53 protein-coding genes (2 of these 53 cut by a window edge) are annotated in these 57671 nt (G+C 43.6%); 38 read left to right on the forward strand and 15 right to left on the reverse strand.

Annotated features, from left to right (window positions below):
- On the forward strand, window positions 1-1312 hold the 3' portion of the coding sequence (locus SNE25_RS05020) for a vanadium-dependent haloperoxidase (protein ID WP_321563993.1). Its footprint begins 14 nt before the window's first position; only the last 1312 of its 1326 coding nucleotides appear in the window; the start codon falls outside the window, past its left edge; the stop codon is at window positions 1310-1312.
- A gap of 112 nt (window positions 1313-1424) precedes the next feature.
- Window positions 1425-2609 (forward strand): glycoside hydrolase family 130 protein, encoded by a 1185-nt coding sequence (locus SNE25_RS05025; protein WP_321563994.1) that lies wholly within the window; start codon window positions 1425-1427, stop codon window positions 2607-2609.
- A 26-nt stretch (window positions 2610-2635) separates the two neighbouring features.
- Here the strand turns inward: SNE25_RS05025 and SNE25_RS05030 are convergent, their stop codons facing one another.
- Window positions 2636-4036 (reverse strand): serine hydrolase, encoded by a 1401-nt coding sequence (locus SNE25_RS05030; RefSeq protein ID WP_321563995.1) that lies wholly within the window; start codon window positions 4034-4036, stop codon window positions 2636-2638.
- A gap of 123 nt (window positions 4037-4159) precedes the next feature.
- Between SNE25_RS05030 and SNE25_RS05035 the strand changes: the two genes are divergently transcribed.
- Together SNE25_RS05035 and SNE25_RS05040 are read left to right on the forward strand one after the other, a co-directional pair.
- Window positions 4160-4315 carry a hypothetical protein gene (locus SNE25_RS05035; protein WP_321563996.1) on the forward strand — a complete coding sequence of 52 codons (156 nt, stop codon included), beginning with the start codon at window positions 4160-4162 and terminating at the stop codon, window positions 4313-4315.
- Window positions 4316-4353: 38 nt separating this feature from the next.
- Window positions 4354-5139, forward strand: coding sequence for a FecR family protein (locus SNE25_RS05040; RefSeq protein ID WP_321563997.1), 786 nt, complete (start codon window positions 4354-4356; stop codon window positions 5137-5139).
- Here the strand turns inward: SNE25_RS05040 and SNE25_RS05045 are convergent.
- The 3 genes from SNE25_RS05045 to SNE25_RS05055 form a co-directional block, all read right to left on the reverse strand.
- Complete coding sequence (locus tag SNE25_RS05045) at window positions 5134-5616, reverse strand: nuclear transport factor 2 family protein (RefSeq protein WP_321563998.1); 483 nt, start codon at window positions 5614-5616, stop codon at window positions 5134-5136. The genes SNE25_RS05040 and SNE25_RS05045 overlap by 6 nt on opposite strands.
- A gap of 21 nt (window positions 5617-5637) precedes the next feature.
- A complete protein-coding gene (locus SNE25_RS05050) occupies window positions 5638-6444 on the reverse strand; it encodes a helix-turn-helix domain-containing protein (RefSeq protein ID WP_321563999.1) in 807 nt (268 codons plus the stop codon).
- Between the two features lie 81 nt (window positions 6445-6525).
- Window positions 6526-7410: an oxidoreductase gene (locus tag SNE25_RS05055; RefSeq protein WP_321564000.1), complete on the reverse strand. Its 885-nt coding sequence runs from the start codon at window positions 7408-7410 to the stop codon at window positions 6526-6528.
- Between the two features lie 236 nt (window positions 7411-7646).
- Here SNE25_RS05055 and acpA point away from each other — a divergent pair, with 236 nt between their 5' ends.
- The 3 genes from acpA (at window position 7647) to SNE25_RS05070 (ending at window position 11659) form a co-directional block, all read left to right on the forward strand.
- Window positions 7647-9020, forward strand: coding sequence for an acid phosphatase (gene acpA, locus SNE25_RS05060; RefSeq protein WP_321564001.1), 1374 nt, complete (start codon window positions 7647-7649; stop codon window positions 9018-9020).
- A gap of 134 nt (window positions 9021-9154) precedes the next feature.
- On the forward strand, window positions 9155-10969 hold the full coding sequence (locus SNE25_RS05065) for a cytochrome-c peroxidase (RefSeq protein WP_321564002.1): 1815 nt from the start codon (window positions 9155-9157) through the stop codon (window positions 10967-10969).
- A 114-nt stretch (window positions 10970-11083) separates the two neighbouring features.
- Entirely contained in the window at window positions 11084-11659 is a 576-nt protein-coding gene (locus SNE25_RS05070; protein ID WP_321564003.1) for a cytochrome b/b6 domain-containing protein, read from the forward strand.
- Between the two features lie 30 nt (window positions 11660-11689).
- Here SNE25_RS05070 and SNE25_RS05075 read toward each other — a convergent pair whose 3' ends face one another.
- Window positions 11690-12289, reverse strand: a complete 600-nt coding sequence (locus SNE25_RS05075) for a hypothetical protein (protein WP_321564004.1) — start codon at window positions 12287-12289, stop codon at window positions 11690-11692.
- 14 nt (window positions 12290-12303) lie between these two features.
- Window positions 12304-12687 carry a hypothetical protein gene (locus tag SNE25_RS05080; protein ID WP_321564005.1) on the reverse strand — a complete coding sequence of 128 codons (384 nt, stop codon included), beginning with the start codon at window positions 12685-12687 and terminating at the stop codon, window positions 12304-12306.
- Between the two features lie 269 nt (window positions 12688-12956).
- Between SNE25_RS05080 and SNE25_RS05085 the strand changes: the two genes are divergently transcribed.
- Window positions 12957-13517, forward strand: a complete 561-nt coding sequence (locus SNE25_RS05085; protein WP_321564006.1) for a hypothetical protein — start codon at window positions 12957-12959, stop codon at window positions 13515-13517.
- Here SNE25_RS05085 and SNE25_RS05090 read toward each other — a convergent pair.
- Window positions 13438-13863 (reverse strand): DUF1801 domain-containing protein, encoded by a 426-nt coding sequence (locus tag SNE25_RS05090; protein WP_321564007.1) that lies wholly within the window; start codon window positions 13861-13863, stop codon window positions 13438-13440. The genes SNE25_RS05085 and SNE25_RS05090 overlap by 80 nt on opposite strands.
- 215 nt (window positions 13864-14078) lie before the next feature.
- Between SNE25_RS05090 and SNE25_RS05095 the strand changes: the two genes are divergently transcribed.
- The 10 genes from SNE25_RS05095 to SNE25_RS05140 all read left to right on the forward strand — a co-directional run bounded on the left by SNE25_RS05095 (window position 14079) and on the right by SNE25_RS05140 (window position 22048).
- The gene (locus SNE25_RS05095) at window positions 14079-14654 is read left to right on the forward strand and encodes a TerD family protein (RefSeq protein ID WP_321564008.1); all 576 of its coding nucleotides are present in this window, start codon (window positions 14079-14081) and stop codon (window positions 14652-14654) included.
- A 101-nt stretch (window positions 14655-14755) separates the two neighbouring features.
- A complete protein-coding gene (locus SNE25_RS05100; RefSeq protein WP_321564009.1) occupies window positions 14756-15421 on the forward strand; it encodes a TerD family protein in 666 nt (221 codons plus the stop codon).
- A 110-nt stretch (window positions 15422-15531) separates the two neighbouring features.
- Window positions 15532-16233 carry an HAD family hydrolase gene (locus SNE25_RS05105; RefSeq protein ID WP_321564010.1) on the forward strand — a complete coding sequence of 234 codons (702 nt, stop codon included), beginning with the start codon at window positions 15532-15534 and terminating at the stop codon, window positions 16231-16233.
- The gene (locus tag SNE25_RS05110; RefSeq protein ID WP_321564011.1) at window positions 16230-17075 is read left to right on the forward strand and encodes a phosphoribosyltransferase family protein; all 846 of its coding nucleotides are present in this window, start codon (window positions 16230-16232) and stop codon (window positions 17073-17075) included. Before SNE25_RS05105 ends, SNE25_RS05110 begins: the two co-directional genes overlap by 4 nt.
- Window positions 17065-17619: a TerD family protein gene (locus SNE25_RS05115; protein WP_321564012.1), complete on the forward strand. Its 555-nt coding sequence runs from the start codon at window positions 17065-17067 to the stop codon at window positions 17617-17619. The genes SNE25_RS05110 and SNE25_RS05115 overlap by 11 nt, the downstream gene beginning before the upstream one ends.
- A gap of 6 nt (window positions 17620-17625) precedes the next feature.
- On the forward strand, window positions 17626-18240 hold the full coding sequence (locus tag SNE25_RS05120) for a TerD family protein (protein WP_321564013.1): 615 nt from the start codon (window positions 17626-17628) through the stop codon (window positions 18238-18240).
- A gap of 121 nt (window positions 18241-18361) precedes the next feature.
- A complete protein-coding gene (locus tag SNE25_RS05125) occupies window positions 18362-19501 on the forward strand; it encodes a toxic anion resistance protein (RefSeq protein WP_321564014.1) in 1140 nt (379 codons plus the stop codon).
- 201 nt (window positions 19502-19702) lie between these two features.
- On the forward strand, window positions 19703-20623 hold the full coding sequence (locus tag SNE25_RS05130) for a hypothetical protein (RefSeq protein ID WP_321564015.1): 921 nt from the start codon (window positions 19703-19705) through the stop codon (window positions 20621-20623).
- Between the two features lie 35 nt (window positions 20624-20658).
- Window positions 20659-21480, forward strand: a complete 822-nt coding sequence (locus SNE25_RS05135) for a TerC family protein (RefSeq protein ID WP_321564016.1) — start codon at window positions 20659-20661, stop codon at window positions 21478-21480.
- Window positions 21481-21583: 103 nt separating this feature from the next.
- Window positions 21584-22048: a phosphatidylglycerophosphatase A family protein gene (locus SNE25_RS05140; protein ID WP_321564017.1), complete on the forward strand. Its 465-nt coding sequence runs from the start codon at window positions 21584-21586 to the stop codon at window positions 22046-22048.
- Window positions 22049-22122: 74 nt separating this feature from the next.
- On the opposite strand, the gene SNE25_RS05145 is transcribed toward SNE25_RS05140, so the two are convergent.
- From SNE25_RS05145 to SNE25_RS05160, 4 genes are all read right to left on the reverse strand, one after another.
- The gene (locus SNE25_RS05145; protein WP_321564018.1) at window positions 22123-22881 is read right to left on the reverse strand and encodes a 3-keto-disaccharide hydrolase; all 759 of its coding nucleotides are present in this window, start codon (window positions 22879-22881) and stop codon (window positions 22123-22125) included.
- 31 nt (window positions 22882-22912) lie between these two features.
- Window positions 22913-24637, reverse strand: a complete 1725-nt coding sequence (locus SNE25_RS05150; RefSeq protein ID WP_321564019.1) for a GMC family oxidoreductase — start codon at window positions 24635-24637, stop codon at window positions 22913-22915.
- A gap of 68 nt (window positions 24638-24705) precedes the next feature.
- Entirely contained in the window at window positions 24706-25434 is a 729-nt protein-coding gene (locus tag SNE25_RS05155) for a glucosamine-6-phosphate deaminase (RefSeq protein WP_321564020.1), read from the reverse strand.
- Window positions 25435-25439: 5 nt separating this feature from the next.
- Window positions 25440-26525, reverse strand: coding sequence for a Gfo/Idh/MocA family protein (locus SNE25_RS05160; RefSeq protein WP_321564021.1), 1086 nt, complete (start codon window positions 26523-26525; stop codon window positions 25440-25442).
- Window positions 26526-26892: 367 nt separating this feature from the next.
- On the opposite strand from SNE25_RS05160, the gene SNE25_RS05165 reads away from it, so the two are divergent.
- The 3 genes from SNE25_RS05165 (at window position 26893) to SNE25_RS05175 (ending at window position 33292) form a co-directional block, all read left to right on the forward strand.
- Entirely contained in the window at window positions 26893-29277 is a 2385-nt protein-coding gene (locus tag SNE25_RS05165) for a beta-glucosidase (RefSeq protein WP_321564022.1), read from the forward strand.
- A gap of 101 nt (window positions 29278-29378) precedes the next feature.
- A complete protein-coding gene (locus SNE25_RS05170; RefSeq protein WP_321564023.1) occupies window positions 29379-31718 on the forward strand; it encodes a glycoside hydrolase family 3 protein in 2340 nt (779 codons plus the stop codon).
- Window positions 31719-31750: 32 nt separating this feature from the next.
- Window positions 31751-33292 carry a carboxylesterase/lipase family protein gene (locus tag SNE25_RS05175; RefSeq protein ID WP_321564024.1) on the forward strand — a complete coding sequence of 514 codons (1542 nt, stop codon included), beginning with the start codon at window positions 31751-31753 and terminating at the stop codon, window positions 33290-33292.
- A 3-nt stretch (window positions 33293-33295) separates the two neighbouring features.
- On the opposite strand, the gene SNE25_RS05180 is transcribed toward SNE25_RS05175, so the two are convergent.
- Both SNE25_RS05180 and SNE25_RS05185 read right to left on the reverse strand, forming a co-directional pair.
- The gene (locus tag SNE25_RS05180; protein WP_321564025.1) at window positions 33296-33598 is read right to left on the reverse strand and encodes a winged helix-turn-helix domain-containing protein; all 303 of its coding nucleotides are present in this window, start codon (window positions 33596-33598) and stop codon (window positions 33296-33298) included.
- Entirely contained in the window at window positions 33595-34203 is a 609-nt protein-coding gene (locus SNE25_RS05185) for a hypothetical protein (RefSeq protein ID WP_321564026.1), read from the reverse strand. Before SNE25_RS05185 ends, SNE25_RS05180 begins: the two co-directional genes overlap by 4 nt.
- A gap of 618 nt (window positions 34204-34821) precedes the next feature.
- Between SNE25_RS05185 and SNE25_RS05190 the strand changes: the two genes are divergently transcribed.
- Window positions 34822-35646 carry a DCC1-like thiol-disulfide oxidoreductase family protein gene (locus SNE25_RS05190; RefSeq protein ID WP_321564027.1) on the forward strand — a complete coding sequence of 275 codons (825 nt, stop codon included), beginning with the start codon at window positions 34822-34824 and terminating at the stop codon, window positions 35644-35646.
- Window positions 35646-36575, forward strand: coding sequence for a TIGR01777 family oxidoreductase (locus SNE25_RS05195; protein ID WP_321564028.1), 930 nt, complete (start codon window positions 35646-35648; stop codon window positions 36573-36575). The genes SNE25_RS05190 and SNE25_RS05195 overlap by 1 nt, the downstream gene beginning before the upstream one ends.
- Window positions 36576-36825: 250 nt before the next feature.
- Here the strand turns inward: SNE25_RS05195 and SNE25_RS05200 are convergent, their stop codons facing one another.
- Window positions 36826-38082, reverse strand: a complete 1257-nt coding sequence (locus SNE25_RS05200; protein WP_321564029.1) for a DUF3999 family protein — start codon at window positions 38080-38082, stop codon at window positions 36826-36828.
- Window positions 38033-40462: a DUF2339 domain-containing protein gene (locus SNE25_RS05205; RefSeq protein WP_321564030.1), complete on the reverse strand. Its 2430-nt coding sequence runs from the start codon at window positions 40460-40462 to the stop codon at window positions 38033-38035. The genes SNE25_RS05200 and SNE25_RS05205 overlap by 50 nt, the downstream gene beginning before the upstream one ends.
- A 333-nt stretch (window positions 40463-40795) precedes the next feature.
- Here SNE25_RS05205 and SNE25_RS05210 point away from each other — a divergent pair, with 333 nt between their 5' ends.
- The 15 genes from SNE25_RS05210 to SNE25_RS05280 form a co-directional block, all read left to right on the forward strand.
- Window positions 40796-43177 carry an alpha-L-rhamnosidase-related protein gene (locus tag SNE25_RS05210; protein WP_321564031.1) on the forward strand — a complete coding sequence of 794 codons (2382 nt, stop codon included), beginning with the start codon at window positions 40796-40798 and terminating at the stop codon, window positions 43175-43177.
- A gap of 284 nt (window positions 43178-43461) precedes the next feature.
- Complete coding sequence (locus tag SNE25_RS05215; RefSeq protein WP_321564032.1) at window positions 43462-44220, forward strand: ROK family protein; 759 nt, start codon at window positions 43462-43464, stop codon at window positions 44218-44220.
- A 47-nt stretch (window positions 44221-44267) separates the two neighbouring features.
- On the forward strand, window positions 44268-46271 hold the full coding sequence (gene tkt, locus SNE25_RS05220) for a transketolase (protein ID WP_321564033.1): 2004 nt from the start codon (window positions 44268-44270) through the stop codon (window positions 46269-46271).
- A 79-nt stretch (window positions 46272-46350) separates the two neighbouring features.
- Entirely contained in the window at window positions 46351-47058 is a 708-nt protein-coding gene (gene rpiA, locus SNE25_RS05225; RefSeq protein ID WP_321564034.1) for a ribose 5-phosphate isomerase A, read from the forward strand.
- Window positions 47059-47252: 194 nt separating this feature from the next.
- Window positions 47253-48350, forward strand: coding sequence for a transaldolase (gene tal / locus SNE25_RS05230; RefSeq protein WP_321564035.1), 1098 nt, complete (start codon window positions 47253-47255; stop codon window positions 48348-48350).
- 8 nt (window positions 48351-48358) lie between these two features.
- On the forward strand, window positions 48359-48985 hold the full coding sequence (locus SNE25_RS05235; RefSeq protein WP_321564036.1) for an HAD family hydrolase: 627 nt from the start codon (window positions 48359-48361) through the stop codon (window positions 48983-48985).
- 152 nt (window positions 48986-49137) lie between these two features.
- Entirely contained in the window at window positions 49138-50562 is a 1425-nt protein-coding gene (gene gndA, locus SNE25_RS05240) for an NADP-dependent phosphogluconate dehydrogenase (RefSeq protein ID WP_321564037.1), read from the forward strand.
- A gap of 108 nt (window positions 50563-50670) precedes the next feature.
- Complete coding sequence (gene zwf / locus SNE25_RS05245) at window positions 50671-52188, forward strand: glucose-6-phosphate dehydrogenase (protein ID WP_321564038.1); 1518 nt, start codon at window positions 50671-50673, stop codon at window positions 52186-52188.
- Window positions 52189-52276: 88 nt separating this feature from the next.
- Complete coding sequence (pgl, locus tag SNE25_RS05250) at window positions 52277-53008, forward strand: 6-phosphogluconolactonase (protein WP_321564039.1); 732 nt, start codon at window positions 52277-52279, stop codon at window positions 53006-53008.
- 412 nt (window positions 53009-53420) lie between these two features.
- Window positions 53421-54320 carry a helix-turn-helix domain-containing protein gene (locus SNE25_RS05255; protein ID WP_321564040.1) on the forward strand — a complete coding sequence of 300 codons (900 nt, stop codon included), beginning with the start codon at window positions 53421-53423 and terminating at the stop codon, window positions 54318-54320.
- Between the two features lie 188 nt (window positions 54321-54508).
- Window positions 54509-55363, forward strand: coding sequence for an oxidoreductase (locus tag SNE25_RS05260; protein WP_321564041.1), 855 nt, complete (start codon window positions 54509-54511; stop codon window positions 55361-55363).
- A gap of 42 nt (window positions 55364-55405) precedes the next feature.
- A complete protein-coding gene (locus tag SNE25_RS05265) occupies window positions 55406-56137 on the forward strand; it encodes an SDR family oxidoreductase (RefSeq protein WP_321564042.1) in 732 nt (243 codons plus the stop codon).
- A 36-nt stretch (window positions 56138-56173) separates the two neighbouring features.
- On the forward strand, window positions 56174-57013 hold the full coding sequence (locus tag SNE25_RS05270) for an SDR family oxidoreductase (RefSeq protein WP_321564043.1): 840 nt from the start codon (window positions 56174-56176) through the stop codon (window positions 57011-57013).
- 3 nt (window positions 57014-57016) lie between these two features.
- A complete protein-coding gene (locus SNE25_RS05275) occupies window positions 57017-57259 on the forward strand; it encodes an Atu4866 domain-containing protein (protein ID WP_321564044.1) in 243 nt (80 codons plus the stop codon).
- A 116-nt stretch (window positions 57260-57375) separates the two neighbouring features.
- A protein-coding gene (locus SNE25_RS05280; RefSeq protein WP_321564045.1) for a metallophosphoesterase family protein crosses the window boundary here: on the forward strand, window positions 57376-57671 show its 5' end (the start). The gene runs 598 nt beyond the window's last position; only the first 296 of its 894 coding nucleotides appear in the window; it begins with the start codon at window positions 57376-57378; its stop codon lies off the right edge, out of view.

Below are 57671 nucleotides of genomic sequence, written 5' to 3' on the forward strand. Positions count from 1 at the left end.
GATTTTTATAGCCGCTGCCTTGCTGTTTTTTACCTCCTGCAAAAAATCAGATTATAAAACTATACTCCATGACCCCGCCCTTTACAGCCGAACGGTACACGAACTAAACCGCGTGGTAATGGGTAATAATTTTACGCCGGTAGTGGCTTCGCGCAATTACGCCTACGCCACCGTTGCCGCTTACGAAGTTATAGCAGCGGGTAACCCGGGGCAATACCATTCGCTGGTAGGGCAACTAAACGGCCTGCAAACTGTTGCTAAACCACCCGCCAGCAAAGCCATTGATTATGAATACGCGGCCCTGCTGGCCTTTTGTAAGGTTGGCGAAGCCGTTACCTTCCCGGAAGGGAGCCTGAAATATTATACAGACAGCCTGCATAAGGTCGCCGTTGAACATGGCATGCCCGGCGATGAGCTGAATAATTCTGAGGCTTATGCCCAGGCGGTGGTAGCGTCCATAATGGCCTGGAGTAAAAAGGATAATTATGCCAAAACCCGTAGTGCTCCCAAATTTTCCATTAACAATACCCCCGGCCGATGGACACCAACACCTCCATTATATGGTGAAGCGGTGGAACCGCATTGGGGCGAGATCAGGACAATGGTAATGCATAACGCCCGTGAATACAGCGTACCACTTCCGCCCGAATTTAACGTGACCGATAAGAGCAGCAAATACTATAAAGAAGTCATGTACATTAAAGGGGCGGTTGACAGCCTGACGCACGATCAGGCGCACATGGCCGATTTTTGGGACGATAATCCGGGTAAACTCAATGTAACCGGGCATGTGATGTTTGTTTCCAAGAAATTTTCGCCTGCGGGGCATTGGTTAAGCATTGTAGGTATTGGCTCCAAACAGGTAAAGGCCGATTTTAATAAAACGGTGTATGCTTATGCAAAAACCGCTATTGCCCTGTTTGATGCCTTTATTGAATCGTGGACTGCCAAATACACCTATAACACCGCCCGCCCCGAAACGGTGATTAATAAATATATCGACCCCGACTGGCGACCGCATTTGCAAACACCACCTTTTCCTGAATATACCTGCGGACATTGTACCATATCTGCCGCTGCAGCCGAAGCGCTCACCAGTGCACTGGGCGACAATGTAGCTTACACTGATACTTCTGAATTGGAATTTGGGATAAAAAGCCGGTCGTACAAATCGTTTCGCGACGCGGCGAATGAAAATGTTTGGGCGCGTTTTTATGGTGGCATTCATTTTCATAATTCCTGCATTGTATCAAACAGGTATGGTAGAATAGTTGGTGATTCGGTTGCGGTAAAACTGGTTATGAAAAAATAGGTTATATTGGTAAGATTGAAGAAGACACATTACATGTGTCTCCCGAAGCCACAATTGTTTTGTGTAGAGGCGCATTATATGTGCCTCCTACTATATAAAGAGCGGATAAACTATGAAACTGAACTTTATTATTCCCTTTGCCATTGCAGTTTCCGTCGCCATAGGAGGTTGTGCGGGTAATCAAAAAAATGTTGCTGCCAATAATGCCGATTCTATTAAAAACGCGGCTAACAACTGGGCAATTTTACCCTTTACCAAAATTGATAGCGTTAACCCTATTTTAGGTCCTGGCAGGGGAAAATTCATAGATCCGATATTAAAAACACAGGTTATGTGGGAAGCTAAGGATGTGTTTAATCCCGCTATAGTAAACCGTGCCGGTAAAATATGGATGCTTTACCGTGCCCAGGATACAATCGGCAAGCCTGGAGGTACATCGCGTATAGGTTTGGCCGTTAGTACTGATGCCCTGCATTTTGTACGCAAACCGACACCGGTTTTATATCCGGATAAAGACGATTTTAAAAAACTGGAATGGCAGGGCGGCTGCGAAGACCCGCGTGTAGTGGAGGACGGTAAGGGAACTTATTACATGACCTATACCGCTTTTGATGGTACAGTGGCCCGTCTGCTGGTAGCTACATCTACCGACCTCATAAAATGGAAAAAGTATGGCAGCGTTTTTGCCAAAACTGATAGTGGTAAGTATGCCGATAAGTGGAGTAAGTCGGGTTCTATTGTATCAACGTATAAAAGCGGCAGGGTGATAGCTACCAAAATAAATGATAAATACTGGATGTATTGGGGCGATACCCAGATATGGACAGCCACTTCAACCGATCTCATTAACTGGACACCGGTTAAAATGGCCACGGGCGAACATCCCCCGGTTAAACTGAGGTCGGAGGCCATGAATTTTCCCGAACTTAAAATAGCCCTGCCCACCCGCGAAGGCAAATTTGACAGCGATTTGGTAGAACCCGGCCCGCCGGCTATCCTTACCGATAAGGGCATTGTGCTGATATATAACAGCCGTAATGTACCCTCTTTTGGCGATAAAACCCTGGCCGAAGGTACCTATGCAGCGTCGCAGGCGATGTTTGATAAGGATGACCCGACTAAACTCATCAAACGTTTAGATACTTATTTTATGAAGCCCGAGAAGCCCTATGAAATATCGGGACAGGTAAACCAGGTTTGTTTTGTTGAGGGGCTTACCCAATTTGAAAATAAATGGTACTTGTATTATGGCACTGCCGATTCAAAAATAGCGGTTGCTGTGAGCCCGGTGAAATAATATGAAAGTATTGGAGAAAAACCGTCTTATTGAGATAACTCCAACTTTTTAATATGCTCCGCAGCATACTCGTTTTTAGGATTTAATGCTACCGATTGTTTAAAATTTTTTATGGCAAGTTCCTTTTCTCCCAAAGCTTCATAGGCTTCGGCGAGGCTATCATAAACATTGGCGCTGTTTGGGTATAGGCTCACATTAAGTTTAAATATTTCGGCAGCATCTTTTTTTCGGTCGCTGTTCATCAACATAAAGCCAAATTCGTTCAAGTCATTTTCAGGTATTTGGTAGGCAGGATTTTTCTGTTTTTCTTTTTGCACTATTTCCATAGCCTTGTTGTAGCCTTTTTTTTCAAGCTCCTTGCGCAGCGCCTTAACTTCTTTATCGGCTTTAAACCCATACTCAAGCCATTGGGCCTGCCACCAGGTTTGTTTGCCAAAAAACACATTCAATATATCAGGAGTAACATTTAAGCCATAACGGTTATAGGTAAAATATACCAATATCTCTTGCCTGCCCGGAAATGCGATGCAGAACCCTTTAAAGTCGCCGTTATCGCCCCAATGCCATATTGAATTTCCCAACTCGTTTTGTTGCAAGCCTACGCCAAGTCCCCAGTTAATATGTTGGTTAGCCTCCATTACCGTATGCCCAAACCAGTTCCCTTCGCTTGATTTTTCAAACATCATTTGGCGGGTAGCTGGTTTTAGTCCACGGCCTGCTATCAGGGCCTGTAAAAAAACGGTATAGTCATGCGCGTTGGTAAGTAAACTGTAGGCAGCATTGGCGTTTTTATGGCGTTTAATGGCTTCGGGGCTGTTACCAAAGGCGGCTACAGTATCAAATTTATCTTCCCATGTATAGCTGCTGGCGGTCATATTAAGTGGGGTGAAAACTTCCTCCTGCATCAGCTTGTCTAAAGGTTTATTCGTGAGTTTTTCTACTACTCTTTGCAAAAATACATAACCCTCGCCCGAGTAGGAGAAACAACTGTCGGGCATAAAGAGTAGTTTGGCGCCTTTCTCATCTCCCCAGTTTGGTAAACCGGTTGTATGCCGCAGTACCATCCGTGCGGTTATTTTTGCATAGCGGGTGTCCTGTGGGTCAAACCGTTCATACTTACCACCCATATAGTTCAATAAAGGTGTATCAAGTTTAATAATACCCCTGTCGTACAAGCGCAGTACCTCGTAGGCGAAAACAGATTTACTTAATGACGCGGCTTCGAAAATAGTATTGGATGTTACTTTTTTATCAGATCCTTTACTCACCGTGCCAATATTGTAGTTGGTTATTTTACCCTTTTTAGCATAAACCAGTTGTATCCCCTGGATGCCTTCATCACTGATGATGGTTTTTAATTTTTGCTCCTGCGAAAATGCGGCAGTAAAAACAAGGAGGAGAATAAATGCACAGCTTAGTTTTTTCATGTGGATGAGGGTAACGGTTAACAAACAGACGCTTTTGTTATCACTTTCGTTGCAGGTAATCTGCCAATAATCAGTTCAATAGCTAAATAAATTTTCTGCACGGGTAAGGGTAAACCTCCCGTGATGTGTTTTAGAGGAAATAAGGATTTAGGAAATAGCAGGCCATTTGAGTATTTCCGCAAAACAGAAACCGAAATGGATAAAACACTAATGCAGTTATGGCTTAAGCTGGTTGATTATTTACCAGCCATAACCTGGTATATAAGCCAGAGTTTATAAAGAATATTTAATGGAAACAACGGGAAACGTTTAAAGTGTTGACAGATAAGAGTAGCAGGCCGGAAGCCAGGATAAGGCAATTATATCCCCAAAAACAATGGACAAAGATGGGTGTGGTTGGGCTAACTGTTTTGAGTATTACGGTGTTGTTATACGCGTTGTTTTACCCAAAACGGGCAGTTATGCTTTCTCTGCAAACCACCAACCGTGTTATTACTGATACCATTACAGACAGACTTGTGGTTACGCTTAACAAAAACTCGGTTTTGTATTATCCCGATATATTTTCGGGAAGTACGAAAACAGTGATATTACAAAAAGGCGAGGCTTTTTTTAACACCAAGCTTAATAAAGATGAGTCATTTTTAATCAGCGTAAAAAATGTTTTGATTAAGGGGGCCGATAATTCCTGCAACATTAAAATTACCGGTGAGTGTATTGAAATAATTGCAGAGCATGGCACTGTTCAAGTGAGCAGGGAGGCAGATATTATAAAATTAGCAGCTGGTGAAAAACTCAGTATAAATTACAGAACCGGCTGGTTAAAAAAAGAACCGAACACCGATATACTGTATAATTATTACCGTACCAATTTATTTACGATTAATAACACGCCTTTATGGCGTATCATAGCAGTGTTGAATGAAGCCTACGGCTTTGATATCATAATAGCGAATAAAAAGCTCGCTAATCAGCCGCTTACCACTACCTTAAAATACGGACAATTAAATAACAACCTGAATATCATCTGCCAAACACTAAACGCACATGTGGTTAAGCAAAAGAATAAGATCATTATTAAATCAGGGAGAATCTTTTTATAACCTGCGGTCTTCCTCGTTTATGGGCATATCGTTAATGCTGGCAAATCTCCTTTGCATCAACCCATTTTCATCAAATTCCCAATTTTCGTTGCCGTAAGCACGGTACCATTGTCCGCTGGCATCATGGTATTCATACTCAAAACGTACGGCAATACGATTATCTGTAAAAGCCCAAAGCTCTTTTTTTAGCTTATAATCGAGTTCCTTTTCCCATTTGCCCGTCAGGAAATTAACAATCTCTGCCCGGCCATTGATAAACGCAGAGCGGTTACGCCATTCGCTGTCAACAGTATAGGCTAACGATACTCTTTCGGGATCCTGGCTGTTCCAGGCATCTTCTGCCAGTTGTACTTTTTGTGTGGCCGTTTCAAAATTGAACGGCGGAAGTGGTAGTTTCTTTTCCATGATAAGAACAAATATAGGCAGGTAGCCGGCTGTCTGAATGGTATAATTTAATGATTGTATGGTATATATCATTGAAAAATACCATTAAGCTAATCATAATCTTGATGGAGCCACACCGTATGTTTTTTTAAAAGCGTACGAAAAGTGTGACAGATCCTCGAAGCCCAGTTCCAGGTAAACATCTGAAGGGGCCTTGCCTTGTTCCTTAATCTGGTAATGTGCTTCCTGCAAGCGTTTTTGCTGTAGCCATCTGCTGGGTGATATATGAAATATCTTTTCAAAATCGCGTTTAAAAGTGGCCAGGCTGCGGCCGGTTAAATAGGCAAATCTTTTGAGCTGAACGTTAAAATGAAAATTCTTGTTCATAAAACCTTCCAGGTCAATTTTGCCGGGCTCGCTAAAGTCAAATAATACATCTTTCAGTTCGGGGTTGCCCTGTAATAAAATAAGGATAGCCTCACGCAGTTTCAGGTTCAGCAGGTTCTTGTCGGCTGGTTGCTGAATATGTTCATAGGGTTGCAGCGAGTCCATATAGCTTTTGTAAAGCGGGTTTGGTTTCAGGGTGATTATACTATCTCCCTCGTATTGCTTTCCGGCTTTATAGCCATACTCTATGCTGAAGTTACGGAGTGTTTCCTGGTCCAGAAAAATGGATACAGATTTGAACTCACCGCCGGGAGGTGGCTCTTTCAAAAATTTCACCAATTGATTACGCCTGCTCAGTCTGAACCCGCCGGGGCCAGAGGTGTATACCTTATCCGCACCTGTAAGGGTAAGGTTTCCCGATATCTGGTAGCTAAATGCATGCTCCGGAATAAACTGTTCGCCACCCCGGCTCCTGGTATAGTAACAGGAATAATGAATTTCCGACTGCGGGCTGAGCTGATTTTCTGATGGCATATTGATCAAATTTAAAAAAATAGTACAGCATTGCCGCGTGAACTTACGCGGCAATGCTGTTAGGGATAGTAGCGGGACGGATTACTTATTTCTGTTTATCATGGCTTTACCGGCTTCGGTATCCAGAAAGTTTTCGGCCTCATGATGATCGGTTGAAAGGCTTACGGGCATCCATTTCTCCATCTCGGCGGTGCGTGCGGCATCTGCACTTTTCAGCAGGCTGATGGCTTCGCTGCCCAATACCAGGTGTATGGGAGGTTCAGGAACATCAGCCAGATCAACCATTACTTTCGCTGCCTTTTCCGGATCGCCCATGGGTACAAATTTTCCGCTTTTAAAGAAATCCATACGTGCGCCCACGGTAGATTCATAGCCCTCCACAACCGGGGCATAAGTCATCGAATCGCCGGCCCAATCGGTGCGAAAACCGCCTGGCTCTACCGCGGTTACAAAAATGCCTAAATCGCGTACTTCTTTTGCAAGTACCTCAGTAAAGCCACCCAGTCCAAATTTGGCAGCCTGGTACATGCTTAACCCCGGGTTACCTACACGCCCCCCAACTGAGCTGATCTGCAAAATACGGCCCGAACGTTGTTTGCGCATGTACGGCAATACTGCACGGGTTATTTCAATAGGAGCGTACAAATTAGTTTCCAACTGGCTGCGAACCTGCTCATCAGTAAATGCTTCGGCGGCGCCTATAATGCCAAATCCGGCATTGTTTACCAATACATCAATACGCCCAAAATGTGCAATAGTACTTTCTATAGCCGAAACTATTTGTTCCTTAATGGTTACATCCAGTTTTACGGGATATAACTGGTTAGGGTATTTATCGGCAAGGTCTTTTAATTGTTCGGGATTGCGGGCTGTTGCGGCTACTTTATCGCCTTTGGCCAGTACTGCTTCCGTTAGGCTTCGTCCCAATCCGCGGGAGCTGCCTGTTATAAACCAAATCTTTGTCATTGTCTTTAATGTTTTAATTATACATCAAAGATCGGCAGTATACAGCTTCTCAACTTTGTTAAAACGCTCAAGTTGCTTTGTTGAAACGCTCATGTTATAATTCAATGTTATTTGCAAAATCCTAATAAACATATAGATAAACTTTCCTTAACACAATGATTATCTTAATCTAATATTCTGTTGACGCAGAAACTTGTTTTTTGTATTGCAAACCATAAAACAAAAACCTCTGTATCATGATGAAAAGCAAATCGCGTTTGTTTAAAACAAGCGTACTACTGGCACCGGCTGCGGGCGTGCTGCTTTTAAGCACGGCCTATATTAGCTGCAAAAATAAAAACACACCTGAAGCAGAAGTTGCAATAAATAAAGTGGGTCACGTGGTCGTTATTTATCTGGAGAACCACAGCTTTGATAATTTGTACGGTCAGTTTGCCGGAGCTGCCGGGCTGTCGGCCGCTACTGCCGCCAATACCACGCAGGTTGATGCAAACGGAACAACCTATACCACTTTACCTGCAATTTCGGGTACCTCGGCGTTCCCTACAAATCTGCCTAATAACTACTTTAATATAGATCAGTATATCCCATCAGATCATGAAACGCCCGATGTGCTGCACCGCTACTACCAGGAGCAAATGCAGATAGATGGCGGCAAGATGGATAAGTTTGCCGCATACAATACGTCGCAAGGGTTGGCTATGGGCTATTATAAAACCAGCTTATTGCCATTGTTGAGCATGGCGCAAAAATATACCCTGTGCGATAACTTTTTCCATAGCGCCTTTGGTGGTTCTTTTTTAAATCACCAATGGCTTATTGCTGCGGCAAGCCCGGTATTTACCAACGCCCCGGCCAGCATGGTTGCTAAGTTAGATGCTTCGGGCAATGTAACTGCAGATGGCGCGGTTACTCCTGATGGCTTTGTGGTAAATACCAGTTATACCGTAAATGCGCCACACCCGGCAAATGCTGATGCATCAACACTGGTGCCAAATCAAACCATGCCTACCATTGGCGACAGGCTGAGTGAAAAAAGCATTACATGGGCCTGGTATTCTGGTGGTTGGGATGATGCGCTTGCCGGCAGGCCTGCTCCTACTTTCCAGTTCCATCATCAGCCATTTGCTTACTTTGCAAAATATGCCGATGGTACACAAGCCAAAAAAGATCACTTAAAAGATGAAACCAGTTTTGTAGAGGCTGCCAAAAATGGAACGCTGCCAAGTGTTTCGTTTGTAAAACCGTTGGGTATCAACAACGAGCACCCTGGCTATTCAGACGTGGTAACCGGTGAAAGCCATACGGTTGAATTAATAAATGATGTACTTAACGGGCCAAATGGCAAGGATGCCGTAATTATCATTACATATGATGAAAACGGTGGTTTCTGGGATCATGTGGCGCCGCCGGTAATTGATAAAAAATGGGGTCCGGGAACACGAGTGCCTGCTATTATCATTTCACCATTTGCCAAAAAAGGATATGTTGACCATACCCAGTATGAAACCGTAAGTATCCTGTCGTTCATCGAAAAAAGGTGGAGTTTACAGCCATTAACAGACCGCGACAAAAACGCCAGTCCAATGCTAAACGCGTTTAATTTTTAAGATCGAAGTAAATAAAATAGCATTGTTCCCGCCAGGAACAATTGCTCATAAAATATAAAACCAGGGGACAGCTTTTATGAGCTGTCCCTGTATTTTTTATCCGGTCTTTAAGTTTTGGGGCCTTGATATTTTGAATGAAGAGAATTGCTTTTATACTGATTGTATTAATATCCATCGCAGGTTATGCGCTTTTCTCCAGTGGAGAGGAAAAGCAAACTCCTGAAAAAGCGATTGAGCAAGCTTTATTGGCACAGGTAAATGATTTTTCGGCATTTTTAAATGATAAGCTGCAACCGGCAGTAGAAAGCAGCAAGCCCGACGAAAAGCAACTGCAGCAATTATTTTTGCAGGCACGCCTCCGATATAAAAAGCTGGAATGGGCAGCCGAGTATTTTGACCCTGCAACAACAAGGGCGGTAAATGGTGCCCCGGTACCCGAAGTGGAAATGGGCAGCATACAGGTATTTGAACCCGCAGGGTTGCAGGTAATGGAAGGGTACCTGTTCCCTAAATATGATGCCGGCCATAAAAAAGATATGCTGCAGCAGCTCCGGATATTGCAGAATGGCTGTAACAAATATAAAACCTACTTTGGCAACATTGATATTTTTGACTGGCAGGTATTTGATGCTGCAAAGCTGGAAGTGTTCAGGATATTAACACTGGGCATTACAGGTTTTGATGATCCGCTTACGCAAAAAAGCATGACCGAAAGCGCTGAGAGCCTGCAAAGCCTTAAAGTTGTAATGAGCCATTATGGAGCGGGCGACCCGCGGGCAAAACAGCTGACATTGCAGTTAGATGCAGCCATTGGTTACCTGAAAAAAAATGAAGGATTTAATGCCTTTAACCGGGCCGAATTTATTACCGGTTATGGTAACCCTATAACTCGCAGCATTACGCAACTGGAGCAACATTTAAAAATTCATGTGATCAGGTACAATCGCCTGTTGCGCCAGGATGCCGAAACACTCTTTGACCCTGATGCTTTTGATGTAAATGCGTATGCGGCAGATGCTACTTCCGCGACTACGGCAAAAAAAATTGAACTGGGTAAAATATTGTTCTCAGATCCTATATTGTCGGGTACCGGTACAAGGAGCTGCCGTTCCTGCCATCAGCCTGAAAAGGCTTTTGCTGATGGGCTCGCCAAAAATACCATCATCGGCAGCAAACAACCGCTCAGGCGCAATACTCCGACTTTACTTAACGCTGCCCTGCAGCCAGCACAATTTTATGACCTGCGAGCAAATACCCTGGAAGACCAGGTAAGCAACGTAGTACAAAATAAAGACGAAATGCATGGCTCTCTGGCTGGCGCGGCTAAACGGTTATGGCAAAATAAAACCTACCGACAATTGTTCACCGGCGCATACCCGGTAAAAGCGCGCACCGGTATTGATACACTTGAAGTGCGGAGCGCGCTTGGCGTTTATGTGCGTAGTTTAACTGCAATAAACAGCCGGTTTGATACCTATATGCGGGGAAATAAGCTGGCTATGAACCGGGGTGAGATAAACGGCTTTAACCTGTTCATGGGGAAGGCAAAATGCGGCACCTGTCATTATATGCCCCTTTTTAATGGTACTTTCCCTCCCCGGTTTGTCAAGATGGAAAGCGAAGTAATTGGCGTACCACGCTCTGCAGAAGCGCATGTTATTGATGGTGACCGGGGCCGGTATGATATTGTGCAAACGCCATCGTTTAAAAACGCTTTTAAGGTTACCACAGTACGTAACGCCTCACGCACCGCGCCATATATGCACAATGGTGCGTTTACCACTCTTGAACAGGTAATGGATTTTTACAACAAAGGCGGCGGAACAGGCCTGGGTATGAAGATTGACAACCAAACCCTGCCCTTTGACAAGCTTAACCTCACCACGAAAGAAAGCCATAATATCATTGCGTTTATAAAAAGTTTGGATAGTAAGCAGGGTGCTTATTAAGTACACAGCCATCCAACAGGGTAACAAAAATCTTACCTTTGAACGCTGTGTCGAAGACAACCCCATGGCTGGTGCCAACGTTGTATAAATAAAACATTCAAAATTTAGTTATTCATGAGAGAAAAAAGGTTCAACCTTGCTCACCGGCTCATTCACTGGGCAATTGCATTTACCGTATTATTTATATTACTTACTGTCTTTTTACGTATAGGATGGATGAACAAAGACCACATGGGCGAAATTATCCAGCAAAATTTGAGTAAATCGGGCACGCAGATAAACACTAAAGATGCCGCGCTGATAGGCAAAGCGGTAAGGAAACCCATGTGGCGCTGGCATGTATGGGCCGGTTATACCATGATTGGCCTTTATGTGCTCAGGATGGGGTTGCTTGCTATACAAGGCGTAGCTTATAAAAGCCCATTCTCTAAAAAAACATCACCTAAGGATAAATTTAAGGGATGGATATATATTGTTTTCTATACCCTGCTGGCTGTATCGCTGTTTACCGGATTTATGGTACAAAACGGACCTGAAAGCCTGAAACACAATATGGCACTTGTTCACATACAATCGCTTTATTATGTAGTGATATTTATTGTATTACACATAGGCGGTGTGCTTATTGCTGATGCCGGCGCAGAGCGGGGAATTATCTCCAAAATAATTAGCGGCGATAAAGCCGGATGATGGTTTTCTTTATCTCCCGGCAACTTAATTTTATTTAAGCTTTGCGGGCATATCAATATGTTCAACCGTTTTTTTGCCGGTTGGCAGTTCATTAAATGCAGAGTATAATACATATTTTTTATCCTGATCAATGCCGGGCAAGGTTTGGTTGATTGCTCTCCGGATGTTATTATTTTCCTGTCTGATGGCTGTAGTATCTTTCAGTTTGATAGATGATAAATAGTAAATCATAGGAAAATCACCATCAGGAGTGGTTTGATTAAATATCCTTATAATGCGGGGATGAGTAGCAACCTGTTTAATAGAAATCGGAAATCTATATTGTTCACTAACCACCTTCGATAGCTCGTCATATAAATCCCTTATTCCATTGAGGTGGTCATATTTCCATACATCGCTGGGGCTGTTACAATATAAAGCCGATTCGGTAGTATTCAATGCATCTATCAAATAGCCTTTATCATAAAACTCCTTAGCTTGTTTCAGAAGCTCAGGACCTGTTTTGCCATTTATGGTGTAACGGTTTACCGTTAGTGCGCCAAGTTTCCATCCATAATTATATTTACAGTAAATAGCCGTTATCATATATTTATTGGCAATATCTATACCCTTCGGTACAAAAAATGCCATATACATTTCATTGGTTATGCCGGATAATTCAGGGTATAACTGTTTAATCCCTTTGTGCCGGTTTTTATAGTGTCGGCATCTTTATAACGGTTTATTACGTAATATTCATCAAGCAGGCTATAATTGTCAGTTTTTGCCCTGTTACTCACCAATTCAATTTTTCGTTCCTTATGAGGGGTTTCAATAAATTCTTTTGACATGATATTCTCCAACTGTTTTTCATCATTTACTTTCAGTTGTTTAAACAGCTCATCATTGAGTTTATGGAATTCTTTGCGGTCTTTTTCAGCTATCTGGTCATTTTTCCAGCTGCCGGGCTGTTTTGACACGCAACTTTGCAATACCAGAATAATCAACAAAAACGCAGGCAGTATTGTTAAGAAAGGTTTAAGTTTCATTTATAGTGTTAAGTAATTAGGCGGTGCGACGATAGTGATTTTCAGACATATTGCAAAAATTATTATAGCATTTTAACAATCCAGAATGAGCGTGAAAAAGCTTTTGGGGATCAACGCCGCTTGCTGTAGTATGAACCGGAATATTATTATGAGTGCGTGAGATTTTAAGCGGCTCGCTTTTCTTTGTATATGGAATTAACTATCGGTAAATTTATTTGACTAATTGGTTTAAATACCTATCTTTAAGTATCAATAAATCCCCTGTAAATATGTCAAAAGAAGAGCAAACCGACATGTTTAAATTTTTATCCCCTTTTTCTGCCAGTATGCAGGACATTGTAAGGTGGCTGTGCAAATTTGTGTGGGACCTGCATCCACAAGCCAATGAACTGATTTTTGATAATAATGACAGCATTATTTTTTACTGGTCGCCGACAGAAAAAGTGAAACACAGTTTTTGTTCGGTTACTATCGGCAAAACAAGTAATAATATCCGTTTTGGGTTTTATAAAGGCGATGAGCTTGCCGATCCGGAAAAAATGCTCACCGGTGACCATCCATACCGTTATATCGCTGTTCAAAGTATAAAAGATTTTCCCCAGGTATATATTACACAGCTTTTGCAGGAAGCCTGGTTTAATTCACTGAAACGGGTTACTGATTACAAACAAATTATACAGGGTAAAACAATCACCAAATCTGTTTCAGCGGGTAGCCGTGATAAAGGGACAATAAATAAATGGATAAACCCTAATCTTGGGAATATTCTTTTTTTGTCACTTTCAACCATTCCTTTACAGTTGCCCTCAGCAGAGGTTCTTTTTGTATAACATCAGCCATACCGGTGATATTTACAAGTCTGCGTCCATCTGAGTAACCGCCTTCTAATAATCCGCTGGCGTCGTTAAGCTTTACACCGCTTGGTAAAACAAGTAAAATGCGTTTATGCAGGTTCATTACTATGATATGCCTTTTATATTCTTTAGGATTAAACGGCTTCATTGGTCCGGTATAAAAAAAGCTCGGAGCGTTCCACTTTATTTCTTCAGCTATTTCGGGGTCGGTACTCAAAATAATTTGTCGTAAAGCTTCAACAATGGCAGCGGTTGGCTCCCCGAGTTTTTGAATGTATGCGCTCACCAATTGCGTGTTTGTTGTGATTCCTAATTCTGCCATACGATAATACTTTATATAAATATACTGATAATCAGCAGGAAGGTGAGGTTCCCTTTGCTTCAGGAGTATCCTCATCTTTGTTACGATATTTTATCTGCTGTAAGTGAAAAAGAGTATATCTTAGTTTAATATTTAAAATATCAGGTAACAGCTAAAACAAAAGTGTCGCTGCAATATTATAGCGGTATGCAAGTTTTTAATAAAATACTTTTAACATGGCTATCAATCTACAAAAGGGACAAAAAATAGATCTCGGCTTATCAAAAATGACAATTGGCTTGGGCTGGAACCCCAACGAAGGTACAGGTTACGATTTTGACCTGGATGTATCGGCAATTATGATAGATGCCAACAAGTTTGTACCGGAAGATGAATTTTTTGTTTTTTATAATAATGTCGACTCTCCCGATGCATCGGTTCATCACACTGGCGATGATCCGTCGGGGGGTAACAGCGATGGTGGTGATGATGAATCCATCAACGTTGATTTAACTAAAGTAGATCCTAAAATACAGGAGATACTATTTGTGGTGACCATACATGAGGCACAGCCACGCAGGCAAAACTTTGGCCAGGTTCGTGATTCCTACATCCGCATTATTGATGAACTTACCGGCAGCGAGGTATGTAAATATGAACTGGGCGAAGATTTTTCCATTGAAACCGCTATTGAGTTTGGCAGGCTATACCGCCGCAATGGTGCCTGGAAGTTTGAAGCGTCAGGTGTAGGTTATAAAGAGGATCTGGCCTTTTTTTTAAGTAAATATTTTAAAGGGCAGATTATTAAATAAACAAGAAGCCCCTCCCGTCCCCTAAAGGGGATGCTTTAAAACAAAGCTTTAGAACCCTCTCCTTTGGAAAGGGCAGGGTGAGGCAATAAACAAACACAACAATGGCAATTAACTTAGTAAAAGGTCAAACAATTGACTTGCGTAAAAATGATAAAGGCGAAAGTTTCGATCTGTCGTCGGTAACTATAGGTTTGGGCTGGGACGTAAAGAAGAGCGGCGGCGGTTTTTTAGGGAAATTATTTAGCGGGGGCGAGGAGGCGGAGTATGATCTGGATGCTATAGCCTTCCTGTTGGATAAAAACGGAAAGGTGGCCGACAGGGGGCGCACCTACCAAAAGCCAAACGGCAACACAGTAAGTTTATACGAGGGCGATGTGGTATATTTTAACTCCATGAAGCATCCATCGGGCCATATATGGCTTACCGGCGATAACCGCACCGGGGCCGGTGATGGTGATGACGAGCAGATCATTGTAAAGCTTGATTCGCTCGACCCCAGAGTTGATCGTATACTCTTTATTGTGGCTATATACCAGGGGCGTAAAAACAACCAGCACTTTGGCATGGTAGAAAATGCCTTTATCCGCGCAGTGGATAACCATGGTAAGGAAATAGCCAAATTCAGTCTATCGGGCGATGCTACCTACAACAGTATGTGCTCCATGACCTTTGCCGAAGTTTACCGGAAAGACGGCACCTGGAAATTTCGTGCCATAGGCGAACCGCACAATACCGATAACTTTTTAGAATTGCTTAAACAGTACTGATTGGGGTTGTACGTTTTAAGTTATACGTTGTAGGTTTAAAATGTAGCGACGCAACAAGTATTCAAAACGTACAACTTAAAACGTATTACGTACAACCAACTACTTAGTCCATGCCCTATTACCACCACTATTCCTTTGATCTCTGGCTTACACTTATAAAATCAAACCCTGGTTTTAAGGCAGAGCGCAGCCGGATATTTCACCGCGATTTTAATCCCTCGAGTAAAAGTATTGATGAGGTAGCCAAAGCTTTTCGCGTGGTTGACCTCATGTGCAATGCTGTAAATGAAAGTACCGGTAAAAATATCGATTCGGACGAGATGAACCTGATGGTAATAAGCCTCATTAATGATAACCAGCTGAACCTGAATGATGTAGATAAGACTAAGCTTTATGCTGATATGGAGGCGTTGGTATTTGATTACATGCCAGTTGTTTATTCACCTGTAACAATTGAGGTGCTTGATCATCTAAAACAAAAAGGTGGCAGCACGTTTAGTTTGTTAAGCAACACCGGGTTTATTAAAGGAGCAACATTAAGAAAGGTGCTGGCTGAATTAAAGCTCGACAAATACTTTGATTTTCAGCTGTACTCAGACGAGGTAGGGATGTCAAAACCAAACCCTGCCTTTTTTAGCCTGATGCTGCAAAACATTAAACAGATCAATAAAGAAAAAGATATAACTTTAGGTGGCATTATCCACATAGGCGACAACCCTAAGGCCGATATAGGAGGTGCAAACGCGGCAGGCATAAAAAGTTTGCTGATCAACTCAAACAACCAATCCATTTTAGCATTAATAAGTGAATGAACACTACCTACTCATTACATCACGTTGATAACGCGGTCAAATTCGGTTTTAATCCTGATGATTACAGCCGTTTTAAATTTGGCGACGACGACGTTGCAAAAAGTTTTGGTACACACCTGGCCGATGGTTTTATCAGGCAGCATTTAGCGGTAACGCCAATTAAAGAGCAAATCGTGGTTATTTCAAGCCCGTACTCCTTTATTCCGACAGCTACCTTTGCTATGAAAAACTGGTTTGTTGCCCGCCTAAACCGTTGGCTGGCACAGCATGGTTACCCCGTTGTGCAGGAAACAAAGGTGCACCGCACCATAACCTATAAAGAAGATTACGGTGAACTGGATGCTGAACAAAGGATGACCCTGATTGGTAACGACTCGTTTCATATTGACAAGGATTTCCTCGCCGGCAAAACACTCGTATTTCTTGACGATATAAAAATCACTGGCAGCCACGAACGTATGATCATGAAAATGGTTGATGCTTATGGCCTCGGTAATGATATATTTATGCTGTATTTTGCCGAATTGGTTAATAAAGCCATTCACCCTAATATTGAAAACCACTTAAACTACCACCAGGTAAAAAATATATTTGATCTGGATAGTATTATCAAAGGCAATAATTTTAGCATCAATACCCGTATAGTTAAATACATTTTAAATTACGATTTTGATAGTTTTTGTATTTTTATACAGGATCAAACTTATGATTTTATAAACTTGCTTTATGATATGGCGCTGGGTAACGGGTACCATACCATTGAAGCATATACAAACAACCTGAACTTTATTAAAGAAAACCTATTTTTAAACAATCATAAATTAATTCAACATGGCAATTAACTTGCAAAAAGGCCAGCGGGAAAGCATTAACGCACCTAAATTTACCATTGGCCTCGGATGGGATACCAATAGTTCTTCAACAGGCAGCGCCTTTGACCTTGACGCTTCTGTTTTTATACTCGGCGATAATAAAAAAATAATAGCCGACGAATATTTTGTTTTTTATAACAACCTGAAATCGCCTGATGGCTCGGTTGAACATACAGGTGATAACCTTACCGGTGCAGGCGATGGCGACGATGAGCAAATAAAGGTTGATCTGTCGCGAGTGGATAGTAAAGTATCTGAAATATGCATCGTGGTAACCATACATGAGGCCGAGGCCCGCAAGCAGAATTTTGGCCAGGTGCGCAATTCTTTCATCCGGATATTTGATGCGGGTACCGGCGCCGATATTTTAAAATACGAACTAGAAGAGGATTTTTCGATAGAAACAGCCGTTGAATTTGGCCGCATCTATAAAAAAGATAACAACTGGAAGTTTGAAGCCGTAGGCGCAGGTATGAAAGGTGGCTTACAGGATTATTTAACTAAATACCAATAAAACGTTATGGCAATCAATCTTCAAAAAGGACAGCGTATCAGTCTTGAAAAAAGTAACGGCAGTAAATTATTGAACGTTTGTGTTGGTATAAACTGGGGCGCTATTGAAAAGAAAGGCATGTTTGGCTTTGGTACCACAAAAGAAGCGGTTGACCTTGACGCCAGCTGTGCGTTATATGATGATAACAAGCAATTGGTTGATGTGGTTTATTTTGGCCATCTGAAATCAAAGGACGGAGCAGTAAAACACAGCGGCGATGACCTCACCGGAGATATGGCCGGTAACGACGGGCTGGACAATGAAGTGATCACCGTTGATTTTGGCGGTTTGAGCAGTTCGGTAAGTTATGTAGCCTTTGTGCTTAACAGCTTCCGCGGGCAGGATTTCGGAACTATCCCGTTTGCTTCTATCCGTATTTATGAAGGGTCGCCAACCCGCGTAAATGAAATATTTGCTACTTATGATATTGCGAACAGCAAAGATTTTGCAGGCCACGTATCTATGGTAATGGGTGTATTTTACAAAAAGAACGGCGAATGGAAATTTAACGCCATCGGCGAACCAACCCGCGACAGGAAACTGGAAGAAACGGTTAAAACGGTTACGCAAAATTATTTATAGGGAATAGTGAAGGGTTTTGAGTGATGAGTTTTGAGCTTTTCATTTAACTTGAAAAATTAAGGTTCAGACAAAAACTCACAACTCATCACTCACAATTCAATACTTAAAACTTAATGAAATCATGGAAGGCACACCAAATAATAATGAGCTAAATATAACCCCGGTTAATTTGGACATAACCCCGGTAAATTCGGTTACAACCCCTGTTAAGGTTGATAAGGAAGGTAACGTTGACCTTGCCAATATCACATCTGACGAGGTGAAAAAATATAGCGAAGTAGCAAAGGCGCTTGATCCGAAGGATGTTAACTCTATACTGAATTATGGTACGGATGTTCAGGCATCAATGGAGAAATACAGTAACAACTTCCTCACATCGGTACGTACCTATAACTCTGGTGAAGTTGGCGGACTTATTAATGAACTGCTTACCGAACTCAATTATATTGACGTAGATGAGCTGAACCAAAACGCGTTCACTTCATTTATATCACATATCCCTTTTATGAAAAAGCTGGTTGTTGATACCAAAAAACTTTTTCAGAAGTACGATACCGTGATCAACAACATTGATAAGATCACTAACAAGATCAAGGCTGGCAGGGTTAACTCTTTAAAAGATAATAGTTCGCTGCAAACCATGTTCGACAGTAATGTTGGCTACATCCACCAAATGGAAGAGCTCCTGATATCGGGCCAGTTAAAATACAACGAACTGAATGAGCAACTGGCTCAGATGGATGCCAATCCATCGGCCTATAACGATTATGAAATTGCCGATATGCGCGATTTTGTAAACCGTTTGGACAAACGTCTGGCCGATTTAAAGGTAGTGCGGTTTATCATGATGCAGTCGCTGGCACAAATACGCATAGTGCAAAGCAATAACACCACCATTGCCGAAAAAGCACAGTCAATCGTATCAACCACTATCCCGGTTTGGAAAAATCAGCTTACCATAGCCGTTGCGCTTAACAGGCAAAAGGAAAACGTGGAAATGCAGAAAAAAATATCCGATACTACAAATACAATTCTGCAAAAGAACGCCGAACTGCTAAAACAAAACAGTATCGATGTTGCCCGCGAGAATGAGAAAACAGTTGTATCTCTTGATACATTGAAGAAAACAACCGCGTCGCTTATTGAAACCCTCACCGAGGTAAAACGCATACATGATGAAGGTACTGCCAACCGCAAAACCCTCAACACCGAACTGCAAAACCTCGAAACCGAACTGAAAAAAACGGTAACTAACGGGTAGAGTCCTCACCCAACCCTCTCCAAAGGAGAGGGCTTTGAAATGATTTTTAAAGTCTCCCCTCTTGGGGGAGATTTAGAGGGGGCTCTCACCGGTAGATTTGAGCAAGGCATATTATTTCGTAAATTTGTATTTAATCAAAAAGCAAGAGGTCGCCCGTTGATGGATGAAAGCCGGTTAAATATTTTAAATCAGTCGAACAGAATGCTCAGTAAGCTACAATTGCTTTCTGTTTTTTTTGGCGACGATGTGGTCTATAAAATATACCTGCGCAGCCAGGTTATTCATAAGCTTTTTGAAACCAACCCCGAACTCGACATCAACAAGCTTGATCTGTTTCACCTGCAGTTTACCCAAAGCCTGATCGATCTGCTCCGGAAAATTAAAAAGAATAACGAGACTAATGTAAGCCTCCTTTTTGACGAGATACAGATTAATAATGAAATGATTGATAAGCTGAACGATCCGTTTTACACCGAGGCCAATTTTAACCTCGAAAAACAACGGCAGGCTTTAAAGATCAATCTTTCGTTGCGCAAACTGTTCCAGGTGCTGTCAGACAATTCAACAGATAACCCCTTGTCAAAAAATATCAACGCCTTTAGCTCAAGGTTTGCGGCCGATTTTTTTTATACCATTACACCCGAATTGATGGAGGAGATAACGGCCTACACTAACAAGGATGTGTACACCGACGAATATGCTACTATTCAGCGGAAACTGATGGGTATACTTTGTAAATATGATTTTAAAACAGAATTCTATTGCGGCCTAAAATCAGGTACCCACGTGGCAGAGGTATATAAGTTTGTAGATGATAGCCGTTATTTTATTTACTATCCGGCAGACAGTTTGTTTGTGTTTCTGGATATAACTAAAATAGCCAATATTGATTTTTCAAATAACCTGTCGAAAAAAGAGAAGCTGATGCATGAGCTGAAAGATAAGAACGACAAGCTGGAAGGCAACGCCGCGGCCATGAAGTCATATATGCCACAGGAGATCAGTAACCTTTTGGCCGATAATTATAAAAAGATATCGGATATTAGTTTCCTCGAAAATATCAGCAATGTTGACGTACAAGCCAATATTTTAAAAAGCATGCTGAATACCGATTTAATTTAGTTTATTTAACCTGACATTAATTCCTTACCTGTAATATGGATTTTTTACATACAATTTTAGGCCCCGACATTAAAGCGGGTTTGCTTGTTATCTTAAACTTAATAGTTATTGAAAGTTTATTATCTGTTGATAATGCAGCGGTACTGGCCACCATGGTGCTTGATTTGCCACCTCATCAGCGTAAAAAAGCACTCCGGTACGGTATCATCGGTGCTTATGTATTGCGTGGTATTTGTTTGTTTTTAGCAGCCTGGCTGGTGAAAATATGGTGGTTAAAACCTATTGGTGGTTTATACCTGCTGTACCTTGCTTTCAACTATTTTAAAGGTAAAATTCAGGCTGCTAATGGCGATGGAGGAGAGGAATCGGTTGACAAGAATAAAAACTGGCTTTACCGCTCTACGGTAGGGGTATTTGGTGTTTTTTGGTCAACTGTAGCTTTGGTAGAACTAATGGACCTTGCCTTTTCTATTGATAACGTATTTGCAGCGGTAGCTTTTACTGATCACATAGTTTTAATTTACATAGGCGTATTTATAGGCATACTGGCCATGCGTTTTGTAGCCCAGACCTTTGTTAGGCTGATGGAAAAATTCACTTTTTTAGAGACTGTTGCTTTTATAGTGATCGGCGTTTTAGGTATTAAACTATCCTCTTCAATATATGTACATTTTTACCCGGAGGCACCTGTTTCCAAAATGCTGGAGAGTGAGAAGACTGATATAATTACCTCTATATTCACGGTATCTTTATTCATTATCCCGGTATTAACTTCTTGGTTGTTTAACTTTCCCAAAAGGCACACCATCAAACCCGAAGTAGCTGAGGCAGCCGAAGATGTACTGGATAAACAATAAGGTTAAAGGCGAAAGGTAAAACCGAACCTTGTGCGAATCTCCTCTCGAGAGGGGACCGGGGAAATTTTTATCCAACATTCCCAATAAGTGAACCATTGAACAAATGAACATCAATAAAATAATAGCCTCCATATTTGGTATCGGGTTTTTAAAAGGGGGCGGTACTTATGCAGCCATTGTTACCTGCGGGTTTATTTATTTATTGTGGCAAAACCCGGCCCTGCAAAATCCCTGGTATTTATTTGTAATTACGGTTGTAATAACGCTGCTGGGTATATATGTAAGCAATAAAGTTGAACCGGATTGGGGCGAAGACAGCTCGCGTGTGGTAATTGACGAGGTGGCTGGTATGCTGATTACTATGCTATTTATACCCGTCAACATCTACTTTCTGCTGGCTGGCTTGGTGTTATTCCGTTTTTTTGATATTATAAAACCGCTGGGGATCCGCAAAATGGAAGACCTGGGCGGAGGGGCCGGCGTGATGATGGATGATGTACTGGCGGGCGTGTACTCTAATGTCTTATTGTGGGTAGGGCACGTATTGTGGCTTGCTTTTGGGAAATAAGAATGCTAATAGATATAAAGACTTACGAAGTTTTAAAACTTCGTAAGTCTGCTTTTAACCTAACATTACAATACTTAAAGCTTCTTGATCTCTATATTCCTGAACCACACATCGGCGCCGTGGTCCTGCAACGCAATGCGGCCGCTTTTAAATGTGCCAAAGTCTGGCCATTCTTTAAATTTGCTGCCTGCTACCAGCTTTTTCCAGGCGTCGTCCCAAAGTGTGGTTGAAAGTACATGTTCGTTGTTGATGGTAATATCCAGTTTGCCTTTATTAGCTACAATCTCCACCTGGTTCCATTGGCCCGCCGGTTTCACTACTTTTTTTGAAATCGACATTAAATCGTACAGATCGCCGGCCTGGTGTTTAATCAGTTTACCGTCTTCATTCTCATCATTGTCGGCCACCTGGCATTCCGGCCCGGTGTACCAGGCATATTGGTATTTGGCGGGATCTTCCTTTACATAAAACATAATACCACTGTTACCGGCTCTTGATATTTTCCATTCTACTTTAAAGTCAAAGTTTTCGTACTCTTGATCGCTCACAATATCGCCGCCGTTTTTGGTTTGCCAGTCGCCCTTTTTTGATGCATCCAGGTGTAGTGCACCATCTTCGGCTTTCCATGCACCGCCCACAGAATCTTTACCGTAGGTATGCCAGCCTTTGGTGGTTTTACCATCAAACATAGGTACAAACGCATTGCTGCTATCTGCTGCCGCTGGTGTGGCAGCAGCAGTGGTATCACTGGCAGCGCTATCCTTTTTGGCCGCTGAATTGCAACCCCCAATTGTGATAGCGGTTAAGAGTATTAAAAATGTTCTGTTCATCATATTTGGTCTTGTTGATTTTTGAATAATCGGCTTATAAGTTGCCCTTTTTTATTTCACTTACCGCATAGGTAGCAGCGCGTGCTGTTAAAGCCATGTATAATATAGAAGGGCTTTGGTTACCGGTGGTGGTCATGCAGGCTCCATCAGTAACAAAAACATTTTTACACAGGTGCAGCTGGTTCCATTTATTTAATAAAGATGTTTTAGGGTCTTTACCCATGCGTACACCGCCCATTTCATGAATATCCAGTCCGGGAGCCTGCTTGTTTTCGTGCTTCTCAATATTTTTACACCCTGCCTTTTCCATCATTTCGCCAGTTTGGGTTAAAAAATCCTGTATCATGCGCTCATCATTATCATCATACTCAACCGAAGTGACCAAGAGCGGGATACCCCACTGGTCTTTTTGGTCTTTGCTCAGGCGTACATGATTGGTTTCTTTGGGTACGGTTTCGCCCTGCAGGTACATGTACACCTGCCAGCCACCAGGCTCGGTAAGTGAATCTTTGTATTCGCCACCAATTTCTCCGTTCGCTGTTTCAGAAGGTCGCTGGGCGCGGTATGCACCCATGAACGTGGTAAAGCCTCCTTTATAATCGGTTTCCTGCTTGTGCAGGTTACGATAGTTGGCGAGGATAAGCTCAGTTGGGTTTCGGCCGAAATAATACTTATCTAAAAAGCCATCCATGGTGGCCGTTACCGAAGCACGGTAGTTCTGGAAAGCCACATATTTGCCTAACAAACCATTATCATTACCCAAGCCATTAGGGAACCGTGCAGATGTGGAATTGAGCAGGATAAGGGTTGTATTAAGCGCCGAAGCATTCATAAAAATGATCCTGGCCTTGTATTCTATCACCTCTTTGGTGTTGGTGTCAATAACCTTAACGCCGGTAGCCTTACCCAGCTTTTCGTCATAAATAATAGAATGTACTACAGAGAATGGCCTGACGGTGAGGTTGCCTGTTTTTTTTGCCCAGGGTATGGTAGAACTTACCGAGCTAAAATAACCGCCGAACGGACACCCGCGCATACACAGGTTGCGTGCCTGGCATTTGGAGCGCCCCTGGTCAATGTGAATTTGATTTGGTTTGGTGATATGCGCCCAGCGTGCGTGCACCAGGTGACGGTCGGGATAGTTTTCGCTTACTTTTTTACTGATAACCTCCTGTACGCAGTTCATATCAAACGGGGGCAGAAATTCGCCATCGGGCATGGCCTCAATGCCATCTTTATTGCCGCATACGCCTATGAATTTCTCTACGTGCGAATACCACGGTGCAACATCGTCATAGCTAATGGGCCAGGCCAGGCCATAACCAAAGCGCGCGGGGTTTTCAAATTCATATTTGCTCCAGCGCTGGCAGGCACGTCCCCATATAAGCGATTTGCCGCCAACCTGGTACCCGCGTATCCAGTCGAACGGTTTTTCCTGTATATAGGGGTGGTCCTTATCTTTTATAAAAAAGTGGGCGTCATCTTCACCAAAGCCTGCCGCCCTGCTTATGAGCGGGTTCTCGTTTAGAAAAGCTTTGGTCATGGCTCCGCGATGTTTAAATTGCCACGGGTCCATGGTGGCAGTGGGATAGTCCTTATTGTGCTCCACATTTCGGCCGCGTTCAAGTACAAGTGTTTTTAAACCCTGCTCGCACAGTTCTTTAGCGGCCCATCCTCCGCTAATGCCCGAGCCTATTACTATGGCATCGTAGCTTAAGTTACCGGTTGTTTGTGGATCGGCTTTTGAATGTTCCTGCATAATATTTATAATTATCTATATAAACTATTCAAATAATTTAATATATAGTTTGTATCTATATTGATATGCTACTCATGCAATCCTCCGGCAGCTGCATCATCCAAAAATATCTGTGCGTTTGGCAGCGTCTGGAAGATGGAGGCTGGCAGATCAGTAGTAACCTCTCCCATTAGGGCTTGTTTTATGATTTCTGCTTTTTTTGCACCGCTCGCAATTAAAACAGGGATTTTTGCTTCAGACAGATGGCGCAGCCCCAGGGTAATACCTTTTGTTAAATGTGTTTGCTGGTTAAAGTATTTTTGCGCTACATCAATGGTAACAGTATCTAATCCGGAATGATGCGCGTAAGTTTCAAAATGGGTACCCGGTTCGTTAAGGCCAATATGACCATTCATACCAATGCCAACAATCATCATATCCAAGCCGCCAAATCGGCTGATGTAGTCATTCATTTTTTGACATTCCTTATCAAGGTCATTAGCAGTCGCGTCAAAAAAGCGCACCTGCGTTGGCGATAAATCCAATTGCGAGAAGAAATGTTTATTGAGATAATAACTGCAGCTCCCCTCATTGTTCTTGTCCATGCCCACCCATTCGTCAAGGGCAACAAAATGCGTGCTGCTAAAATCAACTTTGTTTTCCTCTGCGTATTTTACCAGGTGCCTGAGCACTCCCGTTGGTGATTCGCCCGAAGGGAAACAGATCAGAGAGTCGGGCTTTTGTTCTACCTGTTGTAAAACAATATCAGCCACCGCGGTCGACAGTGCATCATAGGTGCTATATCTGTGTATGTTCATCCTGTTTATTTATGATCTAACCAAAGGTCAATGGGTTTAGCAACTTTAGCCGAAAATGGTAAGGCAATCTTTTTTCCGGCTCCAGCCGAAGCATAAGCCGCGTAAATGATCTCGAGTACAGCCCTGCCATCTTCGCCGGTTACCAGTGGGGTTTTATCGTTGCGTACACAATCAATAAAATGTTTAAGTTCATGCGGGTAGCCCTGGTTAAAGGCTTCCTCAAAAATGGTAAAACTCCAGCCTTTACTGGTATCGGCCTTTTCCATCGCGTAGCCATATCCCTCGCGGCTGTAGGTAACGGCGGCATTTCCCATGAAGAGATCGGCATAAATTACGCCCCCTGTGCCATATATTTCACAGCGGTCGTCCATGCCGCCATGCTTGGCCCAGCTATTTTCGGCTACTGCGGTTACCCCATTCTCAAACTCTATGATCATTACCGAATTATCTTCGCCTTTTGTTCGTTCTTTATGAAATACGGTATCCATCGTAGCGTAAACACTGGTCACTTTGGCGTTATTAAGCATCCATCTGAACCAGCCCAGGGCATGGCAACCCATATCCATAATAACACCGCCACCAGAAAAATTGATGTCGTAAAACCAGTCAGTATGCGGACCGGAATGTTTTTCGCCTTGTTTCAGCATAAACAGGTCGCCAACAGCGCCATCATTTACCAATTGCCTTGCCCGTTCATATTTGGGGGCGAAACATAGTTCTTCGGCATACATCAGCTTTACGTTGTTAGCCCTGCAAACGGCAATCATTTCGTCGGCTTCTTCAAGCGTTACGGCAAGCGGTTTTTCAATAATGATATGTTTACCTGCTTTGGCGGCCCTGATAGTAGCATCGGCATGCAGGTAATTGGGCAGGCAGATATCAACCACTTCGCAGCCCGACTCGGCTATCAGTTGGTCGATATCATTATACCACTGTGGTATGTGGTACTTTTCGGCAAATGCTTTTGCTTTATCGGGGTTGCGGGCATACACGGCAACCACTTCGGCCTCGGGTATAAAACGATGATATGATTCGATGTGGATGTCGGTAATAAAACCTGCGCCGAGTATAGCCACTTTAGTCCTGTTCATACAATACAATTCATGTTAAAAACAGCAGCAAATATTTTCTGCTTGTTTAATTTGGTTCATAGGTTAACGTTTAACAATGCCACGTTAACGTTTTATTGGTTCAATGGAAGTATCCGGAAATACCAACTCAAGATTAACGATTTAAATGTTAAATAAAAAAACTAATTGAAGTTTTAAAAAAGGTTTTAGCATTAGCTGCGGATGATTTTTTAGAAAAGAAGACCTGTTTTCGGCTGTTGGGAAGAGAACAATATTTGCAATTTCAAAAGTTAATATTTACTATTGTGTATTATTGACACAATAAAATTAAGCGCTGTTAATAAGCCATTTATAACCAACAGTATTTAATACCCTTATTAAATTAAACATGAGAATTAGCTACAAATTAAATGTTGCTATTGTATTGATGTGTTCTGCCGTAAGTTTTCAATCAACGGTACACGCCCAAGGCAAACAACAGGCGCCGCAATTGCGTGCCAACAATGTAAAACAGATTATAGCTGCTTTAACATTAGAAGAAAAATCAAAACTGGTTGTAGGCATGGGTTTTAAAATGCCCGGCATGCCACCGCCCGAAAAAGGTAAAAAGCCAGAGGCAATTGATATTGGCGGCTTTAAACTGCCACCATCTGACCCGGATGCTTATAACATACCCGAGAAAGTTCCCGGCGCGGCGGGGCGTACCCATGGTATCGCTCGTTTGGGCATACCATCAATGACGGTATCTGACGGCCCTGCCGGTTTACGTATTGAACCTGTCAGGAATGGAGACAAATCAAAAACCTATTATGCTACCGCTTTTCCGGTTGCTACACTGCTGGCCTCCAGCTGGGATACCGAACTGGTGAACCGGGTAGGTGTAGCCTTTGGCAACGAGGTGCGCGAATATGGAGTTGACATATTGCTAGCCCCGGGATTAAATATACACCGCAACCCGCTGGGTGGCCGTAATTTTGAATATTACTCAGAAGATCCGCTGGTGGCCGGCGACATGACCGCAGCCATAGTACGCGGCATACAATCAAACGGTGTGGGCACATCTATTAAACACTATGCTGCCAATAACCAGGAAACCAACCGCAACAGTATCAATACAGTAGTGAGCGAAAGGGCTATGCGTGAGTTGTATTTAAGAGGGTTTGAAATAGCTGTGAAAAAATCACAACCGTGGACGGTAATGTCATCATATAACAAACTGAACGGCACCTTTACTTCGCAAAGACACGATCTGCTTACTACCATCCTAAAAAAGGAATGGGGACTGAAAGGTTTTGTAATGACCGACTGGTTTGGCGGTGTAGACCCGGTGGCGCAAATGAAGGCAGGCAACGACCTGATTATGCCCGGCAGCCCAAGTCAGTCGGAGGCTATTGTGGCAGCCGTAAAAAAGGGTACGCTGAGTATCGCCCAGCTTAATGCCAATGTGGAGCGGATTTTGAACATTATTATTAAATCACCCTCGTTCACTAAATATAAATATTCTGATAAGCCCGATTTGACCGGCCATGCCAAAGTTGCCCGTGAGGCCGCCGCGCAGGGCATGGTGTTACTTAAAAATGATGATCACGCTTTGCCGCTTGCCGCGGCAAAAAGGGTTGCAGTGTTTGGCAATACCTCCTATAATATTATCGCGGGCGGTACAGGCAGTGGAGACGTGAACAAAGCATATACCATATCATTAATGCAGGGTTTAGAAAATGCCAGCTATAAGCTGCAGGAAAAACTGTCTAAAAGCTATACCGATTACCTGGCCGATATGAAGCTGAAACAACCGAAGCCTAAAAACTTTTTCGACCATCCGGCTCCAATCCCCGAAAAGGATATTACCGACATTATTGCCGATGAAGCCAATGACGCCGATGCTGCCCTGATTACCATAGGCAGAAATGCTGGCGAGGGCGCAGACCGGAAGCTTGATAACGATTACTATTTATCCGCGGCAGAAAAAGCAATGATCAAAACTATTGCCGACGCGTTCCACGCGAAAGGCAAAAAGGTGATAGTTGTACTGAATATTGGCGGTGTAATTGAAGTGACCAGCTGGCGTGATGGGGTAGACGGAATTCTGCTGGCCTGGCAGCCGGGTCTGGAAGCCGGTAACGCCATTGCCGATGTACTGAGCGGGAAGGTGAACCCATCCGGTAAACTTGCTACTACCTTCCCGGTTGATTATAAGGATGTGCCATCGGCTAATAATTTCCCCGGCACACCTGAAGACAAGCCGGAAAAGGTAGTTTACGAAGAAGGTATTTATGTTGGGTACCGCTATTATGACGCGGCAAAGATTAAGCCGGCCTATGAGTTTGGTTATGGTCTGTCATACACCAGCTTTACATTTAGTAACCTCAAGTTAAGCGCCCCCAATTTTGTTGGCAGCATTACGGCTACCGTAACCGTTAAAAATACAGGTGATGTGGCTGGTAAAGAAGTGGTGCAATTGTATCTGGCTGCGCCTAAAAAAGATCTGGATAAACCCGAAGATGAGTTGAAAGCTTTTGGTAAAACAAAGCTGCTTGCCCCCGGCCAGTCGCAAACCATGAGCTTTGTAATTAAGGCAGCCGACCTGGCCTCGTTTTATACCAGCAAAGAATCGTGGATAGCTGATGCGGGTAAGTATGAGGTAAAGATAGGTTCATCATCAAGAACGATTGCGGAAGCAGCGTCGTTTAAACTGGCGAAGGATATCACTGTTGAAAAAGTAAACAAGGCCCTGGTACCCGAGCAAGCTATTAACGAATTGAAGTTAAAGTAAACTCAGCCAACCAAAAAAATAAAAGCCTGTGCATTAGGTAAAAACTTTGCACAGGCATTAATTAATCAGCAACTTTATATAAACCAATTACTATAAACCTTATGGCAAACCAGTTTAAATTTATAGCGCTGCTATCCCTGCTGCCTGCAACAGTAGCGATGGCCCAAACCAAATGGACCGAAAAAAAGTCGGGCGATGTTGTTTTTGTTGCCAACACTGGCGGGCAAAGCCTGGGGTATTCCACTACTTCGGGGGTGAAAATTTTAACTGTTGATGGTCTGGCTTTTAAAGACCTCAACAAAAACGGCAAGCTGGACAAATATGAAGACTGGCGCCTGCCTGTTGATGTACGGGCAAAGGACCTGGCAACCAAAATGAGCGTGGAGCAAATTGCGGGGTTAATGCTCTACAGTAAACACCAGCCCATACCAGCCGCCCCCGCCGGCCCGTTCGCCGGGACTTATGGAGGCAAAAAGTTTGCCGAAAGCGGTGCCAACCCGTATGATCTTTCTGATCAGCAAAAGCAATTTCTGGAAAAAGACAATGTGCGCCACGTGCTTATCACATCGGTACAAAGCCCTGAAATTGCAGCGCAGTGGAATAACAAGGCGCAGGCTTTTGTAGAGGGCCTGGGTTTAGGTATCCCGAACAATAACAGTTCTGACCCGCGGCATGGTACTGTTGCTACTGCCGAATATAATGCCGGTGCGGGCGGGGCTATTTCCATGTGGCCCGGCTCGTTGGGGTTTGCCGCTACATTTGATCCTAAAGTGGTTGAAAACTTCGGGCATATAGCAGCATTGGAGTATCGTGCCCTGGGTATTGCTACCGCGCTATCGCCGCAGGTTGATATTGCCACCGAGCCTCGCTGGGCACGTGTGAGCGGAACGTTTGGCGAAGATCCACAGTTATCTGCAGATATGGCGCGTGGCTATATCGATGGTTTTCAAACTTCGGCTGGTGATAAGGAAATTAATGGTGGCTGGGGCTATGGTAGTGTAAATGCCATGGTAAAACACTGGCCCGGTGGCGGAGCGGGCGAGGGTGGCCGCGATGCGCATTATGGATATGGTAAATATGCCGTTTATCCGGGCAATAACTTTAAGCAGCATCTAATTCCGTTTACCGAAGGCGCTTTTAAGCTGAATGGTAAAACAGGAATGGCGGCATCAGTAATGCCATATTATACCATCTCCTTTAACCAGGATACCAAAAACAAGGAGAATGTGGCCAATAATTATAACTCCTACATTATCAACGATCTTTTAAGAAAGAAATACAAGTTTGACGGTGTGGTATGTACCGACTGGCTGGTGACGGGCGATGAAACCGCAGTTGATCAGTTTCTGTCGGGCAAGTCGTGGGGTGTTGAGGGCCTTTCTATAGCGCAACGGCATTATAAGATATTGATGGCCGGGGTTGACCAGTTTGGCGGTAACAATGAGGTTGCCCCTGTGGTTGCCGCTTACCAGATGGGTGTTAAAGAACATGGCGAAACTTTTATGCGGGCGCGGTTTGAGCAGTCGGCCGTAAGGTTGCTGCGAAATATTTTCCGGACAGGCTTGTTTGAAAACCCGTACCTGGATCCCGAAGCGTCCAAAAGTATTGTAGGCAATCCTGAATTTATGAACGCTGGTTATCAGGCGCAGCTGAAATCAATTGTGATGCTTAAAAACAAGGGGAATGTACTACCGCTTACCAAAAATAAAACGGTGTATGTTCCAAAGCAATTTACCCCGGCCGGCAGAAATTTCCTGGGAATGGAAACACCCGAGAAATTGGAATACCCTGTTAATATAGAAACAGTAAAGAAATATTTTAAAGTTACCGAAAATCCAGAGGAGGCCGATTACGCCCTGATATTCGTCAGAAGCCCTAACAGTGGTGGCGGTTACAATAGTGATGATGCCAAAAACGGCGGAACCGGATATGTACCGATCAGTTTGCAATACGGCCCATACACCGCTAATGACGCACGTGCCACAAGTATAGCCGGCGGCGACCCGTTAGAGAAATTTACCAATCGTTCTTATAAAGGGAAATCGGCCACTGCTATCAATACTACAGATTGGGGTATGATCACAGATACTTATGCCAAAATGAAAGGTAAACCGGTAATTGTTTCAGTTGATATGAGTAACCCGATGGTGTTTTCGGAATTTGAAAAAAGCGCCGATGCCATCCTCGTTGATTTTGGTGTACAGGGGCAAGCCACGCTTGATCTGCTTACTGGCAACAGCGAGCCATCGGCTTTATTGCCGCTTCAAATGCCTGCTGATATGAAAACTGTGGAGGAGCAATTTGAAGATGTGCCTCATGATATGAAATGTTATACCGATGACCAGGGGAATACGTACGATTTTGGCTTCGGGCTTAACTGGAAAGGTGTTATCAATGATGCCCGTACTGCTAAATACAAAAAAGCAGGTGTTAAACCATAAATGGACCTATAATAACTCATTAACCTATTCAAATGAAAAGCTGCTTGATATTAGCTGTAATGTTGTTGTACTGCACTTTGGCCCATGCTCAAAAAAGTGAGCTGGCCGTAGTTAAAACCGATGCAGGGCTCGTTTCGGGCAGTACCAATGTTACGGGCGATGTACATATATTTAAGGGGATACCCTTTGCGGCTCCCCCGATGGGCGACCTGCGTTGGAAGGCGCCGCAGCCGGTACAACCCTGGGATGGTGTTAAACAATGCACCACGTTTTCAGCCAGCCCTATGCAGGGTAAGCCCGACGAGTTTGGCGTTTACACGCGTGAGTTTCTGATCCCCTATGAACCTATCAGCGAAGATTGCCTTTACCTGAATGTGTGGACGGGAGCCAGATCATCCGCAGAAAAAAGGCCTGTTCTGGTTTACATATACGGCGGTGGTTTTTCATCAGGCGGGGCAGCAGTGCCTATTTATGACGGGGAAGCTACTGCTAAAAAAGGGGTGGTTTTTGTGGTGATTAATTACCGGGTAGGGATATTCGGGTTTTTTGCTCATCCTGAGCTTAGTAAAGAATCGGGCCATAATGCATCGGGTAATTATGGCTTGATGGATCAGCTGGCTGCACTTAAATGGATTAAGCAAAACATAGCGGCCTTTGGCGGCGATCCGGGAAATATTACCATTGCCGGGCAATCGGCAGGATCTATGAGTGTGAACTGCCTGGTGGCTTCGCCGCTTGGAAAAGGACTGTTTCAAAAAGCCATTGCCGAAAGCGGCGCCAGTTTTATTACAGGCCCATTCGGTAGTACAACTTTACAACAGGCCGAGCAAGATGGCGAAAAGGTGGTCAAAACCATAGGTGTAAATTCTATTGCCGAGATGAGAAATAAGCCGGCTTCAGAATTGGTTAATAAATCGCAATGCAGACCTATTATTGATGGTTATGTACTGCCCAAATCAATCGCCCAAATTTTTGCCGATAATGAAGAAAACGACGTTCCACTGCTTACCGGCTGGAACGAGGATGACGCCTTTGTGGGGAAGCTAAAAAACGCGGAAGATTATAAAAAGCAGATATCGGCGCAATACGGAGTTAATGCCAATACGTTCCTGTCACTTTACCCCGCCGGAACAGACGAAGAAGCTGCAACCTCGCAGATAAGGATAAGCCGCGACCAGATATTCGGCACACAGAATTATACCTGGGCTAATGTGCAAAGTGAAAAAGGGCGCTCGAAAGTTTATGTTTATCGTTTCACGCGTCGATTGCCAGCCACTGCAGATTTTGTGAAGTATGGTGCTTTTCATACCGGCGAGGTAGCCTATGCTTATGACAACCTTAAATTCCTAAACCGACCGTGGCAGCCGGTTGATCAAGAGCTGGCAACAGTAATGTCGGCGTATTGGACAAACTTTGCTAAAACAGGTAACCCCAATGTCAAAGGCTTAGTCGTATGGCCTGCCTACAACACGCATGATAACCAGATCATGATATTAAGCGAGAAACCTGCAGCAAAGCCATTGCCCGATAAGGCCGCACTTGATTTTATGCTGACGCAGATGAGCGGGAAGTAACGATTACTTTTTTTGCTGTTTAATAAGGTTTTCCAGTGCCTGCAGGTGTAGTTTAAAGGCAGCCCGGCCTTTTTCTGTCACCAGGTAACGGGTGTTGGGTTTACGGCCGATAAAGCTTTTTTGCACCTGCATGTATTCTTCTTTTTCTAATGCTTTAAGGTGCGATGCCAGGTTGCCATCGGTAAGGTCAAGCAGTTCTTTAAGCGAATTAAAGTCGTAGCTTTCATTAGCCACCAGTACGCTCATGATTTGCAGGCGTATGCGGTTTTCAAATGCTTTATCAAACTGGTCTAACGATATTTTCACGAATCGTATTTAAAGTGCATCACAGTGCCATAAATAATATGCAGCGCGCCAAATCCTACGGCCCAGAAAATTAATCCGAAGCCCGGTATCAATGCGGCCAGCAAACCTAATAAAATCTGCAATATCCCCAAACCCTTCACATCCGAATAAGTATAGTGACTGGCGGCTATCAGGGAAAGCCCATAAAATATAAGTGTTGATGAGGCTACAATGCCATAATGCCCGTGAAGTATCAATATAAAGGTGAATAGCCCGCCGCTTACCAGCGGTATAGCCATATTAACCACTAGCCGTTTACTGATGGTTCCCCAAAAGGGCTGTCCGTTTTTCTTTGATTTTTTAAAGGACAACCAAATGGCGGTGCCGATGGACAGAAAAAGTACGGCAAATGCCAGCATAAATAGTTCGGCTATGAGCGTAGTATCATTGCGGTTAACGATGCCGTCGTTTGCCTGGTGGATTAGCTGATAGCCTGCGCCCGCGCCAATTAGCGCGTAAATGCCGGCCATAATACCCGACAGGCCGCTTAGGGAAATAAACTTGGCCGAGCGCTCCATCAAATCGCGGATGGAACTGATTTCGGCGTGAACGTCTTTTTCTTTCATGAAAGTACTTTGGTTGCCAAAGTTATTAAGATTATTGGGAATTGCAAAAGGGGGGAGAAAATCTGCAGTAAATTTATTATCCTGCGCCATTGCGAGGCACGAAACAATCTATATACTATACAGCGCGAACAGGCATTTGAACCTGCCTATGTAGAGATTGCTTCGCGCCTCGCAATGACGCGTTTTTATTTATTTTAATCCTCCCACCCTCTTTGCGCCGCAGGCGTAGGAGGGTGGTCAGCGAAGCACAGATCGGGTGAGTCGCGCGTGGGCAATCACATCAAAAACTAATCTTCATAATTCGCGATTGCTTTGTCGTACCTCCTCGCAATGACATGTTTTGCTTGTTATTTCTGACAACATAAGAAAGAGGTGTCACGCTGAGCTCCGTCGAAGATGGTGGCAAAGGCCTCTGCGCTCGACCCTTCGACGGCGCTCAGGGTGACAGACCGTCTCCATGTCATTTCGAGGGACGACGCAATCGCGAACGATACAGAGAACCCAGAGGGCATTTTATTACAAATCTTCCTTTTTAAATTATATTTTCAATAATTATTGAAAATTCAAAATAAATAGTAATTTTGTGTTGTTGAATTACGATAACATAATTAATAAAGTATGAAAACGCTAAAAGATCATGTGGTACTTTTCGACGTAGAATGCCCCATGTGCAGTGTGTACACCAAAGCCTTTGTAAAAACCGGTATGCTTGATCATGACGGCCGCACTGCCTATCAGCATGTGGCAGCAGGCGCCTGTCCGGTATATGACCACCAGCGCGCAGTGAACGAAATTGCGCTTGTAAATCTTAAAAGCGGTGAGGTAACCTACGGTATAAAAAGCCTGTTTAAAATAATTGGTAATGCCTGGCCGGTTTTCGCGCCGCTGTTCGCATTTAAGCCTTTTGTGTGGTTCATGAGCAAAGTTTACGCCTTTATATCATATAACAGGCGCGTTATTATTCCGCCGGCTAAAGACGAGGCGAATTTTACTTATCAGCCTACATTTAAAAAACATTACCGCGTAGCCTACCTGCTGTTCACCTGGTTTTGTACAGGGTATATACTTACGGCTTATGCACACCTGCTTACCGGGCTCATACCCCTGGGCGGCCCTTACCGTGAGTATATGATATGCGGCGGACAGATCATTTTCCAGGGAACAATAATGACCTTTTGGGACCGCCGTCAAACATGGACTTACCTGGGCAATATGATGACTATTTCTTTCGGCGGGAGTTTGCTGCTTTTAATTCCGCTGGCAATAAACCATTGGTTCAAATTAGGGTCTGATGTATATGCCTGTTGTTTTATGGGGGTTGCCGGGTTAATGCTGTTGGAACACATCCGTCGTACAAAGCTGCTTGACCTGGGCTGGACGCTCACCATAACCTGGGTTATATACCGTATTATTTTATTGGCACTTATCACCAACCTGAACTAATGAAACCTTACAAAAAAATTGTACTTGCCGGCGGCAATGGCTACCTGGGTACTGTACTGGCAAAATATTATAAAGACAAAGCCAATGAAATTATTATCCTGGCCCGCAAACCGGCCAAAGCTGTTGACAATATTCGGACTGTAGTATGGGACGGTAAAACCGAAAACGGCTGGACCGTACAGCTAACCGGTGCCGATATGCTGATAAACCTTTGCGGTAAAAATGTAAACTGCCGCTATACCGAAAAAAACAAAGCCGAAATTATTACCTCACGGGTGCTGCCCACTGAGCTGCTGGGGCATGCGATCAATAAAATGGCAAACCCGCCAAAACTGTGGATCAATGTTACATCTGCTACCATATACCGCCATGCCGAAGACCACCCGCAGGATGAAGAAACCGGCGAAATTGGCTACGGTTTTTCTATTGATGTTTGTAATATATGGGAAAGTGTTTTTCTGAGCAGCGAAACACCGCATACCCGTAAAATTGCCCTGCGCATGGGTATTGTACTTGGCCGTAGTGATAGTGTTTTTCCGCGCCTGCTTAACCTCGTGAGGCTGGGTATGGGCGGCCAGCAGGGCGATGGGCAGCAGTACATGGCATGGGTGCATGAGCATGATGTAGCCCGCAGTACGCAATGGTTGCTTGATCACCCGGAGATGGAGGGCATATTTAACTGTACTGCGCCTGTAGCAGTAAAAAATACTGATATGATGCATACCATCCGCAAAACTTATGGCATGCCTTTCGGTTTGCCCGCCCCCGAGTGGCTGTTGGATATAGGAGCCAGGGTTATAGGTACCGAGCCCGAACTGATACTGAAAAGTCGCTGGGTAAAACCAAAACGCCTGCTCGATTCTGGCTTTACCTTCCAGTTTGAAAAAGCCGAACACGCGGTGCATGATATTTTGAGTGTAAGGACGTAAACGCGGGTAGACTCACCCCGTCTGCGCTTCGCTGGACGACCCTCCTACGCCTGCGGCGCAAAGAGGGTAAAGAAGAGAATTGTCATGCTGAACGTAGTGAAGCATCTATTCTATAAAATGCATAGTTCACTAACAGATCCTTCGCTACGCTCAGGATGACAATTGAAATTAAACTTTCAAGCGCCCTCTTTGCGCCGCAGGCGTAGAGAAGGTGACCGAGCGCAGCGATGGTCGGGTGAGTCTTTGCCAGCTATTCCTTCCCAGCCTTTTTACCCACTTCTTTAGTCATTTTTAAAGTAAGGAAAAGCAGCAAGCCTGCAGCAACGATAATGGCAATCCAAATAAACAAGGTATAATCACGGTCGGGTTTGGCTTGTTTGATTTGATAGGCGGTGTTTTGCTGCACATCCCCATGGCTTATCTGCGGGGTATTGTCCCGAATACTGTCGGCAAAAAATTTAAGGTCATATTCGGGGGCCTGCACCGATGAATCTCCTGCCAGCAGGTGGTAGGTTTCCTTACTATCCAGGTAGCTGATCAATGACTCATCCGACTGATAAGCATCAACGCCTTTGATTGTCAGCGGCGGGTTATCGCCGTTGTTAATTTGCAATAGTAACTCTTCGGTTTTGGCAGATAGGAGCAGGTCGGTAGCTTTGGCTGAGTTGAGCGCTGTCTCCGCAAGCAGTTGTTTTTCTTTGTTATTGATCTGATATATCTCCACATCCCGCTTAAAATACTTTGGCGATGTGATGTCGATATGCAGTTTATTTACCTGGTAATGATCATTAAGCTTTATAGTAACATAGGTGGTTTTATTGCTATCAACCCGGGCAAGTTGTACCGGCAAAATCCGGATGTAATTGAGCGAAGCTGCATATTCGGTATATACACCGGCCTGCAAAAATTTGATGGGTGTTTTGTTTTTATCGTTCACCAAAATTTTGAGGTAACGGTAACTGCTGGCCGGGAAAGCCAGCGACTGCATATAAGTACCTTCGCTGTTGGCTACAGCCTCTTGCAGGGGGATGTCTTCCTGTATGGCGAACCACTGTTTCAGGTCATCGCTGCCCACTAAGTTCACTTTGCGCTGTACGGCTGTGTTTTGCAGCTTTATCCAGAGGCGGTCAAGGACCAGGCCGGTTTTGTTTTCTACAATAAAGGTTGTTCCGGTGTCGGAGCTTAGCGGCGCATCAACCTGGTTAAAAACAACAAAGCTTTTCTGGTCTTTTTGAGGCAGGCTGCCCGCAGGTATATAGGGAATAAAATTGCCTTTGGCATCGGCTATCCGGATGTCGGACAGATCGGCTTTGACTTTAGCTACTAATGCAGGCTGTAAACTAATACGGTAAAAGCCGGTAACTTCAACCCTGGGCAGCACGGCCTGGTATTTAAAATTCTTTTGCGCCAATGCCGGTAACATAAGCGCGCAAAGCAGTAAGGTAATGCAGGTAATTTTACTCATCCTGGGGTTTGGCTTGGTCATCAGCAGGCTTTGCTTCATCATTAACAATAATTTTTTTAACCTTTTGGTACATGAACGATATAATAAGCAATAAAACACCGAGGCAAAAGAACGCCGCGATTTTCCCGGCCACGGGTATGTTATTAATATCGAACAAAAATAATTTCAGCAACGTTAACGAAAACAGGCTTAACGATACAATACGCATCACCCTTAATTTATGGCGCATACCCAGCCACATCAGCGCGAAGGATAACAGGCCCCACAGTATAGGCAGCCCGGTTTTGATATAAACCGTCTCCACCCGGTCAATAGAATAGGTTTTGCTGTAAAACAATAAGTTACTCGCTAAGCTCAATTCCAAACTTAAAAACACCACCACCGCCGCGCTTATTATCCAGGTGAACAGTGTCTTCATTCCGGTATCTAAGGTTTTTTGGCACAAGCGTATGATGCGGTAAAACAGCAAAGCAATAAATATGGCGCCTATCCAATGGGCAGCAAAATGACTTGCGGACGGTTTTTGCTGCTCCAACATGAGCCTTTGCAGGTCAAAAAACTGCGGAGTTAGGGCCAAGTAAACCGTGATGCAAACCATTAAAATGCCCAGCCTTATTTTTTCATTGAAATTGAGTGCCGACACCTTTAGCGAAACCAGGTAGTATCCATAAATAAATACCGGCGTATACAACATCATGTATAAAATGTTTAAAGCCGTATTTGGGTAATGATTCAAAAATTGATGGTTTATCTCCAGCAATCCGCTAAAAAACAGCAGGGCAAGAGCGGCAATGCTGAAAATATGTTTGTCTACGGCTATGCCTTTTAAATGCGGGGCTTCATCGCGACTTATCAGAACGGATATCAGGTAGGAGCTTATAGACGCGATGAACGTAGTGATAAAACCTTTATTGGCTATAATAGTAAGGCTTGTTTCGTGATAGCTGTATATCTGGTACCAATCCATAAACAGGCTCAGCAACATGGCTATCCATAATATTAACGACGTAAGCTTCATAAGTTGGATAGCCGATTTTTGGTACAGCCAGTACAGCAGCAGCGCCTCCGATGCCCAGAAAATGGTGATGCTGTTGCCGTGCAGCTGTATAGGCGCCGCCAGCGAAATAAAGGTGAGCGTAATGCCTATAAGCAGGTATAGTATATTGGTATCAACCTTGCGTTTGCGGAATAATATGTATGATAGCACCAGGTTCACCACCGCCAAACTCACGCAAAATAGACCCCGGTATTGCTCGTCTTTCATCACGGTAAGCAGGTATAAGCCTGCCGCGAAATAAAGCGCGGTATTAATGAGTAAAATACTAAAGTCTGAAGCGATGAATTTTTTATTCTCCTTAACGTTGTGCGCTACATTAATGGCAAAATACAACAAGTAAAAAATGGTAGCGTAAATAAACCCGGTGTGGTATGTTGGTGCGGTAAGCGTATACAGTATGGATGCAAAAACAATAACCGTAAAGCCAAAGGATACTATGTTGAGTATGCGCCAGGCTTTAAAGTAAGCAATAATGAGCAAACCTGTATTGAGTATGAGCAGGTAAATAAACAGGCCATTATAATTGGCATTGCCGGTGCTAACCATAAACGGACTGGCAAAGCCACCCACCAGCGCAATAACGGCAAGCTCCTGCTTGTCATACAGCAGCGAAAGCACCACCGCGAAAATAGTAATGATAATAAGTATAATGAACGATGTTGTTTGACCGAATAAGTTGAACTGGTGATATGCTAGTGTTATGGTAAAGTAGAATACCGCCAGGCCGCCACCAACCAATACCGAACTGAAAGCCTTGTAGCTGTTACGCAGGCGGTGTGCAATACCTATTAAAATAGCGCCGCACGCAATGCCAACCCCTACGCGGCCGGCCTTGCCAATCCAATCGTTATCAATGGCAAATTTTACAAAATAGCCAATGGCCAAAACCAATATGGCAATACCAATTTTGTTAATGAGGTTTTCGCCGATAAATTTCTCCAGGTCAGGGTGGCGCTCAAAAAATGATGGCTGCGGTTCCCTGGGTTTTGGCGGATTAAAATCAGAGGTTTTAACCGGTCGGTGAATGGTTGAGCGGCTATCGGTAATAACTTCAGGCCGTCGTTCAATATTTTCAGGTTTGGCAAATTCAGGTATCGGTGGTACTTCTGCAGGTACAGGTGGTTCCGGTTTGCTGGCAGGTGCTTCGGGTGGCTTAACCTGCGGTATTTCGCTGATTGCAGATTTAGTCGCTTCCGGTTTTTTAACTTGTTCTTCAAGTGTTCGGGACACCCGCAAATGTTCAATCAGGCGTTTTAGCTCTGCCGTTTTATTATCAAGATCGCTCAATTTGCGGTTAATATCCGTTTTGTTGCTCACTATTAAATAAACAATCAGGATGAGTATCAATACGGTTAAAATGTCCATAGCCTTAGGTTTAGCAAAATCTAAAGATAGATGATTTATGAAATAATACGCATTACAGATAAATAATGTATAAGCAAAATCAGATTTTTGTAGTAAATAGAGTTTAGCTAAAGCCGATTATGTACCCTCTTTATCCGTTGGCTAAAACCAACGGCAATGATTTTAATTAAAACAGATAATTCATTGCCGTCCCATTTAAGTGACGGATCGCCAAAGGAGAAAAGGCTTCAGCCAAATTCACTAATTTGAATAGTGCATAAGCTAAATCAATTAATTAACTTAGCTTCAATTCATCATCTCCTGCTGCTAACTACAGTAAACAAAACCTTATAAATGAAGAAATTTTTTAAGCTTATCCTGTTAGTCGCCTGCGTGTCTATCATAAAAACCGGCCATTCCCAAACCATTTCTCCCGAACTTTTAAAGGGGCACTGGAAAGCCTCCTGGATCACCGTTCCTGATGAGCCCGAAAAAGATTACGGTGTTTATTATTTCCGTAAAAATGTCCAGCTTAGCACAAAACCAACCTCTTTTATTGTTCATGTATCGGCCGATAACCGGTATAAGTTATATGTTAATCAAACGCTGGTATCATTGGGCCCCGCCCGAGGCGATACCTACTATTGGAATTATGAAACGGTTGACCTGGCATCTTATCTGAAAGCCGGCAATAACAGTATAGCAGCATTAGTCTGGAACGAAGGCGATTACCGCCCCGAAGCGCAGATCTCGCTTCGCACCGGTTTTATTATGCAGGGTAATACAGCTAATGAAGCTATTGTTAACACTGGTAAAACCTGGAAATGTATCCGCGACAAAGCTTACCAGCCTTTAAACGGTATTGGCTATCACCCATACTATGTGGCCGGTCCCGGCGAATTGGTAAATATGAATAATACCATCAAAGGATGGGATGCGGTGGATTTTGATGATAGCGCGTGGAAAAATGCCATTAAAATAGATGCGGGCAATCCCAAAGGCACCGTAAATGCTTTCGGCTGGATGCTGGTGCCATCGTCACTGCCCCCAATGGAACTCAAATACCAGCGGATAGCGACGCTTCGCAAAGCGGAAGGGGTAACGGTGTCCAAATCCTTTCCGGCGGTAAAAACGGCTGTAACTATACCTGCCAATACATCGGCTACCTTATTGCTCGATCAAACTTTTTTAACCAATGCCTTTGTAACGCTTAATTTTAGTAAAGGCAAAAACGCATCGGTAAAACTAACTTATGCCGAGGCTATGTTTACCCGTTTAACTGGCCGCGAAGGCACTGTAAAAGGTAACCGGAACGATGTGGAGGGTAAATTATTTGCCGGTCGCCGCGATAGTATTATTTCCGACGGCTCGGCTAATCAAACTTTTACCACACTAGCCTGGCGTACCTATCGCTATATACAGGTAAAAATAAAAACAGGCAATGAGCCTTTGGTTATTGATGATATGTATGGCACATTCACCGGTTATCCGTTTCAATTAAATGCGAAGCTGGAAACCGGTAACCCCGAAATGCAAAAGATGCTGGACATTGGCTGGCGAACCGCGCGTCTTTGCGCCGGTGAAACCTATACCGATTGTCCTTATTATGAACAGCTGCAATATGTAGGTGACAGCAGGATACAAGCGCTCGTATCATACTACAACAGCGGCGACGACAGGCTGGCGCGCAACGCCATTAACCAGATGGATCAATCGCGCATTGCAGAAGGGTTAACGCTGAGCCGGCACCCGTCTTTCTCCCCGCAAATTATTTCTACCTTTTCGTTGTGGTACATCGGTATGCTGCATGATTACTGGATGTACCGGCCCGACAGCGCTTTTGTAAAAAACAAGCTGGAAGGGGTAAGAGCTGTACTATCATTCTTTAGTAAATATCAGCAGGCCGATGGTTCCTTAAAAGATACCCCCTATTGGACTTTTGTTGATTGGGTGAACGACAAAGGCTGGGATTTTGGCGAGGCGCCCATTAGGAATGGCAATTCGGCGGTGTTAGACCTGCAGCTGATGTGGGCCTATAATCAGGCTGCCGAAATGGAGGCGAAAATGGGAATGCAGGCTTTCTCGGCGCTGTACAAAGAAAAAGCGACCCAGCTAAAAGCAACTATTCAAAAAAGGTATTGGGATGCAGGCAGACAATTGTATTCTGACACTGAAGACAAACAATTGTTTTCGCAGCATACCAACACGCTGGCGGTGTTAACCGGCATGATCGGCGGAGCGGACGAAACCGCTTTATGCAAAAAACTATTAACCGATACTACGCTTACCAAATGCACCATCTATTTTAAATATTACCTGCACCAGGCCTTGATAAAAGGAGGGCTGGGTAACGATTACCTGAAATGGCTTGATATATGGCGCAAAAATATTGATATGGGTTTAACTACCTGGGCCGAGATCTCTGACCTGGAACATAACCGGTCCGACTGTCATGCCTGGGGTGCAAGCCCTAATATTGAATTTTACCGGACCATATTAGGCGTTGACAGCGATGAGCCTGGTTTTGCCAAAGTGAAAATTGAGCCGCATTTGGGCGATATGAAAAATATAAGCGGCGAAATCCCTCACCCCAACGGGAAAATTACAGTTAAATATCAATTTGAGAAAGGTAAATGGAATATCCTGATCAATCTGCCAGAACAAACATCAGGCATTTTTAGGTGGAAAGGGAAGGATTATATGATCAAATCGGGAGAAAACAAGCCAATTGTTTAAATGTTTTAAAGAAAAGTACAATTTAAGTCATAAAATTTTAACAAATTGGTAACAAAATTGCAAATTAGCAGTGTTTTTGCCATGATTGAGTAAAAATACTTTAATTTTCTGTTTGAAAAGCGAAAAGCAACGCTAACTTTACCCTGGTAATGTTTATTTGCTTTATGTGTTATTTTACACATTTAACAATCAGATATTATTAAAAATGTGATATTTAGGCACCCGGAAAAATCATGGGATCAAATTGATAGCATGCCGGCCTGAATTCAATAAATCCATATTAAATGAAGAACACCCCATCTCCGCTAAAGATCCTCTCCATCGATATTGGTGGTTCACACATTAAAGCCACCATTCTGAACAAAAAGGGTGAGCTTAAAATGGACTACGATAAAATTGTAACACCCGCGCCGGCAAGTCCCGAAAACCTCATCAAAGCAATTAAAACACTGGTGAAAAATTTTCCGTCGTATGATAAGGTATCTGTAGGTTTTCCGGGGTATGTACGGAATGGCATTATCCATACAGCGCCTAACCTTGATACCAAACTATGGGAAGGTGTTGACCTGAGCAAAAAGCTGGGCGAAGCATTGGGCAAGCCAACACAGGTAGTTAACGATGCCGATATGCAGGGTCTTGGCGTGGTAAAGGGCAAGGGCCTTGAAATGGTTGTAACCCTGGGTACGGGTTTTGGTACCGCCCTGTTAATGAACGGCCATTTACTGCCGCATTTGGAGTTGGCACACCATCCTATTAAAGATGCCGATACCACTTACGATAAATACATAGGCGAAAAAGCCCTTGAAAAAGAAGGTAAAGAAAGATGGAATAAACGGATGCAAAAAGTTTTTAAAGTTTTAAAAACTGTATTCAATTATGACACTTTATATATTGGCGGAGGCAACTCAGACCTGCTCACCTTTAAACTGGATAAAAACATGAAAATTGTTACCAATGCCGATGGCATAAAAGGGGGGGCAAGGCTATGGGTTAATGAAGCCGAAAGCAAAACCAAAAGAAAAGTGGCAACACCTGCCAAATAAAATTATTCAACATCAACTAACTAAAACTATACAATACCGACACAACAATGGAAAATACACAAGACATTGAAAAATTAGCAATAGACACCGTACGGGTATTATCGGCAGACGCGGTACAGAAAGCAAATTCAGGTCACCCCGGAACCGCGATGGCGCTTGCACCAATGGGCCACGTTTTATGGTCAAAATTTTTAAACTATAATCCTAAAAATCCTGATTGGGCAAACCGCGACAGGTTTATTTTGTCTGCAGGTCACGCCTGTATATTGCAGTACAGCTTTTTGTACTTAACAGGATATGATCTTTCTTTAGATGATATCAAACAATTCCGCCAGTTACACAGCAAAACTGCGGGTCACCCAGAATATGGCTTGGCTCCGGGTGTGGATGTTACCACCGGGCCGTTGGGCCAGGGTTTTGCTAATGGTGTTGGTTTTGCAATAGCACAAAAACACTTAGCCGCACGTTACAACAAACCGGGTTTTGAGCTTTTCAACTATAATATTTACGCTATCACCAGCGATGGTGATATGATGGAAGGTGTTACCTCTGAGGCGGCTTCACTGGCCGGTCATTTACAGTTGGGTAACCTGATCTATTTGTACGATGATAACCATATATCTATTGAAGGCAGCACCGACATTGCTTTTAACGAAGATGTAAGCGCCCGTTTCCGTGCATACGGCTGGCAGGTACAGGAAATAGCCGATGTGAATGATACCCATGCACTGGAGCTTGCCTTGATCAATGCCAAAGCCGAAACACAAAAACCATCACTGATCCGCGTGCGTTCATTAATTGCTTATGGTAGCCCTAACAAATCTGGCACTGCCGGTTCACACGGTTCACCGCTTGGACCTGACGAAATTAAGCTGGTTAAAAAATTCTTCGGGTTTGATCCTGAAAAATCATTTGACGTACCTGCCGAGGTAATAAAATATTACAACGAAAAAGGTGCGAAAGGCGAAGGCAAAGAAGAAAAATGGAATAAATTATTTGCCGACTATAAAGCGAAATATCCTGAACTGGCTGCCGAGTATGAAGCTGCATTTAAAGGCGAATTGCCATCAGGCTGGGCCGATAAACTGCCAAGCTTTAAAGGCTCTGATCCTAAAATGGCTACCCGTCAGGCGTCTGGTAAAGTATTGAACGCTATAGCAGCAAACCTGCCAAACCTAATTGGTGGTGCGGCCGACCTTTCGCCGTCAACAGAAACCAACCTGAAAGAGTTTGATTCATTTACTTCCGAAAACAGGAATGGCCGCAATTTCCACTTCGGTATCCGCGAGCATGCCATGGGTTCGGCATTAAATGGCATGGTTTTAACCAAAGGTATTATTCCTTTTGGTGCAACCTTCCTGCAATTTGCTGACTACATGCGCCCGCCGATCCGGTTGGCCGCCATCATGAAAGTGAGCCCGATATTTGTTTACACCCACGATAGTATCGGTTTAGGCGAGGATGGCACAACTCACCAGCCTGTAGAGCACTTATCAACGTTGCGTGCAATACCAAACGTTACCGTTATACGCCCGGCTGATGCTAATGAAACCGCCTACGCATGGCGCGCTGCCATTGAGCACAAAGGAGGTCCGGTTGTGTTGGTGTTCACCCGCCAGGGGCTGCCAATACTTGATCAGGACAAATATGGTAAAGCATCTGACCTTGAAAAAGGGGCTTACATTGTATCAGAAGGCAGCAAAGGCCCTGACCTGATCCTGCTGGCTACCGGTTCTGAGGTTTCATTGATTATGCAGGCGCAGGAAAAACTGGAAGCCGAAGGCATCTCAACCCGTGTGGTAAGTATGCCGTCATGGGAACTGTTTGAAAAACAGGATGCCGCTTATAAAGAAAAAGTACTGCCTAAGGCAAACCGTAAACGTTTGGCTGTTGAAATGGCATCGCCAATGGGCTGGCACAAATATACTACCGACGAAGGCGATATGCTGGGCATGACCACCTTTGGTGAATCGGCCCCAGCAGAAGATCTGTACAAATTCTTCGGCTTTACAGTTGATAATGTAGTTAAAAAAGCTAAAGCGCTGTTATAGTATTGAGTTTTGAGTAATGAGTTTTGAGTGGTTTATACTGCTTGAAACTCATTACTCATTACTTATAACTCACAACTCCATGGATTGGAATAGTAGTTTAATAAAAGACCTGGAATGGTCTGATAAGATCATTAATATAACCGGCAAGCAAAAGGTAGCCGATGAAATTGCCGCGAAGGTAAAAGATGGCGATACACTGGGCGTTGGCTCGGGCTCAACATCATACCTGGCATTAATTGCCATCGCTAACCGTATAAAGGCAGAAAAGCTGGATGTAAAGGCGATACCAACCTCACTGGAAATCTCGATGTTTTGCAGCAAGCTTGGCGTGCCTTTAACCACCCTTTACGAAAACAAACCGGACTGGCTGTTTGACGGGGCCGATGAGGTTGACCCAAACAACAGTTTAATTAAAGGCAGGGGCGGCGCCATGTTTAAAGAAAAGCTGCTGCTTAGCTCAAGCGCCGTGCGGTATATCATTGTTGATGAATCAAAAATAGTAACCAAATTAGGTGCCAACTTTCCGGTGCCTATAGAGGTGTTTCCGCAGGCATTGCTGTATGTAGAGAAGGAGTTAAAGCAACTGGGCGCTACCAGTATCGTTTTGCGCCCGGCAAAAGGCAAGGACGGATCCATAATTTCGGAGAACGGTAACCTGATACTTGATTGCAAATTTGAAGACATTGGAATTACCATGGAAAAGGATATAAAATTGATTACCGGGGTTATTGAAAGCGGGCTTTTTATAGGCTATAATCCTACCATTTTAATGGCAGCAAACAATTAATATACAGGTAACAGGTATATTAAGTAAACTATGATATTAAGGTTACTAAATTTACATTATAATTTAAGAACTTTACCTAACTGATACAAATACCAAAGTAAAAACACGAATGATGGAGCGGCTCTTCCGATGCCGTTTTCAATACATTCAATCAAAAGAAACAATAAAATTTTAACACTTAAACAGACTTAAATATGGCAACTAATAATGTAAAGCAAATACATGATTTCGGTCAGAGCATTTGGCTTGATTTTATCGACCGCGAAATCATTGCTTCAGGAAAACTTAAAAAATTAATTGACGAAGATGGTGTAAGAGGTGTTACCTCAAACCCGGCAATCTTTGAAAAAGCCATAACCAGCAGTTCTGATTATGATAACGATATTGTTGAACTGTCAAAAACTACTGATGACAATGAGCAGCTGTTTTTCGGCTTAGCTATAAAAGATATTCAACAAGCTGCAGACCTTTTTAAAGGTGTATATGACGAATCAAAAGGAACCGACGGCTATGTTAGCCTTGAAGTTTCTCCGTTCTTAGCTTTAGATACCGAAGGTACTGCAAAACAGGCCGAAGACCTTTGGAAAAAAGTTAGCCGCAAAAACGTAATGATCAAAATTCCGGGTACTCAACCGGGTTTAGCCGCTATCAGGCAGTCAATTGCTAAAGGCATCAATATCAACGTAACCCTGCTTTTTGGTTTAGAGCGTTACGAAGCGGTTACCGAAGCTTACATCTCTGGTTTAGAAGATCATTTGGCAGCAGGTCATGAAATAGCTCATATTTCATCGGTAGCCAGCTTTTTCTTAAGCCGTATTGATGTTATTGTTGACCCTATGCTGGAAGCCAAAGGTGAAAAAGCACTGGTTGGTGAAGTGGCTATCGCTTCTGCTAAAAAGGCTTACGAAATTTACAAAAGAGTGTTCAGCGGTACACGTTGGGAAAAACTGGCAGCCAAAGGCGCTCAACCACAACGTTTATTATGGGCAAGTACCGGCAGCAAAAACCCTGCATTTAAAGATACCAAATACGTTGAAGCATTAATTGGTCCGGATACTGTTGATACCGTTCCTCTGGAAACTATCGACGCTTTCCGTGATCATGGTATTGCCGCCAATACTTTAGAGACAGGTTTAGATGAGGCAACTGCTACCTTAGCTAAATTAAAAGGTTTGGATATTGACTTGGATGCCATCACCCAGCAACTGGAAGATGAAGGCATTGAGAAATTCAATAAGCCTTTCGAAAAACTGTTAAACGCTATTGAAGACCAAAAAAGCAAAGTAAGCTAATTGCTTTTATGGAAGCCGCTAACATTAAAATATTATTTTTTGACGTAGGGGGCATCTTGCTCTCCAATGGCTGGGGTCGCGATTCGCGCAAGGCCGCGTGTGAAAAATTTGGGCTTGATCAGGAAGAGGTAAATGAGCTGCACAATTTCATATTTAACGTATATGAAATTGGCAGCATCACCCTTGACGAATACCTGGATACAGTGATATTTAACCACCCGCGCGATTTTGTGCGTGAGGATTTTAAGGAGTTCATATACTCCCGCTCTGTTGAGCTGGACGGTACGCTGGCCTGGCTTAAGCAATGGAAAAAGGATTGCGGTTTCCGCATCATTTCTGTTAATAACGAAGGCAAGGAACTGAACGACTACCGGGTTAAAAAATTTAAACTGCACGAGTGTTTTGATGCCTTTGTATCATCGTGCGAGGTGAAAATGCGCAAACCCGATCCGGGTATATGGCAGCTGGCCATGGGCATTGCCCAGGCGTCGCCACAACAATGCGTGTATTTTGACGACAGGATCATGTTTGTGAATACTGCACAAAAACTGGGTATTCGTTCGTTCCAGCACACAGATTTTGAAACCACCAAAAAAATATTAGAAGATCTAAAAAAGGAAAATGGTGTTCATTAGTCAAATTTAGCCTCACCCTGCCCTCTCCGGAAGAGAGGGTTTAAAAGGAGGAAAGCTATTAAAGTCCTCTCCTTTGGAGAGGATTATTACTTGAAGGCTCCGCCGTTTAGGTGAGGCTAACCAATAAACCAATAAACTATTAAAACAATAAAATGAGCGCAACAACAGATAAATATGCTTTTGGCATGATTGGCTTAGGCGTTATGGGCCGCAGCCTGCTGCTGAACATGGCCGATCACGGTTTTGCCGTAGCCGGACATGATAAGGATGCCGCAAAAGTAGCATCATTGAACGAAGAGGCAGGCGACCGTGCCGCTAAGGGTTTTGGCGACGTGAAAGAGTTTATACAAAGTTTAACAACCCCGCGTGCTATCATGATGCTGGTTCCGGCCGGTAAAATTGTAGATGCTGTAATTGAAGAACTTACCCCGCTGCTTGAAAAAGGCGATATATTGATTGATGGCGGTAACTCGCACTTTACCGATACCAACCGCCGTGTGGAAGAACTGGAAGCTAAAGGCCTGCATTTCTTTGGTATGGGTGTGTCTGGTGGTGAAGAAGGCGCGCGCCGTGGCCCGAGCATGATGCCGGGTGGCGACAAGCAGGCTTACAACGTAATGAAGCCTATTTTTGAAGCTATTGCCGCCAAAGTTGATGGCGTACCTTGCGTAACTTATATTGGTCCGGGTGCATCCGGCCACTTTGTTAAAATGGTGCACAACGGTATTGAGTATGGTATTATGCAATTAATTGCAGAAACTTATGAGATACTGAAAAAAGGCTTAAAACTAAGCAATGACGAGATAGGCAAAATTTTTGCCGAGTGGAACGAAGGCAGGCTGCAATCATTCCTGCTGGATATTACCAAAGACATTTTCAAATACAAAGCGCCGGGTACCGATCATTTATTGTTAGATGATATTAAGGACGAAGCCCGCGCTAAAGGTACCGGTAAATGGACATCGCAAGTGGCCATGGACCTGCAGGCACCTATCCCAACTGTGGATACTTCGGTAGCCATGCGCGACCTTTCAAAATACAAACAGCTGCGCGAAAAAGCGGCTGCCCTCTATGCTAAAGATCCAATTGCACTTGATGTTGATAAAACGGAATTTGTAGCTGCCTTAGAACAGGCATTTTACTTCACCATGATCATCAGCTATGCACAGGGTATGCACCTGTTGTCAAACGCATCGGCAGAGTATAAATATGACCTGCATCTTGGCGAAATAGCTAAGATCTGGCGCGGTGGCTGTATCATCCGCTCAAAATTCCTGAACGATATTTTTAAAGCATACGAAAAAAATGCCGGTTTAGAGCACCTGCTGCTTGATACTAATGTAGAAGCTTTGGTTCAGGGTACTGTACCGGGTATCAGGACGGTATTATCAAAAACCATCGCTGCGGGTATTGCCGCGCCGGGTTATACTGCATCGTTAAGCTATTTTGATGCTTTCCGCAGCGCCAGGATGCCATCAAACCTTATACAGGCCCAGCGCGACTATTTTGGAGCACACACATATGAGCTGATTGGTAAAGAGGGTACATTCCATACACAATGGGCACCAGTTAGTTAGGGTTGGGTTGCGGGATTCCTGGTTCGGGGGCAGCATGTATGAAACCCAGCAACAGAAATCCCGCAAAACACAGTTTACACAAACCTCGCAACACGCAACAGAAACAAAATGAGCACACAAACCAAATCAGATCCTACCATATTCATCATTTTTGGTGGTACCGGAGATTTAAACTCCCGGAAAATTGCACCCGCCCTTTACAATCTTTTTTTAGATGGCTGGATGCCTAAACAATTTTCGATCATTGGAACCGGGCGTACCAAACTTACCGACGAGCAATTCAGAGAGAATTTATATAAAGACATTAACCAGTTTTCGCGCAGCGGTAAAACCGACGATAAAAAATGGGCCGACTTTGTAAAAAATATCTATTATCAGGTATCGGATGCCAACGATTTTGAAACTTACAAGGAGTTTGGCAAACGTATTGAAAAACACAATGCCGAATGGAAAACCAAAGCCAACGTATTGTTTTACCTGGCTGTGGCCCCGAATTTCTTCCCGATAATTGCCTCCAATATATCAAAAGCTAAACTGGCCGATGATAAAAAACGCGTAAGGATCATTATTGAGAAACCATTTGGTCATGACCTGGAAACGGCTAAAGAGCTTAACCAACTGCTGGCGAACATTTTTGATGAATGCCAGATTTATCGTATTGACCACTACCTGGGTAAAGAAACCGTTCAGAATATTATGGCTTTCCGTTTTGCCAACTCCATTATGGAGCCATTGTGGAACCGTAACTATATTGAGCACGTGCAAATTTCGGTTACTGAGCAATTGGGTGTTGAAGATCGTGGCGACTACTATGATGGATCCGGCGCTATGCGCGACATGATCCAGAACCACCTGCTGCAATTGCTGTGCCACGTAGCCATGGAACCGCCTGTTAGCTTTAATGCCGATGAAGTGCGCGACCGCAAGGTTGACGTATTAAAGGCAATGCGCAAGTTTACTCCCGAAGATGTACGTAATTCGGCCGTTAGGGGCCAATACGGCAGCGGTTGGATGAAAGGTAAAGAAGTTCCCGGATATAGGGAAGAGCCAAAAGTTAATCCTGACTCAAACACCGAAACTTTTGCCGCCATTAAATTCTTTGTTGATAACTGGCGCTGGCAGGGTGTTCCGTTTTACCTGCGTACAGGTAAACGTTTGCACCAACCCTCATCGGTTATTACCATTCAGTTTAAGGATGTACCGCATTTAGTATTCCCAACTGAATCGGCAGAAAGCTGGCAGCAAAACAGGCTTATCATCAGCATACAGCCCGAAATGAGCATCCGGTTGCAAGTACAGGCGAAACGTCCCGGAATTGATATGGTGCTAAATGCCGTTGATATGGTGTTTGATTATAAAGGTACTTATACCAATCAGGCTCCGGAAGCTTATGAAACGCTGATATTGGATACTATGCTGGGTGACCAGACCCTGTTTATGCGTGGCGACCAGGTAGAAGCTGCATGGGAATTGGTAATGCCTATATTGAATACCTGGCAAACTAAAAAGAGCCTTAATTTCCCTAACTATTCTGCCGACTCATGGGGCCCTGAATCTGCCGAAGCATTAATTGCCCGCGACGGATTTAACTGGTTTACCTTGCCGGTGAATAGTAAGAAACATTAATTTGAAGTGGTGAGTTTTGAGTGATGAGTTTTAGCAAGAAATTAAATAGAACCCATAACTTACCACTCACTACTCAAAACTGAAAAATATGAAATTGAATATTTTTAATACTGCCGATGAAGTGCTTACTGCATTGGCAGATTATTTTGTAAAGATTGCACAGGAGTCTATTAGTGCGCGTAGCAGGTTTACTGTGGCCCTTTCGGGTGGCAGTTCGCCAAAAAAGCTGTATGAACTGCTGGCATCAACATCTTATGCCGACCAATTGGATTGGACTAAGGTATTCTTCTTTTTTGGTGATGAGCGCAACGTGCCACAAGACCATAAAGACAGTAATTACCTGATGGCCAAAAAAGCGTTATTTGAGCCATTGCTGATAAGTCCGGCTAATGTTTTTGCGGTTGATACCACATTTGAGCCCGCGGAAGCTGCACAAAAATACGGGGAAATAATCGCTGCTTTTTTTGATGAAGACGAGCCAAGCTTTGACTTAGTATTGCTAGGCCTTGGTGATAACTCGCATACTGCGTCGTTATTTCCGCATACCCCGGTATTGCACGATACCAAACCCGGCGTAAAAGAAGTTTGGCTGGAAGATCAGCAAGTGTGGCGCATTACGCTGAATGCCCCTCTTATAAACGAGGCCCGTTACATCGCGTTCCTGGTTTATGGCGAAGGAAAAGCTATAGCTGTTCACCACATACTGGAAGATGCAGAGGACATTGACGAATACCCGGCCCAGCTTATTGACTCCATAACAGGAGAGGTAGAGTGGTTTTTAGACGAAGCCGCCGCTGCTAACCTGGAAGAACGGGAATAAAAAGAGGCTGATCTTAAAATTTTGAGACACATGTAATGTGTTTCTACGTTTGGTTAATGTAGAGGCACATCACATGTGTCTTTTTTATACCGAAAAGATCCGGCTGTCATGCTGAGCTCCGTCGAAGCATGGTGGGGCGGGCTTCTGCGCGCGACCCTTCGACAAGAATAACAAGTCATTTCCATGTCATTGCGAGGAACGAAGCAATCTCATTAGAACGGAGACGCTTGCAAGTACCACTTTGCCCGATAATTGTTAAACCGCACAAAAAAGTGTTAAAATGAGTGTTTTTTGAAAATTTTTCACTGTTTTTCTCCCGAAAACAACCGCTTTTAAGGCGAAATTTTGTTAAAAATGACACTTTTTTGTCAATGCTGTTGCATGTCATAGTTTGAATTTTGTAACTTTGATCATGGTGTCAGAAACCCTTGAGGAATTTTATAAGAATAAATTTGACTGGCTGCCCGATAACCTGCAGCAAAATATGGGTCATTTTAATGTTTTCAGGATTGAGGACTGTATAGGTCCGAATGCTAAAACAGTGACGTACAGTCGCAGGAGTTTCTACAAGATCAGCCTGATGCATGGTGATAACATTATACATTATGCCGATAAGAGCATTGAGCTTAGTGGCACGAGCCTGATGTTTTTTAGTCCGAATGTGCCTTATACGTTTGAACGCATGTCTGATGACCGTACAGGGTTCTTCTGCATATTTACCGAGGCCTTTTTTACAGAAAGGTTTAGAGGGGGCCTGAGCGAGTTGCCAATGTTTAGCCTGGGCGCCAAGCCAGTTTATGCCTTAAACAGTGAACAGAGCGATTATGTAAGCGGTTTATTTGTGAAAATGCTCAACGAAATCAACTCCGAATATGATTTTAAATATGAACTCATTCGCAATTATGTTACCGAGCTTGCCTATTATGCGCTGAAAACACAGCCATCAGAAAATGTGTACAAGCACCCTGATGCCAAATCAAGAATTACTTCCGTATTTACCGAACTGCTGGAGCGACAGTTTCCGATAGAAACTCCTGCCCAGCGTTTTGCGCTGCGGTCGGCTAATGACTTTGCACAGCGGCTGTCAGTACACGTAAACCACCTGAACCGGGCTATCCGCGAAACCACCGGTAAAACTACTACAGACCACATCGCCGAGCGGCTACTCAGCGAAGCCAAATCGCTCCTCAGGCATACCGACTGGAATATATCCGAGATTGGATATTGTCTTGGTTTTGAGGAGGCAACGCACTTCAATAATTTTTTCAAGAAGCAAACACAACAAACGCCATCTTCTTTCAGGAATGTTTGAGGTGGTTTGATTTAACGGAGCCAATTCGTTATATTTGTTATAAATCCCGTGTATTTTATTAATCCGGCCAAAAGCTAAAAGTGGTATAAATTCATAAAATGTTTGAATTTTGTAACCATTGGTTTGATTAGCGTAATGCATACCCCTCCTCCATACCTTAATTTTGTTCTATCAAATCAGAACAAATTATGGACAACAAAAAAGTATGGTTTATAACTGGTGCTTCCAAAGGTTTTGGACTCAGTTTAGTAAAGCAATTACTGGATGCTGGTCAGCTTGTTGCTGCCACCTCCAGAAATCAACAGGAGTTAATTAATGCAGTTAGCTCTACAAATAATAATTTTTTACCGTTACAAGTCGATCTTGTTAACGAAAGCAGTGTGTCACTGGCCCTGCAGCATACCCATGAAGCATTTGGCAAAATAGACGTAGTTATTAATAATGCCGGTTATGGTATTGGAGGCGCAATTGAAGAACTTAACGATGATGAAACCCGCCTGGCATTTGATGTAAACGTATTTGCAACGCTTAACGTAATCAGGCATGTGATGCCTTATCTGCGTAAACAGCGTTCAGGGCATATTATTAACATAGCATCAATAGCAGGTATCGCCCCTGGTTCGGGCTTTGCAATTTACAGCGCTGCCAAATTTGCTGTAGTGGGCTTATCAGAAGTGCTTGCCGCCGATGTAAAACCATTCGGTGTTAAAGTTACGGTAGTTGCTCCCGGCGCATTCAGAACCAGTTTCCTTTCGCCCGATTCACTGGCTATGACCTCGAATCCAATTGCCGAGTATGAGGATGTAAGAGCTTTGCATGCCAAATATTTAAAAATGGATGGCGAACAGGCTGGTGATCCGGAAAAGGCAGCTGAATCCATCATTAAAATTGCCGGCGAAGAGAATCCTCCATTGTACTTGCTATTAGGAGGCGATGCCTATAACCGGGCATTATCCAAGCTGGATACGCTGCATAACGAGATCCGCGAATGGCAGGATGTTACCTGCTCAACCGATTTTGAGTATGACGCGCAGCATAATTAAAATCAATTGTAGCTTTTATAACATCAAAAAAGCAAACGCATAGTGGAAAATATCAAGGATAAAGTTATCGTGATAACCGGGGCCAGCAGTGGTATAGGAGCTGCTGCGGCCCGTAAACTTGCCGGGCTGGGGGCCAAAGTAGTATTGGCGGCACGGAGGGAAGATCAACTACAGTCTTTGGTGAACGGGATGGGAGATAACGCCATGTATGTGGTAACGGATGTGAGCAAGCGTACCGACCTGGATAACCTTATTCAGCAGGCAATTAGCAGGTTTGGACATATCGATGTACTGTGGAACAACGCCGGCGTTATGCCCATCTCTTTTTTTGATGAAGGTCATGTGGACGAATGGGATAAAATGATCGACATTAATATTAAGGGCGTATTATATGGCATTAACGCGGTGTTACCACACATGCTTCAAAGAGGTCAGGGGCATATCCTGACTACCTCGTCTGTGGGTGGTTTAAAAACATCGCCGGGAATTGGAGTGTACAGCGGTACCAAGTTTGCTGTAAAGGCGATCATGGAAACCCTGCGCGAAGAAGTAGCCCAAACCATTAAAGTAACAACCGTTTATCCGGGTGCCACACAATCAGAACTGGGCCATGATATTACCAGTCCGAAGATTAAGGCGCTTTACGGAAACCTGAAAAGCATGCCTAAAATGGACGAAGAAGCTATTGCCGACGCGGTGATATATGCTATAAGTCAGCCGGGAAATATCACCGTAAACGAGCTGGTTTTAAGGCCGCTCGGGCAAACCCGGTAAATAAAAATAATCATCTACCTGAAAAACAAAAATAAAATGAGCAATCAAAAAGTTTGGTTTGTAACCGGTGCCTCTAAAGGATTAGGGCTCACCCTGGTAAAAAAATTATTAAACGAGGGTTACCGTGTAGCAGCAACCTCCAGAAACCTCAGCGACCTGAACAACGCTGTTGACAATCACAGCGAACAGTTTTTACCGCTGGCAGTAAATATTAAAAACGAAGACAGTGTGCAGGAAGCCGTTGAAAAAACCATCAGCACCTTTGGTAAAATTGATGTGGTGGTTAATAACGCAGGATATGGTCTGCTTGGCGGCCTTGAGGAGTTAACCGACCAGGAAGCACGCGATAACTTTGAAGTAAATGTGTTTGGTTCCTTAAACGTGATCCGCAAAACACTACCTTATCTGCGCGAACAGCAATCAGGCCACATCCTTAATATATCGTCGGTTGGGGGATTTACCGGAGGAGCACCAGGCGGCGGGATTTATTGTGCTACTAAATTCGCGGTTAATGGTTTTTCAGAGGCTTTGCATTCAGAAGTTAAACCCTTTGGCATAAAAGTAACCATTGTAATGCCCGGGTATTTCCGCACCAATTTCCTTTCTGAGGGATCGCTTGTAGTTCCTAAAAATCAGATAGCTGCCTATCAAAATGTGCGTGACACGGTAAACCGGCATCAGAATGATATGGACAAGCAACAGGCCGGCGATCCGGAAAAGGCGGCAGCGGTCATGATCAGGATAACCAATGAGTCAGAAGCCCCGCTCAATTTATTCCTGGGCGCGGATGCTTATGAGTTTGCACAACAGAAAATAGCTTTGGTTCAAAATGAACTGGAAGCATGGAAGGAACTAACGACATCAACAGGATTTTAAAATATGGAGAAAGATCAGCATATAGGCGTTTGGGTAACAAAAGATGGTTACATACGCCATGAGTTATTACCTAACGGTCGTTATGTTGAAGCTCGTGGTAATAAAAAAGGCGCTTACACAGGTTTTTATAACATAAGTGGTAAGCATATAGAATATTTAGACGATTCGGGTTTTGTAGCCGATGGTGATTTTGACGGTGACGTTTTTTATCACGCCGGTATGGTGCTGTATAAAGAATCGGCATAATCAGCATCACGCCTGGAGTGCTGCCGGATAAATAAAAATGTCTTTAATGTTGTAACTTACAGCATTAAAGACATTTGCTAATGGTATTGCGCTGCCTTTGTTTATTTATTTTGTGGATGAGCATTGTAGGCTCTTCCGCTCCAATATTTGCGCAAGAGCAGAATCATAAAATAATTTTTGCCAGTGATACGCAGGAGCCCCTGCTGGTTGAAAGAATAATCCGCAAAATAAATCATAATCAAAAAGCAACTAAACTCATCTTTCAGGATATTGTAGCTGCCCGGCCCTCAAGCTTATTTATACTTGGCGACGTAGTATCATTAGGCTGCCGGGATAGTAAGTGGAAAAGGATGGATGGGTATTTGAGCAGTTGCCGCCAGTATCATATACCGGTTTATGCCGTGCTTGGTAA

The organism is Mucilaginibacter sabulilitoris, from assembly GCF_034262375.1.
Lineage (GTDB): Bacteria > Bacteroidota > Bacteroidia > Sphingobacteriales > Sphingobacteriaceae > Mucilaginibacter > Mucilaginibacter sabulilitoris.

Excerpts from the sequence above, each read along its gene's own strand:
- SNE25_RS05070 (WP_321564003.1), top strand. The coding sequence starts at position 11,084 with ATGAGAGAAAAAAGGTTCAACCTTGCTCACCGGCTCATTCACTGGGCA.
- SNE25_RS05155 (WP_321564020.1), bottom strand. The coding sequence starts at position 25,434 with ATGAACATACACAGATATAGCACCTATGATGCACTGTCGACCGCGGTG.
- SNE25_RS05100 (WP_321564009.1), top strand. The coding sequence starts at position 14,756 with ATGGCAATTAACTTAGTAAAAGGTCAAACAATTGACTTGCGTAAAAAT.
- SNE25_RS05120 (WP_321564013.1), top strand. The coding sequence starts at position 17,626 with ATGGCAATCAATCTTCAAAAAGGACAGCGTATCAGTCTTGAAAAAAGT.
- SNE25_RS05130 (WP_321564015.1), top strand. The coding sequence starts at position 19,703 with ATGCTCAGTAAGCTACAATTGCTTTCTGTTTTTTTTGGCGACGATGTG.
- SNE25_RS05160 (WP_321564021.1), bottom strand. The coding sequence starts at position 26,525 with ATGAACAGGACTAAAGTGGCTATACTCGGCGCAGGTTTTATTACCGAC.
- SNE25_RS05260 (WP_321564041.1), top strand. The coding sequence starts at position 54,509 with ATGGACAACAAAAAAGTATGGTTTATAACTGGTGCTTCCAAAGGTTTT.
- SNE25_RS05050 (WP_321563999.1), bottom strand. The coding sequence starts at position 6,444 with ATGCCATCAGAAAATCAGCTCAGCCCGCAGTCGGAAATTCATTATTCC.
- SNE25_RS05170 (WP_321564023.1), top strand. The coding sequence starts at position 29,379 with ATGGCAAACCAGTTTAAATTTATAGCGCTGCTATCCCTGCTGCCTGCA.
- SNE25_RS05235 (WP_321564036.1), top strand. The coding sequence starts at position 48,359 with ATGGAAGCCGCTAACATTAAAATATTATTTTTTGACGTAGGGGGCATC.
- SNE25_RS05185 (WP_321564026.1), bottom strand. The coding sequence starts at position 34,203 with ATGAAAGAAAAAGACGTTCACGCCGAAATCAGTTCCATCCGCGATTTG.
- SNE25_RS05190 (WP_321564027.1), top strand. The coding sequence starts at position 34,822 with ATGAAAACGCTAAAAGATCATGTGGTACTTTTCGACGTAGAATGCCCC.
- SNE25_RS05255 (WP_321564040.1), top strand. The coding sequence starts at position 53,421 with ATGGTGTCAGAAACCCTTGAGGAATTTTATAAGAATAAATTTGACTGG.
- SNE25_RS05055 (WP_321564000.1), bottom strand. The coding sequence starts at position 7,410 with ATGACAAAGATTTGGTTTATAACAGGCAGCTCCCGCGGATTGGGACGA.
- SNE25_RS05035 (WP_321563996.1), top strand. The coding sequence starts at position 4,160 with ATGTGTTTTAGAGGAAATAAGGATTTAGGAAATAGCAGGCCATTTGAG.
- SNE25_RS05115 (WP_321564012.1), top strand. The coding sequence starts at position 17,065 with ATGGCAATTAACTTGCAAAAAGGCCAGCGGGAAAGCATTAACGCACCT.
- SNE25_RS05030 (WP_321563995.1), bottom strand. The coding sequence starts at position 4,036 with ATGAAAAAACTAAGCTGTGCATTTATTCTCCTCCTTGTTTTTACTGCC.
- SNE25_RS05165 (WP_321564022.1), top strand. The coding sequence starts at position 26,893 with ATGAGAATTAGCTACAAATTAAATGTTGCTATTGTATTGATGTGTTCT.
- rpiA (WP_321564034.1), top strand. The coding sequence starts at position 46,351 with ATGGATTGGAATAGTAGTTTAATAAAAGACCTGGAATGGTCTGATAAG.
- SNE25_RS05215 (WP_321564032.1), top strand. The coding sequence starts at position 43,462 with ATGAAGAACACCCCATCTCCGCTAAAGATCCTCTCCATCGATATTGGT.
- SNE25_RS05270 (WP_321564043.1), top strand. The coding sequence starts at position 56,174 with ATGAGCAATCAAAAAGTTTGGTTTGTAACCGGTGCCTCTAAAGGATTA.
- SNE25_RS05150 (WP_321564019.1), bottom strand. The coding sequence starts at position 24,637 with ATGCAGGAACATTCAAAAGCCGATCCACAAACAACCGGTAACTTAAGC.
- SNE25_RS05275 (WP_321564044.1), top strand. The coding sequence starts at position 57,017 with ATGGAGAAAGATCAGCATATAGGCGTTTGGGTAACAAAAGATGGTTAC.
- SNE25_RS05110 (WP_321564011.1), top strand. The coding sequence starts at position 16,230 with ATGAACACTACCTACTCATTACATCACGTTGATAACGCGGTCAAATTC.
- SNE25_RS05045 (WP_321563998.1), bottom strand. The coding sequence starts at position 5,616 with ATGATATATACCATACAATCATTAAATTATACCATTCAGACAGCCGGC.
- SNE25_RS05065 (WP_321564002.1), top strand. The coding sequence starts at position 9,155 with ATGAAGAGAATTGCTTTTATACTGATTGTATTAATATCCATCGCAGGT.
- SNE25_RS05205 (WP_321564030.1), bottom strand. The coding sequence starts at position 40,462 with ATGGACATTTTAACCGTATTGATACTCATCCTGATTGTTTATTTAATA.
- SNE25_RS05085 (WP_321564006.1), top strand. The coding sequence starts at position 12,957 with ATGTCAAAAGAAGAGCAAACCGACATGTTTAAATTTTTATCCCCTTTT.
- SNE25_RS05195 (WP_321564028.1), top strand. The coding sequence starts at position 35,646 with ATGAAACCTTACAAAAAAATTGTACTTGCCGGCGGCAATGGCTACCTG.
- gndA (WP_321564037.1), top strand. The coding sequence starts at position 49,138 with ATGAGCGCAACAACAGATAAATATGCTTTTGGCATGATTGGCTTAGGC.
- SNE25_RS05075 (WP_321564004.1), bottom strand. The coding sequence starts at position 12,289 with ATGGCATTTTTTGTACCGAAGGGTATAGATATTGCCAATAAATATATG.
- SNE25_RS05125 (WP_321564014.1), top strand. The coding sequence starts at position 18,362 with ATGGAAGGCACACCAAATAATAATGAGCTAAATATAACCCCGGTTAAT.
- SNE25_RS05135 (WP_321564016.1), top strand. The coding sequence starts at position 20,659 with ATGGATTTTTTACATACAATTTTAGGCCCCGACATTAAAGCGGGTTTG.
- SNE25_RS05140 (WP_321564017.1), top strand. The coding sequence starts at position 21,584 with ATGAACATCAATAAAATAATAGCCTCCATATTTGGTATCGGGTTTTTA.
- pgl (WP_321564039.1), top strand. The coding sequence starts at position 52,277 with ATGAAATTGAATATTTTTAATACTGCCGATGAAGTGCTTACTGCATTG.
- tkt (WP_321564033.1), top strand. The coding sequence starts at position 44,268 with ATGGAAAATACACAAGACATTGAAAAATTAGCAATAGACACCGTACGG.
- SNE25_RS05095 (WP_321564008.1), top strand. The coding sequence starts at position 14,079 with ATGGCTATCAATCTACAAAAGGGACAAAAAATAGATCTCGGCTTATCA.
- SNE25_RS05200 (WP_321564029.1), bottom strand. The coding sequence starts at position 38,082 with ATGATGAAGCAAAGCCTGCTGATGACCAAGCCAAACCCCAGGATGAGT.
- SNE25_RS05080 (WP_321564005.1), bottom strand. The coding sequence starts at position 12,687 with ATGAAACTTAAACCTTTCTTAACAATACTGCCTGCGTTTTTGTTGATT.
- tal (WP_321564035.1), top strand. The coding sequence starts at position 47,253 with ATGGCAACTAATAATGTAAAGCAAATACATGATTTCGGTCAGAGCATT.
- acpA (WP_321564001.1), top strand. The coding sequence starts at position 7,647 with ATGATGAAAAGCAAATCGCGTTTGTTTAAAACAAGCGTACTACTGGCA.
- zwf (WP_321564038.1), top strand. The coding sequence starts at position 50,671 with ATGAGCACACAAACCAAATCAGATCCTACCATATTCATCATTTTTGGT.
- SNE25_RS05090 (WP_321564007.1), bottom strand. The coding sequence starts at position 13,863 with ATGGCAGAATTAGGAATCACAACAAACACGCAATTGGTGAGCGCATAC.
- SNE25_RS05210 (WP_321564031.1), top strand. The coding sequence starts at position 40,796 with ATGAAGAAATTTTTTAAGCTTATCCTGTTAGTCGCCTGCGTGTCTATC.
- SNE25_RS05025 (WP_321563994.1), top strand. The coding sequence starts at position 1,425 with ATGAAACTGAACTTTATTATTCCCTTTGCCATTGCAGTTTCCGTCGCC.
- SNE25_RS05145 (WP_321564018.1), bottom strand. The coding sequence starts at position 22,881 with ATGATGAACAGAACATTTTTAATACTCTTAACCGCTATCACAATTGGG.
- SNE25_RS05175 (WP_321564024.1), top strand. The coding sequence starts at position 31,751 with ATGAAAAGCTGCTTGATATTAGCTGTAATGTTGTTGTACTGCACTTTG.
- SNE25_RS05105 (WP_321564010.1), top strand. The coding sequence starts at position 15,532 with ATGCCCTATTACCACCACTATTCCTTTGATCTCTGGCTTACACTTATA.